At 60.2% G+C, this 57152-nt stretch carries 50 protein-coding genes, 1 pseudogene and 1 riboswitch (2 of these 52 running past the window's edge); of the genes and pseudogenes, 38 read left to right on the top strand and 13 right to left on the bottom strand.

Translation table 11 applies throughout. From position 1 onward, the window contains the following. The 3 genes from BLL42_RS11505 to BLL42_RS11495 all read left to right on the top strand — a co-directional run. Nucleotides 1–885, top strand: the 3' portion of a protein-coding gene (locus BLL42_RS11505) for a PIG-L deacetylase family protein (protein WP_071555743.1). 531 nt of this gene lie to the left of the window's left edge; the window shows 885 of its 1416 coding nt (coding positions 532–1416); the start codon falls outside the window, past its left edge; its stop codon occupies nucleotides 883–885. A gap of 84 nt (nucleotides 886–969) precedes the next feature. Continuing rightward, on the top strand, nucleotides 970–1926 hold the full coding sequence (locus BLL42_RS11500; RefSeq protein WP_071552187.1) for a glycosyltransferase family protein: 957 nt from the start codon (nucleotides 970–972) through the stop codon (nucleotides 1924–1926). Nucleotides 1927–2008: 82 nt separating this feature from the next. Beyond that, nucleotides 2009–3112 carry a glycosyltransferase gene (locus tag BLL42_RS11495; RefSeq protein ID WP_071552186.1) on the top strand — a complete coding sequence of 368 codons (1104 nt, stop codon included), beginning with the start codon at nucleotides 2009–2011 and terminating at the stop codon, nucleotides 3110–3112. Here BLL42_RS11495 and BLL42_RS11490 read toward each other — a convergent pair. After that, nucleotides 3104–3703 carry a BUD32 family EKC/KEOPS complex subunit gene (locus BLL42_RS11490; RefSeq protein WP_071552185.1) on the bottom strand — a complete coding sequence of 200 codons (600 nt, stop codon included), beginning with the start codon at nucleotides 3701–3703 and terminating at the stop codon, nucleotides 3104–3106. The genes BLL42_RS11495 and BLL42_RS11490 overlap by 9 nt on opposite strands. Nucleotides 3704–3812: 109 nt before the next feature. Here BLL42_RS11490 and BLL42_RS11485 point away from each other — a divergent pair, with 109 nt between their 5' ends. The 5 genes from BLL42_RS11485 to hldE all read left to right on the top strand — a co-directional run bounded on the left by BLL42_RS11485 (nucleotide 3813) and on the right by hldE (nucleotide 9833). Then, nucleotides 3813–4985: an O-antigen ligase family protein gene (locus BLL42_RS11485; protein WP_071552184.1), complete on the top strand. Its 1173-nt coding sequence runs from the start codon at nucleotides 3813–3815 to the stop codon at nucleotides 4983–4985. A 15-nt stretch (nucleotides 4986–5000) separates the two neighbouring features. After that, nucleotides 5001–6809 (top strand): lipid A export permease/ATP-binding protein MsbA, encoded by a 1809-nt coding sequence (msbA, locus tag BLL42_RS11480; protein ID WP_071552183.1) that lies wholly within the window; start codon nucleotides 5001–5003, stop codon nucleotides 6807–6809. A gap of 187 nt (nucleotides 6810–6996) precedes the next feature. Then, on the top strand, nucleotides 6997–7701 hold the full coding sequence (locus BLL42_RS11475; RefSeq protein WP_071552182.1) for a sulfotransferase family 2 domain-containing protein: 705 nt from the start codon (nucleotides 6997–6999) through the stop codon (nucleotides 7699–7701). Further along, nucleotides 7694–8305 (top strand): adenylyl-sulfate kinase, encoded by a 612-nt coding sequence (gene cysC, locus BLL42_RS11470; protein WP_071552181.1) that lies wholly within the window; start codon nucleotides 7694–7696, stop codon nucleotides 8303–8305. Before BLL42_RS11475 ends, cysC begins: the two co-directional genes overlap by 8 nt. Nucleotides 8306–8408: 103 nt before the next feature. After that, nucleotides 8409–9833: a bifunctional D-glycero-beta-D-manno-heptose-7-phosphate kinase/D-glycero-beta-D-manno-heptose 1-phosphate adenylyltransferase HldE gene (gene hldE / locus BLL42_RS11465; protein ID WP_071552179.1), complete on the top strand. Its 1425-nt coding sequence runs from the start codon at nucleotides 8409–8411 to the stop codon at nucleotides 9831–9833. A gap of 69 nt (nucleotides 9834–9902) precedes the next feature. On the opposite strand, the gene BLL42_RS11460 is transcribed toward hldE, so the two are convergent. The 4 genes from BLL42_RS11460 to BLL42_RS11445 all read right to left on the bottom strand — a co-directional run bounded on the left by BLL42_RS11460 (nucleotide 9903) and on the right by BLL42_RS11445 (nucleotide 13387). Beyond that, a complete protein-coding gene (locus BLL42_RS11460) occupies nucleotides 9903–10868 on the bottom strand; it encodes a metal ABC transporter ATPase (protein WP_071552177.1) in 966 nt (321 codons plus the stop codon). Between the two features lie 43 nt (nucleotides 10869–10911). Continuing rightward, on the bottom strand, nucleotides 10912–11721 hold the full coding sequence (locus tag BLL42_RS11455; RefSeq protein ID WP_071552175.1) for an aldo/keto reductase: 810 nt from the start codon (nucleotides 11719–11721) through the stop codon (nucleotides 10912–10914). Continuing rightward, nucleotides 11718–12893, bottom strand: coding sequence for an NAD(P)/FAD-dependent oxidoreductase (locus tag BLL42_RS11450; protein ID WP_071552174.1), 1176 nt, complete (start codon nucleotides 12891–12893; stop codon nucleotides 11718–11720). The genes BLL42_RS11455 and BLL42_RS11450 overlap by 4 nt, the downstream gene beginning before the upstream one ends. Before the next feature lie 161 nt (nucleotides 12894–13054). Next, nucleotides 13055–13387, bottom strand: a complete 333-nt coding sequence (locus BLL42_RS11445) for a DMT family transporter (protein WP_071552173.1) — start codon at nucleotides 13385–13387, stop codon at nucleotides 13055–13057. Nucleotides 13388–13490: 103 nt separating this feature from the next. Here BLL42_RS11445 and BLL42_RS11440 point away from each other — a divergent pair, with 103 nt between their 5' ends. Both BLL42_RS11440 and waaA read left to right on the top strand, forming a co-directional pair. After that, entirely contained in the window at nucleotides 13491–14381 is an 891-nt protein-coding gene (locus BLL42_RS11440; protein WP_071552171.1) for a LysR family transcriptional regulator, read from the top strand. Between the two features lie 23 nt (nucleotides 14382–14404). Then, nucleotides 14405–15682: a lipid IV(A) 3-deoxy-D-manno-octulosonic acid transferase gene (waaA, locus tag BLL42_RS11435; RefSeq protein WP_071552169.1), complete on the top strand. Its 1278-nt coding sequence runs from the start codon at nucleotides 14405–14407 to the stop codon at nucleotides 15680–15682. A gap of 100 nt (nucleotides 15683–15782) precedes the next feature. Here waaA and BLL42_RS11430 read toward each other — a convergent pair whose 3' ends face one another. Further along, nucleotides 15783–17222: a TolC family outer membrane protein gene (locus BLL42_RS11430; RefSeq protein ID WP_071552166.1), complete on the bottom strand. Its 1440-nt coding sequence runs from the start codon at nucleotides 17220–17222 to the stop codon at nucleotides 15783–15785. 196 nt (nucleotides 17223–17418) lie between these two features. Further along, a riboswitch (TPP riboswitch) is annotated at nucleotides 17419–17524 on the top strand. Nucleotides 17525–17695: 171 nt separating this feature from the next. On the opposite strand from BLL42_RS11430, the gene thiC reads away from it, so the two are divergent. Together thiC and cytX are read left to right on the top strand one after the other, a co-directional pair. Next, nucleotides 17696–19585: a phosphomethylpyrimidine synthase ThiC gene (thiC, locus tag BLL42_RS11425; protein WP_071552164.1), complete on the top strand. Its 1890-nt coding sequence runs from the start codon at nucleotides 17696–17698 to the stop codon at nucleotides 19583–19585. Nucleotides 19586–19658: 73 nt separating this feature from the next. After that, nucleotides 19659–20951, top strand: a complete 1293-nt coding sequence (gene cytX, locus BLL42_RS11420) for a putative hydroxymethylpyrimidine transporter CytX (protein WP_071552162.1) — start codon at nucleotides 19659–19661, stop codon at nucleotides 20949–20951. Here cytX and BLL42_RS11415 read toward each other — a convergent pair. After that, the gene (locus BLL42_RS11415) at nucleotides 20920–21666 is read right to left on the bottom strand and encodes an RsiV family protein (RefSeq protein ID WP_071552160.1); all 747 of its coding nucleotides are present in this window, start codon (nucleotides 21664–21666) and stop codon (nucleotides 20920–20922) included. The two genes, cytX and BLL42_RS11415, sit on opposite strands and share 32 nt — an antisense overlap. A gap of 224 nt (nucleotides 21667–21890) precedes the next feature. On the opposite strand from BLL42_RS11415, the gene BLL42_RS11410 reads away from it, so the two are divergent. The 9 genes and pseudogenes from BLL42_RS11410 to BLL42_RS11375 all read left to right on the top strand — a co-directional run bounded on the left by BLL42_RS11410 (nucleotide 21891) and on the right by BLL42_RS11375 (nucleotide 30799). After that, nucleotides 21891–22508, top strand: a complete 618-nt coding sequence (locus BLL42_RS11410) for an NUDIX domain-containing protein (RefSeq protein ID WP_071552158.1) — start codon at nucleotides 21891–21893, stop codon at nucleotides 22506–22508. Continuing rightward, on the top strand, nucleotides 22499–22951 hold the full coding sequence (locus tag BLL42_RS11405; protein ID WP_071552157.1) for a DUF1249 domain-containing protein: 453 nt from the start codon (nucleotides 22499–22501) through the stop codon (nucleotides 22949–22951). The genes BLL42_RS11410 and BLL42_RS11405 overlap by 10 nt, the downstream gene beginning before the upstream one ends. A gap of 99 nt (nucleotides 22952–23050) precedes the next feature. Next, entirely contained in the window at nucleotides 23051–23866 is an 816-nt protein-coding gene (gene cpdA, locus BLL42_RS11400; protein ID WP_071552155.1) for a 3',5'-cyclic-AMP phosphodiesterase, read from the top strand. A gap of 165 nt (nucleotides 23867–24031) precedes the next feature. After that, nucleotides 24032–24640, top strand: coding sequence for a YqiA/YcfP family alpha/beta fold hydrolase (locus tag BLL42_RS11395; protein WP_071552153.1), 609 nt, complete (start codon nucleotides 24032–24034; stop codon nucleotides 24638–24640). A 43-nt stretch (nucleotides 24641–24683) separates the two neighbouring features. Then, on the top strand, nucleotides 24684–26588 hold the full coding sequence (gene parE / locus BLL42_RS11390) for a DNA topoisomerase IV subunit B (RefSeq protein ID WP_071552151.1): 1905 nt from the start codon (nucleotides 24684–24686) through the stop codon (nucleotides 26586–26588). Further along, nucleotides 26588–27571, top strand: coding sequence for an esterase-like activity of phytase family protein (locus BLL42_RS11385; RefSeq protein WP_071552149.1), 984 nt, complete (start codon nucleotides 26588–26590; stop codon nucleotides 27569–27571). The genes parE and BLL42_RS11385 overlap by 1 nt, the downstream gene beginning before the upstream one ends. Next, nucleotides 27568–27639 (top strand): annotated as a pseudogene (locus BLL42_RS30865) (TIGR02281 family clan AA aspartic protease); the annotation flags it as partial. The gene BLL42_RS11385 and the pseudogene BLL42_RS30865, both read left to right, overlap by 4 nt. 10 nt (nucleotides 27640–27649) lie before the next feature. Next, nucleotides 27650–29914 carry a DNA topoisomerase IV subunit A gene (parC, locus tag BLL42_RS11380; protein WP_071552147.1) on the top strand — a complete coding sequence of 755 codons (2265 nt, stop codon included), beginning with the start codon at nucleotides 27650–27652 and terminating at the stop codon, nucleotides 29912–29914. A 177-nt stretch (nucleotides 29915–30091) separates the two neighbouring features. Continuing rightward, nucleotides 30092–30799, top strand: a complete 708-nt coding sequence (locus tag BLL42_RS11375; RefSeq protein WP_071552145.1) for a PqiC family protein — start codon at nucleotides 30092–30094, stop codon at nucleotides 30797–30799. Between the two features lie 265 nt (nucleotides 30800–31064). Here the strand turns inward: BLL42_RS11375 and BLL42_RS11370 are convergent, their stop codons facing one another. Then, on the bottom strand, nucleotides 31065–32603 hold the full coding sequence (locus BLL42_RS11370) for an AhpA/YtjB family protein (protein ID WP_071552144.1): 1539 nt from the start codon (nucleotides 32601–32603) through the stop codon (nucleotides 31065–31067). A gap of 134 nt (nucleotides 32604–32737) precedes the next feature. On the opposite strand from BLL42_RS11370, the gene serB reads away from it, so the two are divergent. Further along, entirely contained in the window at nucleotides 32738–33952 is a 1215-nt protein-coding gene (gene serB / locus BLL42_RS11365) for a phosphoserine phosphatase SerB (protein ID WP_071555742.1), read from the top strand. A 145-nt stretch (nucleotides 33953–34097) separates the two neighbouring features. Here the strand turns inward: serB and asd are convergent, their stop codons facing one another. The 3 genes from asd to BLL42_RS11350 are packed head-to-tail and all read right to left on the bottom strand — an operon-like array spanning nucleotide 34098 to nucleotide 37374. After that, complete coding sequence (gene asd / locus BLL42_RS11360) at nucleotides 34098–34958, bottom strand: archaetidylserine decarboxylase (RefSeq protein ID WP_071552142.1); 861 nt, start codon at nucleotides 34956–34958, stop codon at nucleotides 34098–34100. Nucleotides 34959–34967: 9 nt separating this feature from the next. Then, a complete protein-coding gene (locus BLL42_RS11355) occupies nucleotides 34968–35792 on the bottom strand; it encodes a rhodanese-like domain-containing protein (RefSeq protein WP_071552141.1) in 825 nt (274 codons plus the stop codon). Between the two features lie 43 nt (nucleotides 35793–35835). Beyond that, on the bottom strand, nucleotides 35836–37374 hold the full coding sequence (locus BLL42_RS11350) for an HDOD domain-containing protein (RefSeq protein WP_071552140.1): 1539 nt from the start codon (nucleotides 37372–37374) through the stop codon (nucleotides 35836–35838). 166 nt (nucleotides 37375–37540) lie between these two features. On the opposite strand from BLL42_RS11350, the gene motA reads away from it, so the two are divergent. Both motA and motB read left to right on the top strand, forming a co-directional pair. After that, nucleotides 37541–38392: a flagellar motor stator protein MotA gene (gene motA, locus BLL42_RS11345; RefSeq protein WP_071552139.1), complete on the top strand. Its 852-nt coding sequence runs from the start codon at nucleotides 37541–37543 to the stop codon at nucleotides 38390–38392. 3 nt (nucleotides 38393–38395) lie between these two features. Further along, a complete protein-coding gene (gene motB, locus BLL42_RS11340; RefSeq protein ID WP_071552138.1) occupies nucleotides 38396–39436 on the top strand; it encodes a flagellar motor protein MotB in 1041 nt (346 codons plus the stop codon). A gap of 99 nt (nucleotides 39437–39535) precedes the next feature. Here motB and rsgA read toward each other — a convergent pair whose 3' ends face one another. Continuing rightward, on the bottom strand, nucleotides 39536–40567 hold the full coding sequence (rsgA, locus tag BLL42_RS11335) for a small ribosomal subunit biogenesis GTPase RsgA (protein WP_071552136.1): 1032 nt from the start codon (nucleotides 40565–40567) through the stop codon (nucleotides 39536–39538). A 107-nt stretch (nucleotides 40568–40674) separates the two neighbouring features. Here rsgA and orn point away from each other — a divergent pair, with 107 nt between their 5' ends. Continuing rightward, complete coding sequence (gene orn, locus BLL42_RS11330; protein WP_071552134.1) at nucleotides 40675–41217, top strand: oligoribonuclease; 543 nt, start codon at nucleotides 40675–40677, stop codon at nucleotides 41215–41217. Between the two features lie 182 nt (nucleotides 41218–41399). Continuing rightward, nucleotides 41400–42011 carry a trimeric intracellular cation channel family protein gene (locus tag BLL42_RS11325; protein WP_071552132.1) on the top strand — a complete coding sequence of 204 codons (612 nt, stop codon included), beginning with the start codon at nucleotides 41400–41402 and terminating at the stop codon, nucleotides 42009–42011. 101 nt (nucleotides 42012–42112) lie between these two features. On the opposite strand, the gene queG is transcribed toward BLL42_RS11325, so the two are convergent. Beyond that, entirely contained in the window at nucleotides 42113–43177 is a 1065-nt protein-coding gene (gene queG, locus BLL42_RS11320) for a tRNA epoxyqueuosine(34) reductase QueG (RefSeq protein ID WP_071552130.1), read from the bottom strand. Nucleotides 43178–43240: 63 nt separating this feature from the next. Between queG and BLL42_RS11315 the strand changes: the two genes are divergently transcribed. From BLL42_RS11315 to BLL42_RS11260, 12 genes are all read left to right on the top strand, one after another. Beyond that, complete coding sequence (locus BLL42_RS11315; RefSeq protein ID WP_071552129.1) at nucleotides 43241–44740, top strand: bifunctional ADP-dependent NAD(P)H-hydrate dehydratase/NAD(P)H-hydrate epimerase; 1500 nt, start codon at nucleotides 43241–43243, stop codon at nucleotides 44738–44740. Further along, nucleotides 44728–45198: a tRNA (adenosine(37)-N6)-threonylcarbamoyltransferase complex ATPase subunit type 1 TsaE gene (gene tsaE, locus BLL42_RS11310; RefSeq protein WP_071552128.1), complete on the top strand. Its 471-nt coding sequence runs from the start codon at nucleotides 44728–44730 to the stop codon at nucleotides 45196–45198. The genes BLL42_RS11315 and tsaE overlap by 13 nt, the downstream gene beginning before the upstream one ends. Next, nucleotides 45199–46635, top strand: coding sequence for an N-acetylmuramoyl-L-alanine amidase (locus BLL42_RS11305; RefSeq protein WP_071552127.1), 1437 nt, complete (start codon nucleotides 45199–45201; stop codon nucleotides 46633–46635). A gap of 8 nt (nucleotides 46636–46643) precedes the next feature. Continuing rightward, nucleotides 46644–48542: a DNA mismatch repair endonuclease MutL gene (mutL, locus tag BLL42_RS11300; RefSeq protein WP_174553354.1), complete on the top strand. Its 1899-nt coding sequence runs from the start codon at nucleotides 46644–46646 to the stop codon at nucleotides 48540–48542. After that, nucleotides 48542–49513 (top strand): tRNA (adenosine(37)-N6)-dimethylallyltransferase MiaA, encoded by a 972-nt coding sequence (miaA, locus tag BLL42_RS11295; protein ID WP_071552125.1) that lies wholly within the window; start codon nucleotides 48542–48544, stop codon nucleotides 49511–49513. The genes mutL and miaA overlap by 1 nt, the downstream gene beginning before the upstream one ends. A 93-nt stretch (nucleotides 49514–49606) precedes the next feature. Beyond that, entirely contained in the window at nucleotides 49607–49867 is a 261-nt protein-coding gene (gene hfq / locus BLL42_RS11290) for an RNA chaperone Hfq (protein ID WP_019691505.1), read from the top strand. Between the two features lie 12 nt (nucleotides 49868–49879). After that, nucleotides 49880–51181 (top strand): ribosome rescue GTPase HflX, encoded by a 1302-nt coding sequence (hflX, locus tag BLL42_RS11285; RefSeq protein WP_071552124.1) that lies wholly within the window; start codon nucleotides 49880–49882, stop codon nucleotides 51179–51181. A gap of 96 nt (nucleotides 51182–51277) precedes the next feature. Beyond that, entirely contained in the window at nucleotides 51278–52444 is a 1167-nt protein-coding gene (gene hflK, locus BLL42_RS11280) for an FtsH protease activity modulator HflK (protein ID WP_071552123.1), read from the top strand. After that, nucleotides 52444–53313, top strand: coding sequence for a protease modulator HflC (gene hflC / locus BLL42_RS11275; protein WP_019691508.1), 870 nt, complete (start codon nucleotides 52444–52446; stop codon nucleotides 53311–53313). The genes hflK and hflC overlap by 1 nt, the downstream gene beginning before the upstream one ends. Before the next feature lie 318 nt (nucleotides 53314–53631). After that, a complete protein-coding gene (locus tag BLL42_RS11270) occupies nucleotides 53632–54819 on the top strand; it encodes an ATP phosphoribosyltransferase regulatory subunit (RefSeq protein ID WP_071552122.1) in 1188 nt (395 codons plus the stop codon). 54 nt (nucleotides 54820–54873) lie between these two features. After that, nucleotides 54874–56166: an adenylosuccinate synthase gene (locus BLL42_RS11265; RefSeq protein WP_071552121.1), complete on the top strand. Its 1293-nt coding sequence runs from the start codon at nucleotides 54874–54876 to the stop codon at nucleotides 56164–56166. Between the two features lie 138 nt (nucleotides 56167–56304). Beyond that, nucleotides 56305–57152, top strand: partial view of a methyl-accepting chemotaxis protein gene (locus tag BLL42_RS11260; RefSeq protein ID WP_071552120.1) — the beginning only. 1087 nt of this gene lie beyond the right edge of the window; 848 of the gene's 1935 nt are visible here — the first part of the coding sequence; the start codon lies at nucleotides 56305–56307; its stop codon lies off the right edge, out of view.

The raw sequence follows: 57152 nt of genomic DNA, 5'->3' as shown, positions 1-57152 counted from the left end.
GAACACCCTGATTACCGCCGTCAGCGAGTGATGGTGATCGCGCCTCATGCCGACGATGCCGAGCTGGCCGCTTTCGGTTTGTACAGCCAGGCCGACGAGGCCTGGATCGTCACGTTGACTGCCGGTGAAATTGAAGCCGGGCACTATCGACAGATGGGGATGAACGCCGTCGAGGCGTCGCGCCTCAAAGGCCGCTTGCGTGCCTGGGACAGTATTGCGGTGCCGCGCTGGGCCGGCGTGCCTGAATCGCAGTGTGTGCAATTGGGGTATTTCTGTCTGCAATTGCCGGCCATGCAGGCGGCGCCGGCTCAACCGGTGGGCTCGCGTGAAGCGGATCTGAGCGACACGCGACTGTTTCGTCAATTCAATCCGTTAGCCTTGCCCGGTGACCGCGATGGTGCGCCGACCTGGAATAACCTGCTGGCCGATCTGCGTGAGCTGTTGCTCAAGGCGCGTCCGGAAGTGATCGTTCTGCCGCACTCTTCGCTGGATCCTCACCCTGATCACATCTGTGCACAGCATGCTGTGCTGGAAGCCTTGAAGGGACTTGAGTGGCAGCCGACTACACTGCTCGGTTACGCAAACCACCTGCACGACAATGATCGCTGGCCAATGGGTGACTCAGAAGCCGGGATTGCATTGCCGCCGGTGTTCGATTCGGCGCAAGTGCTACAACCTTACTGTCTGGCACTTTCGTTGCAGCGCCAGCGCGACAAGGCCATGGCGCTAGGCATGATGCATGACTTGCAGCCGCGTGCGCCGTTCAAGCGTCGAATGCGTCGCGGGTTGCAGCGTCTGTTGGCAGGGCGTTCAAGCTCGCCTTACGGCGAGAACGAATTTTTTCGTAAGGCTGTGCGTCGGCATGAGCTGTTCTGGCGATTGTAAATGGCTGTCGCATGGAGTCTTTCTGCCATGGCAGAAAGGTAATTTCAGGTTTTTGTCGGGCTGCTCAACGCTGCAAGGAAGACGATGAAGGTTCTATTTCTGGTGCAGAAAGAACAGCGGGCCATTCTGGACCGTTTGTACGAAGGTGTGGCCGCTCATTGCGAATGCGATCTGCGCTGGTTGAGCAGTGATGAGCAGCGCAACCTGCGTGGCTATTTTCGGCGTGAAGTGGACGTGTCGCGTTATCACCGCATCGTATTCTTCCTGCGATTCAAACAGGAAATCCGCCAGGTCGGGTTTATCCGCACGGTTCCCAATCTGGTGATCCTCGAACACGACGCCTATCAGAATTACATTCCCTGCAAGTACACCGGCAAGTTCAGTGCGCACTACCGCCGTCTGCCGTGGGCACGGGTGATCAGCTCCGGTTTTGTGGTCGCCGAGCGTTTACGCGAGGAAGGCTTTGACGCGGTGTTCGTGCCCAAGGGTTATGACCAGACGCTGTTGCAGGATCAGGGGCGTGAGCGCGATATCGAACTGGCCTTCGTCGGTAGCACGAATAGCGTGGCGTACAGCGGTCGCAAGGCGCTGCTCGATGAGTTAGCGGGTGTCGAACCCTTGGTGGTGACTCGTACCCATTCCGGTGACGAATATCGCGACACGCTCAACCGTATCCGCTTCTTCGTCAGTGCCGACGTTGGCATGGGCGAGTTCATGATCAAGAACTTTGAAGCCATGGCCTGTGGCTGCGTGCTGTTGGCCTTCGATCAGGGGGATGCGGAAAGCCGGGCCTTGGGGTTGCAGGATCTGCACAACGTGGTGCTCTATCGGGATATCCCGCAACTACAGGAAAAACTCGCCAGGCTGCGTGCCGATCCTGAGCTGGCGTTGAGCATTGCCCGAAATGGACGCGATCTGGCGCTCAGTCATTTCAGTTTTTCACGAATTGGGCAATGTATTGTCGAAGCGCTTCAGCCGGCCTTGAGGCCTCGCGCCGCATTGAGCCTGATCGAACGGTTACGCCTGAAACTGGGTATTTGACAGGATTTTTCAAGTTGTTGAAAGTACCGGAAATTATAAGGAAACGTACCATCAGCCTATGTGAAAAAGGGCTTCCCGCTCGATGAGTATCCTTAATGTCATGTGGTCCGGCGACTCTGCTTTTGCCTCTGTCCACAAGGTTCATCTGCAGATACTTGCTCAGGTAGAACCTGCAACAACGATCAATACCTGGCTGTTGCAGGGTAGTGCGCGCGGCTGCGTCGCCAAAATCGGCGAAACGCGGGAGTGGCATTTGTCCTCCAATCAACTCAAGGGCAAGCGTTTCTGGAAGCTGCTGACGCTGTGGATACAGGCGCGTTTTTATCACGCCCTGAATCAAAGTGATGTACGCGTGCTATTGCTCGACGGCTTAGGCACGGCTCGAGCACTGTTGCCGGTCCTCAAGAAGCTGCCGCAGCTGCGTGCAGTGGTACTTTTTCATGGCGCGACCCGGATCAGCGCAGCAGATCGCAAGTCGCTTTCACGGCTTCCCGCTTCGCAGTTGACCCTGGCGGCTGTTTCGCAAACCTTGGCCAACGCGCTTGAGGCCGATTTACAGATCCCCGTTATTACGCTGCGCAGTGCGCTCGATCCACTGGGTTTTCGTTCCCGGCTGCTTTCTCGTGAGCAAGCGCGTGCTCGGCTGCAATTGCCAGTCGACAGCACACCCGTCGTGGGGGCGGTGGGACGCCTGGTTGGCAAAAAAGGCTTTGCATGCCTGATCGAGGCGTTTGCCGAGGCGCTGATACAGCGCCCGCAGTTGCGCCTGGTGATTATCGGTGAGGGTCAGGCAAGGGCCGCGCTGGAGGCGCAGGTCAACCAGCTTGGGTTGCGCGACAAGGTATTGTTGCCAGGGAATCTGGATGATGCAGCGACGCTTTATCGGGCTTTCGATTGGGTCGCGATTCCGTCACTTGAAGAAGGTCTGGGCTTGATCCTGCAAGAGGCCGTAATGGCCGGTGTCCCGGTGCTGGCCAGCGAGTTGGCGGTGTTTCGCGAGCAATTGGCAGAGGCGGGCTGCTACGTTGCAACAGAGGATGCTACCGCCTGGAGTGAGGCGTTAATACAGGCGTTTAGTGTCGCTTCTGTATCGGTCGCGGCGGCTCAATCCACTGTACTTTCACCGGACGACGCCTGGCTGGATTTTAGCCAGGTTGCCCGCAGGTTGTTGTCATGCTCAGAGTAGGGTTTGCTCCAGCGTCTGCATTGGAAAGCTCTCGTTCAGCTTCTCTCGATCAATATATCGAGCGAAGTGTTGCAGGTTGCGCTTGACCAGGTGTTGCGGCAGCGGCCCGCGCAAAAAGCGCATGTCGGCGACGTCGATCAGGCCGAGCCGGTTGCCTGGCGTCACTACGATGTTGCCCAGGTGCAACGAGCGAAAGTAGACCCCGGATGCATGGAGTTCGCGGATGAATGCCGTCAGCGCCGGTAGGGTCTGTTGCCAGTCGAAGCCGTCTTTGTCTGCCAGCTGGCGCAGGGTTTCTCCTGGCAGGGGGCGGTAAAGCACGGCGGTCATGCCAGGCGTATCCAGTTGATGGAGTGTGAGTGTCTGAAGGGTAGGAATGCCGAGCTTTTCGAGTCGAGCTGCATTGTCGATGAAGCGTTTCGAATAGGGACGAAACAATGCCGATGAGAGAAACCGCTTGCGGCGAAACAGTTTGAGAATATTCCCGTCCGGCAGAAGAAATACTTTCGGGCCGAAACTGTCGGCTTCTAGCACTCTGGCGCCTTCAATCATCTGATTTAAAGCGGCTTGTGGAAGCCGGAAGCATTGCATGTAGAGAGCCTTGTAGAAATTGCGGGCGTATTGGCGATCAATGATGCCGAAAAGTTGCTGCTTTCACCATGCCGGGTTTGCGATTGGACCATTTAGCGAGGATAGGTTGATGCAGGAAACGCGCTGGGCGCAGGTATGGATGGCGACTGGATTGTTCTGGTTTTTGATTGCCATTGCTTTTGCGCCGACCAATAAGATTTATCAGCAAGGGCTGACTGCGTTTCTCTGGTTGCCAGCAATGTTTTTTGCGTGGTCGGCGCGCGCTCGGCTTTTTGAGCTTTGGCAAGCACAGCGCGTGTTTTGCCTTGGGTTGCTCGGGCTAGTGCTGTGGTCGCTGATCAGCGTGTCGTGGACTCATGATGACGACCTGACGCGTGGCGCCAAGCGCCTATTGTATATCGTGGTGTTCCTGTTGTTTTTTCCGGTGTTTGCCAATGGCCGCCCGGAGCGTGTCATGCGTGTCATGCAATGGGGCGGCCTGGGCCTGGCGTTGAGTGCGCTGTTGGCGGCCATCAAGTTTTATCTGCTCGACGGCAACATCTGGTCGGCGCGTGTTGAAGGGTTGGGGGAGTTGGGTCACCCGATTCTGGGCGGTTATGTACTGGGGGTGGCGGCGGTCTGGATGATCCATTGGGTACCCCGTACCCGTTGGCTACAGGGTGTCTGGTTGGTCGCACTGGGTTTACTCGCAGGCTTTGTCGTGCTGTGCCAGAGTCGTGGCGCCGTAGTGGCCTTGTTGCTGACGCTGATGGCAATGCCAATTTGGTGCCGCAACCGCCGCAGCTGCGTTATCGCTATTTGCACACTGGTTATGGCGATGCTGGCGTTCTGGCTGCTCGAACCACTGGTGTTGGCTCGCGGTGCCTCGTACCGGCCACAAATATTGATGGCCAGCCTGAACATGATCGCTGCACATCCTTTGCGTGGACTGGGGTTGGAGTCGGGCTACACGGTGCTTGCCGAAGGCATTCAATTTGATCATGCGCACAACCTGTTCACCCATATCGCGATCGAATTGGGGCTGCCAGGGCTCTTGCTGTGGTGTGTGGTCTGGTTTGCGGTATTGCGTGAGGCATGGCGAGCCCGTGAAACGCTGTATGGTCAGGGTATCATCGGGATCTGGTTGTTCTCGTTCCTGGCCATGCAATTCGATGCGGCCAGCATCAGTGGATCACCACGAGCCGAATGGTTCATCAGTTGGCTGCCGGTTGGCCTGGCCAGCGTTTTGGTATGGACACAGGCCAAGTACAAAGCCTGTGATAAAATTTCGCGTTCAACCTAATCAGTGAGCTCTACGATGAGTGAAGCACCGCCCAAAGCGGAACAGGATTCCAGCCTGAAAATCTATTTTCGGCTCTTGGGGTACGTAAAACCCTATGTTGGCATTTTCCTGCTGAGTATCGTGGGCTTCGTGATATTTGCTTCCACCCAGCCGATGCTGGCCGGGATTCTCAAGTATTTCGTCGATGGCTTGAGCAACCCTGAAGCAGTGCTCTTTCCCAACACTCCGTATCTACGGGAGTTGAAGTTGCTGGTTGCCGTGCCGCTGTTGATCATCTTGATCGCTGCCTGGCAGGGGCTTGGTTCGTTCCTGAGCAACTACTACCTGGCGAAGGTCTCCCTGGGGCTGGTGCATGACCTGCGGGTCGAGCTGTTCAAAAAGCTGCTGGTGTTGCCAAACCGCTATTTCGATACCCACAACTCCGGGCATCTGATTTCCCGTATCACCTTCAACGTGACCATGGTGACCGGTGCTGCAACAGACGCCATCAAAGTGGTGATTCGCGAAGGCCTGACCGTCGTTTTTCTGTTCGGCTACCTGTTGTGGATGAACTGGAAACTCACCCTGGTGATGCTGGCGATTCTGCCGCTGATTTCCTTCATGGTCGGTAATACCAGCAAGAAATTCCGCAAGCAGAGCAAGAAGATTCAGGTGGCGATGGGCGACGTGACTCACGTTGCGTCAGAAACCATTCAGGGTTATCGCGTGGTGCGCAGCTTCGGCGGTGAAAACTACGAGCAACAGCGCTTTGCCAAGGCCAGTCAGAGCAATACCGACAAACAACTGCGCATGACCAGAACCAGTGCGATCTACACCCCGGCGTTGCAACTGGTGATCTACAGCGCCATGGCCGCATTGATGTTCCTGGTGCTGTATCTGCGTGGTGATGCGACGGCCGGTGATCTGGTGGCCTACATCACGGCGGCCGGTTTGTTGCCCAAGCCGATTCGCCAGCTGTCTGAGGTCAGTTCGACCATTCAGAAAGGCGTGGCCGGTGCAGAAAGTATTTTCGAGCAGCTGGATGTCGAGTCGGAAATCGATAACGGCACCGTCGAGCGCGAGCGTGTCAGCGGTCGTCTGGATGTACATAACCTGAGTTTCACTTACCCGGGCACTGATCGCGAGGTGCTGAAAAACATTAGCTTCACTGCGGCGCCGGGGCAGATGATTGCACTGGTTGGGCGTTCAGGAAGTGGCAAGTCGACGCTGGCCAGCCTGATCCCGCGTTTCTACCATCATGAAACGGGGCAAATACTGCTCGATGAAGTGGAGATCGAAGACTATCGCCTGCGTAACCTGCGCAAGCATGTCTCTCAGGTCACGCAACACGTCACCCTGTTCAACGATACCGTGGCCAACAACATCGCCTACGGTGATCTGGCCGGGGCTCCTCGTGCAGACATCGAGAAAGCTGCAGAAGATGCCTATGCGATGGACTTCATCTCCCAGTTGCCACATGGCCTGGACACCGAGGTAGGCGAGAACGGTGTATTGCTGTCCGGTGGTCAACGTCAGCGCCTGGCCATTGCCCGTGCCTTGTTGAAAAACGCACCGTTGCTGATTCTCGACGAGGCGACTTCGGCACTGGACACCGAGTCCGAGCGGCATATTCAGGCAGCGCTGGATAAGGTCATGAAGGGCCGCACCACGCTGGTGATCGCGCACCGTCTGTCGACTATCGAAAAGGCTGATCTGATCCTGGTCATGGACCACGGTGAAATTGTCGAGCGCGGTACCCACGCCCAGTTGCTGGCACAGGGCGGGTACTACTCGCGTCTTCATGCCATGGGGCTGGACGAGCCCTCTGCGGCGAACATAGCCTGACCTCGACTCCCGGGTGAGCATCGCTCACCCGGCCAGCCTCCCGGGCGCGCAACGCGTCCGGCGATTTGTATCCAGTCCTTTACATACTTGACCAAGCCTAAATAATTCTGTGTGCCGTGCTTGTTATGGTTCTTTCCTCGATTTTGAATGCAAACGAGGGGGACAACCTTCTCGTGCGGGGACTGGAATGTTGCAACGTCACCTCTGGAAACTACTCCCCAAAACACAGCGCGCCTTTTTGCTGGGACGTTTGCCGGTCGTTGACCGGCAAGCAGTGAACAAGTCGATGTCAGGCAATACCGTTTTTCCTGCGCACTTTCAGCAGCGTTCATGCCTGTTCATCCATGTTCCGAAATGTGCCGGCAGTAGCGTGTGCTCCGCGTTGTTCAACGGTTGGACGCCTGGGCACTTGCCGCTGTACTGGTACGAACAGCAGTTTCCCGAACACTACGCACGCAGTTTCAAGTTCGCGTTTGTCCGCGACCCCTTGGAGCGGGTTTATTCCGCCTATGCATATTTACGCGGCAACCAGTTGCCGCAACGGGATGAGTCGGCTCGGCTGTTGGTCAACAGTTACCGGGATTTTGATGATTTCGTCGGACGTTGGCTGCACCCGGAGAACATCCGCAAACAGCTTCACTTCGCACCGCAAACCGACTTTTTGAATGACTTCATGGGGCGTATGGCGATGGATTTCGTCGGCTATCAGGAACACCTGGAGCGCGACTTTCAACTGCTCTGCCAGCATCTCGGCATGACGTCATCGTTACCTCATCTGAACATCTCGCAAGAGCGTCGCGCTGAGCCTGTACGCGATTTTTGCTCGGCGCGCACGCGGCGCCTGGTACGGCGTGCCTATCAGCGTGATTACGAGGTCCTTGGTTATGAATGAGTCGTCGTTCATTTCTGTACATTCGTCGCACATTCGCCCCTATGCATTGTCGTTGTCACCCTCGGCCCGAGCAGCGCTCAAGCATCAACAACCTTGTTGCCTGTGGCTGACGGGGTTGTCCGGTGCCGGCAAGTCGACCTTGGCGAATGCGCTCGAGTTGCAGCTCAATGAGCAGGGGCGCCACACCTTTGTGCTGGATGGCGACAACGTGCGCAACGGTTTGTGCAATGACCTGGGTATGGGGGCCGCGGCGCGCAAGGAAAACATCCGGCGTATTTCCGAAGTGGCGCGGTTGATGGTCGACGCGGGGCTGATTGTGATTGTCTCGGCGATTTCGCCGTTTCAGGCAGATCGAGCGTCGGCCAGAGCCTTGTTCCGCACGGACGAGTTTCTTGAGGTGTATGTCAGCACGCCGTTCGACATCTGCGCCCGGCGCGATCCCAAGGGCTTGTATCAAGCGGCACTGCAAGGGCGAATCAAGGACTTCACCGGTCTCGACAGCCCTTATGAAGCACCGCAGCAGGCGGACTGTGAAATCAACACCGACGAGGTCGAGCTGGCCGACGCCGTGCAGCACGTCCTGACTGTTTTGCTTAAAAAATGAACAATATAGCGGTGTGATACACACCTGTTGAAGCTGTCGAACTAGGCAGCGTTCACCCTGTGCTAATATCGCGCCCCTGTTCATTTTGTATGTGGGTTGCACCATGAAGTTGTCCATGCCGCGATTCGATCAAGCCCCTGTCTTGGTGGTCGGCGATGTCATGCTCGACCGTTACTGGCATGGTGGTACCTCACGGATTTCTCCTGAGGCGCCGGTGCCGGTGGTCAAGGTCGAGCAAATCGAAGACCGCCCGGGCGGTGCTGCCAACGTTGCCTTGAACATTGCCGCGCTCGGCGCGCCGGCGTCCCTGGTCGGTGTGACCGGTGATGACGAGGCCGCCGACAGCCTGACCAATAGCCTCAAAGGCGCCGGTGTGCGTGCGTTGTTTCAGCGCATCGCGCATCAGCCGACCATCGTCAAGCTGCGGGTCATGAGTCGTCACCAGCAATTGCTGCGTATCGACTTCGAAGAACCTTTTGCCACCGACGCGCTGGCGCTCGGCGCTGAAGTCGACGGCCTGCTCGAAGGCATCAAGGTGCTGGTGTTATCTGACTACGGCAAAGGCGCGTTGAAGAACCACCAGGTGTTGATCCAGGCCGCACGTGCCCGTGGCATTCCGGTGCTGGCGGATCCCAAAGGCAAGGATTTCTCGATTTACCGCGGTGCCAGCCTGATCACCCCGAACCTCAGCGAGTTTGAAGCCATTGTTGGCGGTTGCGCCGATGAGCACGAGCTGGTGAGCAAGGGTGCGCAGTTGATGCACGACCTTGAACTCGGCGCCTTGCTGGTGACGCGTGGCGAGCACGGCATGACTTTGCTGCGCCCTGATCATCCGGCGCTGCACTTGCCTGCACGGGCCCGCGAAGTGTTCGACGTGACCGGTGCCGGTGACACGGTGATTTCTACGTTGGCGGCGGCGATCGCCGCGGGCGAAGAACTGCCGCACGCGGTGGCCTTGGCCAACCTGGCTGCTGGCATCGTGGTCGGCAAGCTGGGTACGGCGGCGATCAGTGCTCCGGAGTTGCGTCGAGCGATTCAGCGTGAAGAAGGTTCCGAACGCGGTGTTCTGGGGCTGGAACAACTGCTGCTGGCAATCGACGATGCGCGTGCGCACAAAGAGAAAATCGTCTTTACCAATGGCTGCTTCGACATCCTCCATGCGGGCCATGTGACCTACCTCGAGCAGGCGCGGGCGCAGGGCGATCGTTTGATCGTTGCGGTCAACGACGATGCATCGGTGAGCCGCTTGAAAGGTCCTGGGCGGCCGATCAACAGTGTTGACCGACGCATGGCGGTATTGGCGGGTCTGGGCGCGGTGGACTGGGTGATCAGCTTCCCTGAAGGCACTCCGGAAAACCTCCTGACACAGGTCAAGCCGGACGTGTTGGTCAAGGGCGGCGATTACGGGATCGACCAAGTGGTCGGCGCCGACATCGTGAGCGCTTATGGCGGAACAGTGAAAGTGCTGGGGTTGGTGGAAAACAGCTCGACGACTGCCATCGTCGAGAAGATCCGCAAGACCGAATAATTCGGTAACGCCAAAGATCAAAAGATCGCAGCCTGCGGCAGCTCCTACAGAGGCTGCGATCTTTTGCGTTTAGCGGGCAGCCTTGGCCGGGACGATCTTGCGCAGTATCTGTTTGGCCTTGCCGGTCAATCGGCTGAAACCAGATTCCTTGCCCGGTTGGCTCAAACCCTGCTGCCTGAGCCAGTCCTTCCAGCGAATCCGCTCCTCGCGCACCAGCCAGCCTTCCTGCCGGGCAAAACTTTCTGCCAGATACAGTCCGCGTGTGCTTGCCGGGTAGAGCTGATCTTTTTTCAGGGTGTAGAGCTCGGGCAATGGCTGGCCATCCTCTAGAGGCATCAGGTACAGGTCGGGGCGCTTGCGATCCAGTCGCGCGACGAGTTGATCACCTTCAAGACGTTCATCGACATGAAACAGACTCAGGGATTTGGCTTCCTTGGGCACGTCCAGACGCAAATCGTAGATCAACTGCAACGAAGCCGTGGGCAGATGCACGTAGGCCCGTGGGCGTTCGATCAACTGCATATTGGCGCAACGCACCGGGCGTGCAGCACCAGACAGCGGCGTCAGGCGAAACGGCAGAGCCTCGCGGTAATGCAGCGCGGTGGCGTAGGGTGCTGGCAGCCAGGTGTCATTGAAGCGTCCGCCGAGCCAGCCTTCGGGGGTTTCCAGCAAGCATTCTTCGGCGATTTCCTGAATGGCTGTGTGCAACGGCAGGTTCAGTTCGTGAGCCGGTACATAACCCGAGATCAGTTTGAGCACCACGTCGCCACGGTCCTGACGGCGCTGGCGGACCAGCACCCAGTAGTCGCGATTCTGCCAGTGCAGGGTCAGTCGCACCGAGACGCCGAGGTTGGCCAGCTCCAGCGAAAAGTGCTCTGGATTGGCCACCGTGACCGGACGCCGACGTTGCAGAGTCTGGGAGAAATTCAGCGGTCTGCCGACACCCTGATAACTCAGGCCTTCGGGAGTCGCTTCGACGTATAACGGCAGGGTCTTGAAGTTGCTGGGGTTCTTTCTTATGAGCGTTCGCGGCATGTCGGCTCCTTCTTGCGTCGGGGTCGGCCGCCTCGGCGGCTGTTCAATGACCTAGGACTTGAGCAACGATCGCCACATTGTGGGCGAGGTGCAGCGGATTAATGGTCCCGACAATAGCACTGGCGACACCGGGTTGCGCAAACAACAATTCGAAGCTGGCGCGTACCGGGTCTACACCCGGGCTGAGGCAGGCGTGACCGCTGGCCAGAGCCTTCTTCACCAGAATGGCCTTGCCGTGGGCAGCAGCGTAGTCGATGACCGGCCGCTCGGCCTGCTCGTTGAGATTGTAGGTGATCATGGCGCAATCGCCTTGTTCCAGAGCCTTCAACCCGCCATCAACGGTCTTGCCGGAAAACCCGAACCCGCGAATCTTGCCTTCGCGCTTAAGCTCGGCGAGAGTCTGGTAGACCTCGCACTCATTGAGAATCGCCAGATCGTTGCCGTCCGAGTGCACCAGCACCAGGTCGATAAAGTCGGTTTCCAGGCGTTTCAGGCTGCGTTCGACGGAAAAACGTGTGTGGGCAGCGCTGAAGTCGTGGTGCGACAGGCCATCGGCGAATTCTTCACCGACCTTGCTGACAATCACCCATTCCTGACGCTGGCCGCGTAGCAACGGGCCGAGGCGCTCTTCGCTGCGGCCATAGGCGGGCGCGGTATCAATCAGGTTGATGCCCAGGTCGCGGGTCAGCTTGAGTAGCCTGCGTGCATCATCATCGTCCGGAATCTGGAAGCCATTGGGGTATTTCACCCCTTGGTCGCGGCCCAGTTTCACCGTGCCCAGGCCCAGTGGCGAAACCAGCAGGCCAGTGCTACCCAGCGGGCGATGCAGATCATGCAGGGTGGCTTGGCTCATGGCAGCAGTTGCTCCCAGGCAGGTTGGCCCATCGGCGGTTTCGGCAGGGGCGGCAACGGAGCCGGATGGTTTGGCTGGATGCCGTCGCGTTGCAGCGACGCAAGTACCCGGTCAGAGAAGTCGGGCGCCAGGGCGAGTTTGGTCGGCCAGCCCACCAGCAGGCGATCCTGCTCGGCGAGAAAGGCGTTGTCGGGGCGGGTCAGGCCTGATTGCAGTGGCTCGGCACGCTCGACCCGCAAGGTCGCCCATTGCGCCTGGCTGAGGTCGACCCACGGCAACAGGTTGCCGAGTTCTTTCTGCGCGGCGGCGATTTGCGCGGCGGGTTCGCGAGCCACACCTTCGGCTTCGGCGATATCACCGCCCAGGTACCAGACCCATTGGCCATCGGCCGCCGGGTGGGTGGTGACGGTGATGCGCGGCTTCGGCCCGCCGCCCAGGCAGTGGGCGTACAGCGGTTTGAGGCTCGGGCCTTTGACCATGATCATGTGCAGCGGCCGACGTTGCATGGCCGGCTGGCTCAGGCCCAGGGCGGTGAGCAAGTCGGCATTGCCAGCACCGGCGCTGAGGACGATGCGCTGTGCACGGATCTCACGCTCGTCGACCCGCAGGCCGACCAGTTCGCCGTTTTCCTGCAGTGGCTCGATTTTCTGCCCGGCCAACAGCCCGTCACCGGCCAGTTCGGCCAGACGCCCGATCAGGCTTGGTACATCGACCACCAGTTCCGCGAGGCGATAGACCTTGCCCTTGAAACGCTTGTCTTGCAGGGCTGGCGGCAGTTGCTCGCCCTTGACCTGATCAACACGACCACGCACCGCTTTGCTGGCGAAGAAACTGGTGAGGTTGCCGGCGAGGGTACCGGGGGACCACAAATAGTGGGCTTCGGACAGCAGGCGCACACCGGACAGGTCCAGTTCGCCGTTGCCGGCCAAGGCTTCACGCCAGCGTCGCGGCATGTCGGCAATCGCTTCCGAAGCGCCGGTCAGCGCGCCGTGCAGCGCGTATTTGGCGCCGCCGTGGATGATTCCTTGGGACTTCACGCTCTGCGCGCCGCCGAGGCTGGCACTTTCCACCAGCACGGTCGAAAAACCCTGGCGACGCAGGCGCGCGTTCAGCCAGAGGCCGGCGACACCAGCGCCGACAATCAGCACGTCGGTGGAAATAACGGATGGCATGCAGCGACCTCAGCGTTCAAGACTAGAGGCGCAGTATACAGACTCATGGGATGGAGCCATGAGGCGAAAAAAGATCGTCCGAACGCGGCCCGAACCTGCGGCAGCTCCTACGGGGTACGCCTATCCAATGTAGGAGCTGCCGCAGGCTGCGATCTTTTCTTTTAATGTCCGGCAGTTTTCGAGAACAGCTGGATGACCACCACGCCCAGAACGATCAGCGCCATGCCAAGCATGGCCGGGATGTCGAGTTTCTGGTCGTAGAGGAACAGCGCCGCGATGCTGACCAGCACGATGCCCATGCCGGCCCACACGGCGTAGGTGACGCCAACCGGGATGGTGCGCACCACCAGGGTCAGCATCCAGAACGCGATGCCATAGCCGACGATAATCAGCAGCAACGGGAGTGGAGTGCTCAGGCCCTTCATCGCTTTCATCGATACGGTGGCGATCACTTCGGCGCAGATGGCGATAGCCAGGTAGTAGTAAGCGTTCATGGTGTGATCCTCGTATTTTGGCCTGCTTGATGAGGTCGGCATTTTAGAGGTTTTCGAGATGGGGTAAAGTCATTACCTATCTGATTTGAAGATGGGTTGAGCCATGAGTGTGCAATGGAATCTGGAGCAGATGCGTTTGTTCGTCAGCGTTGCCGAGCAGCGCTCGTTTTCGGCGGTAGCGCGGGATCAACGCAAGGCGCAGTCGGCGGTCAGCAGTGCAATTGCGCTGCTTGAAGCAGACCTTGGCGTGAACCTGTTTGATCGTAGCAGCGGTCGTCAGCCGCGCTTGACCGAAGCCGGCAGCGCATTGCTCGAAGAAGCGCGGGAAGTGTTGCGGCAGTGCGAGCGCCTCAATGGCCGAGCGCTGGCATTGATGCGTGGTCAGGAAGCACGGCTGCGCCTGGCGCAGGATGAGGCCATGCCTTATCAGCCGGTGCTCGACAGCCTCGAAGCATTGGCCAAGCAATTTCCCAGCCTGGAAGTGCAATTGGCCAGCGCCGCTCAGGGCGATGTGGCGCGTAAACTGGTGGAGCGCCGGGCCGATCTGGGCTTGCTGTTTTATCACGAGCAGATTCCCGAAGCCCTGGAGCGTCGGGTGCTGGGCAGTGTCGAGATGGTCACGGTGTGCGGAGTAGGGCATCCGCTGGCTGCTGGAGGACAGGTCAATTGCCAGCAGATGTCGCAGCATCGACAACTGCTGATGGCCACACATTCCAGCGTCTATCCCGGCAGTGAGCAAGCCAGCCCGCAAGTCTGGCGCGCCGACAGTTTCTACGTCCTCGCCGAGTGGCTGATGCGTGGCCTGGGCTGGGGCTGGTTACCGCGGCATGTGGTGCAGTACCCGGCGTATCAAGGCCAGATGGTCGAACTGGTCAGCGAATGGACCCCGCCAGCCCTGGTGGTGGAACTGGTCTGGCGTCGTGATGAGCCGCTGGGGCCGGCGGCCCGTTGGTTGGCGGAGCGTTTTGCCGTGCACTTGCAGGCGATCGGCTAAAAAAGCCGATAAACTCCGCCGCCATGAATAGAACTCTCTACACCGCGCTGTTTTACCTGGGGCTGCCACTGGTAGCGATTCGACTGTGGTTGCGCTCGCGCAAGGCGCCGGCGTACGCCAAGCGTATTGGCGAGCGCTTCTCCATCGGCTTGCCGGTGATGAAACCCGGCGGCATCTGGGTGCACGCGGTGTCGGTCGGCGAGAGCATCGCCGCTGCGCCGATGATTCGCGGGTTGCTCGAACGTTATCCACAGCTGCCGATCACCGTGACCTGCATGACGCCAACCGGCTCCGAGCGGATTCACGCGATGTTCGCCAATGAGCCGCGCATCCAGCACTGCTACCTGCCTTACGATTTGCCGTGTGCGGCGGCGCGCTTCCTCGACCGGGTCCAGCCGAAACTGGCGGTGATCATGGAAACCGAGTTGTGGCCCAACCACATACATCAGTGCGCCAAGCGTGGGATTCCGGTGGCACTGGCCAATGCTCGCCTCTCGGAACGCTCGGCCAAAGGCTATGGCCGTTTCGGCAAGCTGACACAGCCGATGCTGGCCGAAATGAGTCTGTTCGCGGTGCAGACCGAAGCCGAGGCCGAGCGTTTTCGGCAGCTGGGCGCGCGTGCGGAAACGGTCGAAGTGACCGGTTCGATCAAGTTTGACTTGAGCATTGACCCACAGCTGTTGCAGCGCGCCGCCGAGTTGCGTCAGCAATGGCAAGCGGTCGAGCGTCCGGTGTGGATCGCCGCGAGCACTCATGAAGGCGAGGACGAAGTAGTGCTGGCGGCTCATCGGCAATTACTCGCCAGTCACCCGGATGCGTTGCTGATTCTGGTGCCGCGCCACCCCGAGCGTTTCAACCCGGTGTTCGAGCTCTGCCAGCAGCAAGGCTTCAACACGATCCGTCGTTCGACCGGTGAAGCGGTCAGCGCCAGCACCTCAGTGCTGCTTGGCGATACCATGGGCGAATTGCTGTTTCTCTACGCCTTGGCCGACAGTGCGTTTGTCGGCGGCAGTCTGGTGCCCAGCGGCGGGCATAACTTGCTGGAGCCGGCAGCGCTGGCCAAGCCGGTGCTGAGCGGGCCGCACCTGTTCAATTTCCTTGAGATCGCCGCGCTGATGCGCAGCGCCAAGGCGTTGCAGGAAGTGGATGACGCCCACGGGCTGGCGGTGGCGGTGCAGCGGCTGTTCGAACTGCCACGCGATGCGCAGCGGATGGCAGAAGCGGGGCTGAATGTGATGCGCGCCAATCAAGGCGCCTTGCAGCGATTGCTTGATGGGTTGGGGCGGTTGATCAACCGTTAGACCGCGGTGCCCCGAATAAAAAGATCGCAGCCTGCGGCAGCTCCTACACGGGATTTGTGTTCCTCCGTAGGAGCTGCCGCAGGCTGCGATCTTTTGCTTTTTACTGACCCGGATTAGCCTTCAGCTGCTGCGCTGCAGCCTTGGCCAGGTCCGGCGGCAGGAAGTCCTTGTCCGGGTTGTAGTCGGCCTTGAGATAACGCTTCAGGTCCTGCAAGTCGCCCGGGCTCAGGGTGCCGGCCGCCTGCTTCAGGCGCAGGTTGTCGAGGATGTAGTCGTAGCGGCTGTTGTTGTAGTTGCGCACCGAGGTGTACAGCTGACGCTGGGCGTCGAGCACATCGACGATATTGCGCGTGCCCACCTGATAACCGATCTCCGTGGCTTCCACCGCGCTCTGGTTCGAGATGATCGACTGGCGGCGAGCCTGCACCTGCTCGACATCGCTGTTCACCGCGCGGTGCAGGTTGCGGGTGTTTTCCACCACTTGCCGACGCAGTGCTTCGCGTTGCTGTTCGCTTTGGTCCAGGCGCGAGTACGACTCGCGAACCTGCGAGCTGGTCAGTCCGCCGCTGTAGATCGGAATGTTCAATTGCAGGCCGACCGAGCTTTGCGAGACGGTGCCACCGTACGGTTGACCAAAGGCGCTCGGGTTGCTGAAGCCCAGCGCATCGTTGTCGCCGGTCTTGTACTGCGCCACGGCGTCGAGGGTCGGTGCGTGACCGGCCTTGCGCTGCTTGAGCGTCTCTTTGGCGGCGCTGACCGCGTAGTTGCTGGCCAGCAGGTTGAGGTTCTGCTTGGCGGCGGTGTCGACCCAGGCCTTGGCGTCGTTCGGCGCTGGCGGCAGGACCGGCAAGGTGTGGACGATGCCCTGAATCGAGTTGTACTGACGGTTGGTCAGGGTGATCAGCGCTTCGAACGCATCATCTACCTGGCGCTGGGCGAGAATCCGGTTGGCGCGTGCGGTGTCATAACTGGCTTGCGATTGCAGTACGTCGGTCTTGTCCGAGAGGCCTACGTCGAAACGCTCATTGGACTGATCGAGCTGGCGCTTGAACGCCGCCTCCTCGGCCTTGGTCGACGCCAGGTTGTCCTGGCTGCGCAGCACGTTGAAGTAGTTTTCGGCGCTTTGCAGAATCAGGTTCTGCTCGGTCGCCGAGAGTTGCAGCGCCGCTTGCTCGTTGACATCCTTGGCCGCCTGAAACTGGAACCAGCGATCGGCGCGGAACAACGGTTGGGCCAGCGTTGCCTGGTAGAAGTGGGCGCTGCGATTGGCGATAGCCGATGGCTGGTCGATTTTCGTCCGCACATCGGCGACTTCCGCACCGCCCGAGAGGTTCGGCAGCAGGCCGGCGCGGGCCTGGGGCACGACTTCCTTTTGCGCGCCATATTGGGCGCGGGCGGCGGCCAGGTCGGCGTTGTTGTCGACGGCTTCCTGGTAGACGCTGACCAAATCGGTATTGGTCGATAATGGCGCTTCTGCTGCCCAGGCCATTCCATTGGACGCACAAGACACGGCGAGGGCCAGTGAGAGTTTGCGCAGCATGAGGCGATCCCTAGATTGAATATTACGATAGTAATTTGAACGCCAAGGCTACGGCGCACGCCCGGCAGCGTCAAGGCGCAGCATGGCGCAGCGAGTGTAGTTGCGCCAACCTGCGGCAACAATCCTGTAATTACGCCATTCATCACGCTGTTTGCACCGGTGTTGGCGTTCTTTGCCAGTTGTGTCTAGACTGGCCGGGTTCTTGTCGGGGTGCCTTGCTATGAGGCTGAGATCGAATAATTTCGGATCCCGTTGAACCTGATCAGGTTTAAGCCTGCGTAGGGAACAAGATTTCTCGTCACCCGGCGAGTCCTCTTGTGCTTCGTCCGGGATGTTGTTCGACAATCGAACAACCCTCGTGCACTCAGCACAGCACTCATCCAGCTGGAGTTTTCACTGGTGGGCTGCGTCCATTCGTTACAGGTTCGCTCCGACAAAATTCCACTGCCTGGATGATGTCTGGAGAGCCCGTGATGACTACAAAATCAAAAAATGCGATCAATCTGAGTGACTCGGCCAAGGTCGATCAGCAATCAGTTCAGCCCTTTACCCGCTCGCAAAAAATTTACGTTCAGGGCACTCGTCCGGACATCCTCGTGCCGATGCGCGAAATCAGCCTCGACGTGACTCCGACCGACTTCGGCGGCGAGATCAACGCACCGGTCGTGGTCTACGACACCTCGGGTCCGTACACCGACCCCAACGTCATCATCGATGTGCGCAAAGGTCTGGGCGACGTACGTTCGCCGTGGATCGACGCCCGTGGTGACACCGAGCGTCTGGCCGGCCTGAGCTCGAACTTCGGCCAGGAGCGCCTTGCCGACCCGGAGCTGACCAAGCTGCGTTTCGCTCACGTGAACAATCCACGCCGTGCCAAGCCGGGCGCTAATGTCAGCCAGATGCACTACGCCCGCAAAGGCATCATCACCGCCGAGATGGAATACGTCGCCATCCGCGAAAACATGAAGCTCGAAGTCGCCCGCGCCGCAGGCCTGCTGGATCAGCAGCACGCTGGCCACAGCTTCGGCGCCAGCGTGCCGAAAATCATTACCCCGGAATTCGTCCGTGACGAGATCGCTCGTGGTCGCGCGATCATTCCGGCGAACATCAACCACACCGAACTGGAACCGATGATCATCGGCCGTAACTTCCTGGTGAAGATCAACGGCAACATCGGCAACAGTGCACTGGGTTCGTCCATCGAAGAAGAGGTGGCGAAACTGACCTGGGGCATTCGCTGGGGCTCGGACACGGTCATGGACCTGTCGACCGGCAAGCACATTCATGAAACCCGCGAGTGGATCATCCGCAACTCGCCGGTTCCAATCGGTACGGTGCCGATCTATCAGGCCCTGGAAAAAGTCGGCGGTGCCGCTGAAGACCTGACCTGGGAACTGTTCCGCGACACGCTGATCGAGCAGGCCGAGCAGGGCGTCGACTACTTCACCATCCACGCGGGTGTGTTGCTGCGCTACGTGCCGCTGACCGCCAAACGCGTGACCGGGATCGTTTCCCGTGGCGGTTCGATCATGGCCAAGTGGTGCCTGGCGCACCACAAAGAGAACTTCCTCTACACTCATTTCGAAGACATCTGCGAAATCATGAAGGCCTATGACGTCAGCTTCTCGCTGGGCGATGGCCTGCGTCCGGGCTCGATTGCCGATGCCAACGACGAGGCGCAGTTCGGTGAGCTGGAAACCCTCGGCGAGCTGACCAAGATCGCCTGGAAGCACGATGTGCAGTGCATGATCGAAGGCCCGGGCCACGTGCCGATGCAGTTGATCAAAGAGAACATGGACAAGCAGCTCGAGTGCTGCGACGAGGCGCCGTTCTACACCCTCGGCCCACTGACCACCGACATTGCACCGGGCTACGACCACATCACCTCGGGTATCGGCGCGGCGATGATCGGCTGGTTTGGTTGCGCCATGCTCTGCTACGTCACGCCGAAGGAACACTTGGGCCTGCCGAACAAGGATGACGTAAAGACCGGGATCATCACCTACAAGATCGCCGCCCACGCAGCGGATTTGGCCAAGGGCCATCCGGGCGCACAGATCCGCGACAACGCCTTGAGCAAGGCGCGTTTCGAGTTCCGCTGGGAAGACCAGTTCAACCTGGGCCTGGACCCGGACACCGCGCGTTCGTACCACGATGAAACCCTGCCGAAGGACTCGGCCAAGGTCGCGCATTTCTGCTCGATGTGCGGGCCGAAATTCTGCTCGATGAAAATCACCCAGGAAGTCCGCGAATATGCGGCCAACCAGCGGATCGAAACCGTCGATGCCGAAGTCGCCCAAGGTCTCGCCGAACAGGCCGAGCGCTTCAAGCAGGAAGGCAGTCAGCTGTACAAAAAAGTTTGATCCTGCACTGATCGTTCCCACGCAGAGCGTGGGAACGATCACACAACAGTAATGTTCCTCTGAGATAACACCCTTGAGCATTCCAACCAGTACCTATTCTCCCGACCACGCCGTGCCTTTGGCTCGGCGCGTATTCGGTGCCCGCGATCTGTTCTCCCTATGGTTCTCCCTCGGCATTGGTCTGATGGTCTTGCAGACCGGGGCCTTGCTTGCGCCGGGGCTGGGTTTGTCGGGCTCGTTGCTGGCGATTTTTCTTGGCACGCTGGTCGGCGTTCTGCTGCTGGCGTGTGTCGGGGTGATCGGCAGCGATACCGGCCTGTCGGCCATGGCCGCACTCAAACTCAGTCTCGGTACTCGCGGTGCGAGCCTGCCGGCGCTGTTGAACCTGCTGCAACTGATTGGTTGGGGCTCGTTCGAAATCATCGTCATGCGCGATGCGGCAAGCCTGCTGGGTGCCCGTGCGTTCAGCGACGGTAGCCTGATGGCCAACCCATTGCTCTGGACGCTGGCGTTCGGCGCCCTGGCGACCCTGCTCGCGGTCAGCGGTCCATTGACGTTCGTCCGTCAGATCCTGCGCAAGTGGGGCATCTGGTTGCTGCTGGCGGCGTGCATCTGGCTGACCTGGAACCTCTTCGCCAAAGCCGATCTGGCCGCGTTGTGGGCGCAGGCCGGTGACGGTTCGATGCCGTTCGCCGTGGGCTTTGACATTGCCATCGCCATGCCGCTGTCGTGGTTGCCACTGATTGCCGACTACTCGCGTTTCGGCAAGCGTGCGAAAAGCGTGTTTGGCGGCACGGCGCTGGGCTTCTTCATCGGTAACTTCTGGCTGATGAGCCTGGGCGTTGCCTACACCCTGGCGTTTGCCCCAAGTGGTGAAGTCAATGCCTTGCTGTTGGCGCTGGCTGGCGCGGGTTTGGGTATTCCGCTGTTGTTGATTCTGCTCGATGAGTCGGAAAACGCGTTCGCCGACATTCACTCGGCGGCGGTGTCCAGTGGGATTCTGTTGCGCATGAAAGTCGAACACCTGGCCTTGGTCATCGGTGTGATTTGCACCTTGATTGCGTGCCTGGCGCCATTGGCGCAGTACCAGAACTTCCTGTTGTTGATCGGCTCGGTGTTTGCGCCGTTGTTTGGCGTGGTGCTGGTGGATCACTTTATCCTGCGCAAGCGCAGTGCCCAGGTTGCGTCAGCCGCCTTGCGCTGGCCGGCGTTGCTCGCCTGGTTGGGCGGGGTGAGTACCTATCACTTGCTGGCGAATCTGTATCCGCAAGTTGGCGCAACCCTGCCATCGCTGGTGCTGGCAGGGCTGCTGCAACTGCTGCTGGGCCGGGTCTTCAGCTACGCTCGGGCACCAGCTCAGGCTTGATCTGACCTTTGAGGCGAGCGTAGGGGATGGTCATCTCGATGAGGCCGCTCGAATAGGGCGCGATGGTCGCAACGTTGTACTTGAGCACCACCCCGACGCTGGTCAACGCCACGTTCGGGGTTTTCTGGAAGGGCCAGCTCTTGACGAAGTCCGGGTCCCGATCCAGCTGCGAATTGATCAGCCAGCTGTTGTGCGCGACTTGCGCAGTCTTCCAGAACGCCCCTTCCTGCCCCGGCAAGAGCATGTCACTCAGGCTCAGCTCTTTTTGCAGCTGACGCGAGTAGTTGATGAAGCCCCGTCCCGGTGTGCCATTGGCCGCGCCCGTGTCCAGATAGCTGGACACTTCAATGATCACCAGTCCGTCATGCTGCTCACGTACCTTGGCTTGCAAGTAGACGCTGTTGCGATCGTCTGATTCACGCAGGAACTGTTCGCGGTAGGCGTTGAGGGAGGCGGGTAGTGCCGCGCCCGGTGAGGTGCGGGTCATTTGCAGCAGGCGCTGCTCGACGATCCGGTCCAGTTGCGGTTCGGTCGGGAAATGCACCGTGTCGATATTTATCACTGGGCAGTCGGGGCCGTCGCAACCCGGTTTGGCCTGCTCGGATGCATCGTGAGTGGATGCCAATTGTGCCCGATAGCTGGGTTGGAACAGGCTTTGGCAAGCGCCGAGCGTGAGGGCGATACAGGCCACGGAGGCGATTTTCAACAGCGACATGGGCGTCCTTCATGAATCAGTGAAAGGCAAAATTCAGGGTCTTCGACTGCCGGCGAGGCGGTCGGTTCGCCACTAAGCTCAATAGTGTCAATTAGAGTTGTTTTCACCCCTTGCCGTCTATCTCGCTGACGGCAAAGAGGCTGCATCAAACACTGCGGGCGCGTTAGGATGGCGCGAAGCCTGAGGGGGAGCCTCGGACGGATTGACAGTAAACGAGGATTGTTATGACTGATTTTGCCAATGCTACCCCGACCATCGTAGACATCGTTCGCAGCGAAAACTGCTACAAGGGTTTCTACAAGCTTGATCGCGTGCACCTGCGCCATGAGCTGTTTGCCGGTGGTATGAGTCGTGAGATCAGCCGCGAGTTGTTCGTTCGGCATGATGCCGTGTGCGTCTTGCCTTACGATCCGCAGCGGGACGAAGTGGTATTGATCGAGCAATTTCGCGCCGGTGCATGGGGCAAGGTCGATAACCCGTGGCTGATCGAACTGGTCGCCGGTCTGATCGATCGGGATGAAATACCGGAAGAAGTTGCTCACCGCGAAGCGCAGGAGGAAGCTGGACTTGTATTCACTGCTCTGTGGCCGATGCTCAATTATTTTCCGTCGCCCGGTGGCAGTACTGAATATGTGCACTTGTATCTGGGGCGGTGTAACAGTAACGGGGCCGGCGGCCTGCATGGGCTGGTGGAGGAAGCAGAAGATATTCGCGTGACGGTCTGGGACTTTGAAGATGCCCTGCAAGCCGTACGTGATGGACGGATTTCCAACGCGGCAAGCATCATTGCCCTGCAATGGCTGGCTTTGAACCGCGCTGAAGTGAGGGGGCTATGGTCGTAAACAAACAGCGCGATCGTTATCGGGTCGACCTTGTGGGGCTGCAAAGCGCCTGCGAGGCCAATTACGCCCGACTGATGCGCCTGTTGCCGGAGATGCGCAACCAGCCGACTGTCCGACGCATTGCCATGACCCAGGGCGAGCAGATGCTGGGTGTGCTGATGCTCGAAGTGCTGCAAGCGTGTCCGTACACCACGACCCTGCGAGTGCGCCAGGAGCACAGCCTGCCGTGGCTGCCGGTGCCGCAGCTGGAAGTTCAGGTCTACCATGACGCGCGCATGGCCGAGGTTATCAGCGCCGAACATGCGCGGCGCTTTCGTGGCATCTATCCTTACCCGAATGAGTTGATGCATCAGCCAGACGAAAAGGCCCAGCTCAATGTATTCCTCGGCGAATGGCTGAGCCATTGTCTGGCCTGCGGGCATGAGTTCGAAGCCGTGCGCTAGTTGTGAACTACGTCTGGTTCACGGGTTTCCTCTTTTCAATTTCCCCCAGCATAATTGCGCCATTCATCCATATCCGTGATCACGCCTTGGGAGAACGCCTTGCCGAGCGTATCCACTCTGACCGCCAACGATGCCGTATTGCTGGTGCAGCTCTCTGACAGTCATCTGTTCGCCGAGGCGGAGGGGACGTTGCTGGGCATGAATACCCGCGACAGTCTGCAAAAGGTTATCGAGTTGGTGCTGGTGCAGCAGCCGCACATCGACCTGATGATCGCCAGCGGTGACCTGTCCCAGGACGGCACGTTTGAGTCGTATCAGCGGTTTCGCGAGATGACCCGGCAGATCGATGCGCCCGCTCGTTGGATTCCAGGCAACCACGATGAGCCGCAAATCATGGCCCAGGCAGCGGTCCGGAGTCAGTTGCTGGAACCCGTGGTGGACATGGGTAACTGGCGGATCACGTTGCTGGATTCGGCGGTACCCGGCTCGGTGCCAGGGTATTTGCAGGATGACCAACTGCAATTGCTCGCTCGCGCCCTGAGCGAAGCGCCGGAGCGCCATCATCTGGTGTGCTTCCATCATCATCCAGTGTCCATCGGTTGTGCCTGGATGGAACCGATCGGTCTGCGCAATCCGGAAGCCTTGTTTGCCGTGCTCGATCGTTTTCCACAGGTCCGGGCACTGCTCTGGGGTCACGTGCATCAGGAAGTCGATCAGTTACGCAACGATGTGCGGTTGATTGCTTCGCCGTCGACCTGCATCCAGTTCGAACCTGGCAGCGTGGATTTCAAGGTCGATACCCTGGCGCCGGGTTATCGCTGGTTGCGGTTGTTGCCGGACGGACAGCTGGAAACCGGGGTCGAGCGCGTGACCGGGTTCGAGTTTCAGGTTGATTACGGCTCAACGGGTTATTGATTCACCCGCGTAGGAGCTGCCGAAGGCTGCGATCTTTTAAAGATCAAAAGATCGCAGGCTCCGCCAGCTCCTACGGGATGTGTGTGTTTTCGATAGGTCGGTCGACCAAAACCCAGCCGACTCCCTGTAAACTGCGGCTCTTTGCCCGTCGCACAGGGAGCTCGCATGTCTGGTTCGATCCTCTATATCCACGGTTTCAACAGCGCACCCTCGTCGAAGAAGGCCTGTCAGTTGGTCGGCGTGATGGAACGTCTGGGGCTGGGTGAGCACTTGCAGGTGCCGGCCTTGCATCACCACCCGCGCGAGGCCATCGGTCAGCTTGAGCAGGCGATTGCCGAGCTGGGGCGGCCACTGCTGGTCGGCAGCTCCCTCGGCGGCTACTATGCCACTCACCTTGCCGAGCGTCATGGCCTCAAGGCCCTGTTGGTCAACCCCGCCGTCAGCCCGCACCGGATGTTCGACGGATACCTGGGCACGCAGAAGAACCTGTATACCGAAGAGACCTGGGAATTGACCCACGACCACGTGACGGCCCTGGCCGAGCTGGAAGTGCCGGCGCCCCAGGACCCGCAGCGGTATCAGGTGTGGTTGCAAACCGGGGACGAAACGCTGGACTATCGCCTCGCCCAGCAGTATTACCGAGCCTGTGCCTTGCGCATCCAGGCCGGCGGCGACCATAGTTTCCAGGGATTTGCCGGTCAATTGCCGGCCCTGTTGAGTTTTGCCGGCATCGGCGCAGATGTGTACCAGGCGATCGATTTCACAGCACTGTGAACCCTCGCCCCTATTTTCATTGAACGACTGACGACGAGACCCCATGGCCACTCCCAGCGCTAGCTCTTATAACGCCGACGCCATCGAAGTCCTCTCGGGCCTCGACCCGGTGCGCAAACGCCCCGGCATGTACACCGACACCAGTCGGCCGAACCACCTCGCCCAGGAAGTCATCGACAACAGTGTCGACGAAGCCTTGGCCGGGCATGCGACATCGGTGCAGGTCATCCTCCACGCCGACCACTCCCTGGAAGTCAGCGATGACGGCCGTGGCATGCCGGTGGACATTCACCCCGAAGAGGGCGTCTCGGGCGTCGAGCTGATCCTCACCAAACTGCACGCCGGCGGCAAGTTCTCCAACAAGAACTACCAGTTCTCCGGCGGTTTGCACGGGGTAGGTATTTCGGTGGTCAATGCCCTGTCGACCCAGGTCCGGGTGCGCGTCAAGCGCGATGGCAACGAATACCAGATGACCTTCGCCGATGGCTACAAAGCCACCGATCTGGAAGTGGTCGGCACGGTTGGCAAGCGCAACACCGGGACCAGCGTGTACTTCGCGCCGGACCCGAAATACTTCGATTCACCGAAATTCTCCATCAGCCGCCTCAAGCACGTACTCAAGGCCAAGGCCGTGCTGTGCCCGGGTCTGCTGGTCAGCTTTGAAGACAAGGCCACCGGCGAAAAAGTCGAATGGCATTACGAAGACGGTCTGCGTTCCTACCTGGTAGACGCGGTCAGCGAATTCGAACGTCTACCCGACGAACCCTTCTGCGGCAGCCTGGCCGGTAATAAAGAAGCGGTCGACTGGGCGCTGCTGTGGCTGCCCGAAGGCGGCGACAGCGTGCAGGAAAGCTACGTCAACCTGATCCCGACGGCCCAGGGCGGTACTCACGTCAACGGTCTGCGTCAGGGCCTGCTCGACGCGATGCGCGAGTTCTGCGAATTCCGCAGCCTCTTGCCGCGTGGCGTGAAGCTGGCACCGGAAGACGTCTGGGAGCGCATCGCCTTCGTCCTGTCGATGAAGATGCAGGAACCGCAATTCTCCGGCCAGACCAAAGAACGCTTGTCGTCTCGCGAGGCAGCGGCGTTTGTTTCCGGTGTGGTCAAGGACGCCTTCAGCCTATGGCTCAATGCTCATCCTGAACTGGGTCTGCAACTGGCGGAGCTGGCGATCAACAACGCCGGCCGTCGATTGAAGGCCAGCAAAAAAGTCGAGCGCAAGCGCATCACTGCGGGGCCGGCGCTGCCGGGCAAACTCGCCGACTGCGCCGGGCAGGACCCGATGCGTTCCGAGCTGTTCCTGGTGGAAGGTGATTCCGCCGGCGGTTCGGCCAAGCAGGCGCGGGACAAAGAGTTCCAGGCGATCCTGCCGTTGCGCGGCAAGATTCTGAACACCTGGGAAGTCGACGGCAGCGAAGTGCTGGCCAGCCAGGAAGTGCACAACATTGCCGTCGCCATCGGCGTCGATCCGGGCTCGGCGGACATTGCTCAGCTGCGTTACGGCAAAATCTGCATCCTCGCCGACGCCGACTCCGACGGACTGCACATCGCCACGTTGCTGTGTGCCTTGTTCGTCCAGCATTTCCGTCCGTTGGTGGACGCCGGTCACGTCTATGTGGCGATGCCGCCGCTGTACCGTATCGACCTCGGCAAAGAGATTTACTACGCCCTCGATGAAGCCGAGCGCGATGGCATTCTCGATCGTCTGGTGGCCGAGAAGAAACGCGGTAAACCGCAGGTCACCCGATTCAAAGGTCTGGGTGAAATGAACCCGCCGCAACTACGTGAAACCACCATGGACCCGAACACTCGACGTCTGGTGCAATTGACGCTGGATGATTTCGAAGCCACGTCGGAAATGATGGACATGCTGCTGGCGAAAAAACGCGCTGGCGACCGCAAGTCCTGGCTGGAATCCAAAGGTAATCTGGCCGAGGTTCTGGCCTGATGCGGAGCGGTTTCGCCCTCGCGTTGCTGCTGTTGGCGTCCGCTGTTGCGGCGGAGCCAGCACCTGAACTGACGCTGGTTTCCGAGCACGCCGTGGACGGCATGCGCGGCGGTAACCTGTCGGGGCTGGCGCAATGCGGCAAAGACCTGTGGACGGTTTCCGACCGAGACGATGATCAGATCTACCGGCTCGATACCAGCGAGCGCGTCTGGCAGGCCGAAACCGTGCGCATCAATGTGCCGCCGGTGCCGGACAGCGGGTTGCCCTGGGGCCTGAAGTCGCGCACCTGGGCAGCATCGTTCGTGCGCGGTGGGAACCTGGATTTCGAGGGGATCACCTGCGACAAGGCCGGTAACCGCTACATCGTCAGTGAAGCCCATGCCGCAGTGCTGCAAGTGCCGGTACAGGGGCCAGCCTCGTGGCTGAGCATTTCACCGATCATGGTCCGCGAGGCGCGAGCCAGTGGCATGTTGCTGCACTTCAATGCGCTGTTCGAAGGGCTGGCAATCAATCCGGAAGGTGACCGGTTGTGGTTGGCTGCCGAGCGCGAGCGGCGCGGATTGCTGCTGCTCAAGCGTCAGCAGACCGTCTGGGACTGTGACGGCAGCTGCGTGCTGTTGAGTGAAGCTGGCAAGGAAATGCAGCCCGCGCAATTTCCCAAGGCCAAAGCGGTGTCCCGGGATTTTGCGGATCTGGCACTGTTCAATGGCAAGCTCTTCACCCTGGAGCGCAACGCCTTTCAAATGTGTCGTCGTGATGCGCTGAGCGCCAAGGTCGAGCGTTGCTGGTCATTCGCAGCTGAAGCCTTGCAGGAACATCGACGTTATCCACAACCCTACGGTCTGGCCGAAGCACTGGTGGTCGATGCCGAAGGCGCCTGGATTGGCATCGACAACAACAACGGTGCCCGCGCGGACGGCGAAGCCCGGCCGATTGTCTGGCGCTTTGCCGCACCGCAAGGTGGCTGGAGCGCCACGCCATGAGCGCCCTGAAAAAACCTGAATTTACCCAGCGCGGCAGCACCTTGCTGCTGCGCCAGACAACAAACTGATGAGGCCCGCATGAGCGACTCCCTGGATCTCAGCCTGGACGGCGTTGAACGCCGCTCACTGGCCGACTTCACCGAAAATGCCTACCTCAACTACTCCATGTACGTGATCATGGACCGCGCTTTACCGCACATCGGCGACGGCCTGAAACCTGTACAGCGGCGTATCGTCTACGCCATGAGCGAGTTGGGGCTGGACGCTGACTCCAAGCACAAAAAATCCGCACGTACGGTCGGTGACGTGCTCGGCAAGTTCCACCCGCACGGCGACTCGGCGTGCTACGAAGCCATGGTGCTGATGGCCCAACCGTTCAGCTACCGCTACACGCTGGTAGACGGGCAGGGTAACTGGGGTGCGCCGGATGATCCGAAATCCTTCGCCGCCATGCGTTACACCGAAGCGCGCCTGTCGCGTTATTCCGAAGTGCTGCTCACTGAACTGGGCCAGGGCACGGCGGACTGGGGCCCGAACTTCGACGGCACCCTCGACGAACCGCTGGTATTGCCGGCACGTTTGCCGAACATCCTGCTCAACGGCACCACCGGCATCGCCGTGGGCATGGCCACCGACGTTCCGCCGCACAACCTGCGGGAAGTCGCCACGGCCTGCGTGCGTTTGCTCGATGAACCGAAAGCCACGGTCGAGCAGCTCTGTGAACACATCCAGGGCCCGGATTATCCGACCGAAGCGGAAATCATCACGCCACGCGCCGACCTGCTGAAAATATACGAAACCGGTCGCGGTTCGGTGCGCATGCGCGCCGTGTACCACATTGAAGACGGGGACATCATTGTCACCGCGCTGCCACATCAAGTCTCCGGTGCCAAAGTGCTGGAACAGATTGCCGCGATGATGCAGGCCAAGCCGTCCAAGGCGCCGCAAGTGGCGGACCTACGCGATGAGTCGGACCACGAAAACCCATGCCGTATCGTGATCATTCCGGTCAACAGCCGGGTCGATCATGAAGCGTTGATGCAGCATCTGTTCGCCAGCACCGAGCTGGAGTCGAGCTACCGGGTCAACATCAACATCATTGGCCTGGATGGCAAACCGCAGCTGAAAAACCTGCGGGCGTTGCTGGTGGAATGGCTGGAGTTCCGGGTCCAGACCGTGCGCCGCCGCTTGCAATTCCGCCTGGACAAGGTCGAGCGTCGCCTGCACCTGTTGGACGGTTTGCTGATCGCGTACCTCAACCTGGATGAAGTGATCCACATCATCCGTACCGAGGAACACCCCAAAGCCAAGCTGATCGAGCGCTTCGCCCTGAGCGAAATCCAGGCCGACTACATTCTCGATACTCGCCTGCGTCAGTTGGCGCGACTCGAAGAAATGAAGCTGCGCGACGAGCAGGACGAACTGCTCAAGGAACAAGCCAAGTTGCAAGCCCTGCTGGGCAGCGAAACCAAGCTCAAGAAGCTGGTGCGCAGCGAGCTGATCAAGGACGCCGAAACCTATGGCGACGACCGTCGCTCGCCGATTGTCGAGCGTGCCGAAGCCCGCGCCCTGACCGAACACGATCTGCTGCCGAACGAAAAAGTCACTGTGGTGTTGTCCGAGAAAGGCTGGGTGCGCTCGGCCAAGGGCCACGACATCGACGCCACCGGGCTTTCGTACAAGGCCGGGGACGGTTTCAAAACGGCGGCTGCTGGTCGTTCCAACCAGTTTGCGGTGTTCATCGATTCCACTGGCCGCAGTTATTCGGTGCCGGCGCACACGCTGCCATCGGCCCGTGGCCAGGGCGAGCCGCTGACGGGGCGTCTGACGCCGCCGCCAGGGGCAACCTTCGAATGCGTATTGATGCCTGAAGACGATGGGCTGTACGTCATCGCTTCGGACGCCGGTTACGGTTTCGTGGTCAAGGGTGAAGACCTGCAAGCCAAGAACAAGGCCGGCAAGGCGCTGTTGAGCCTGCCGAACAACGCCAAGGTGATCCTGCCGCGTCCGGTGACCGACCGTGAGCAGAACTGGTTGGCCTCGGTCACTACCGAAGGTCGCCTGCTGATTTTCAAAATCAGCGACCTGCCGCAGCTGGGCAAGGGCAAAGGCAACAAGATCATCGGCATCTCCGGCGAACGTGTGGCCAGTCGCGAGGAATATGTCACCGACATCGCGGTATTGCCGGAAGGCGCGACCCTGGTCTTGCAGGCCGGTAAACGCACGCTGTCGCTCAAAGCCGACGACCTCGAACACTACAAAGGTGAGCGTGGACGCCGTGGCAACAAGCTGCCGCGGGGCTTTCAGCGTGTTGATGCACTATTGGTAGAAACTCTCAATTAAGCGGTCTAGAGCGCTCGATCTACGATTTAACCCGTAGATCGATGCTTTCGCGCTGGAGTCGCAAGCCATATTCACGGATGATATGGCCTTTCAAGCGTGGGCGAGGTCCTGCGTTCTTCATATTGATTGAGTATTTTTCACTGTGACCGGCCTGTTGGCCGTCACTTGGATGGGATGATGACTGTTCTGCGCCTTCCTCTAATTTTGTTGCTCGCTGGCGTTTTTGGCCTGGCGGGTTGCAGCGTTCACCAGCCGGTGTCGCTGTATCAGCTGGACAGCGGAAGTCCGGCTCAGCCTGCGCAAAGCGCGGGCATGGCGGTTTTGTTGGGCCCGGTATCGATCGCCGATTACCTGCAACGTGAAACCCTGTTGCAGCGCCAGCCGGATGGCAGCCTGCAAGCATCCACCGACGGGCGTTGGGCGGGCAGCCTGTCTTCGGACATTAATCAGCTTCTATTGCGTCAGGTGGCCGGCCATCTGGACAGCCAGCGCGTCGTGTTGGCGCCTGCGACCCTGGGTTTCACCCCGGATGTACAGGTTTTGCTGTCGATCACTCGTCTGGATTCGGGGGAGTCGCAACCGGCGATCCTTGATGCCCAGTGGCGTTTGATCGACCGTCGCGGCCAGGTGCGTGACAACCGCATCGTTCATCTGCAAGAGCCACACGCCAGTGGTACGGCCGCTCAGGTGCAGGCCCAGGGCATATTGCTGCAACGTTTGGCCGAGCAGCTGTCGGTCGCACTCAAGCCTCTGGCCAATCAGCCACCGGTTGCCGAAGTGCCGCGTAAACCTGCGCCCAAGCCTGCGGCGCCGGTAGAACCGGAAAAACCGAAGATCCCGATGGCTTCACCGATTCGCACGGACATGGAAGTGTTCAGGTTCTAAGGTGAATGCTGTACAGACAAAGCCCGCGTTGATGCGGGCTTTGTCGTTTCTGGGTGTCGCCCTTGTTGTCTTGGGGTCCAGAGAATCAAAAGATCGCAGCCTGCGGCAGCTCCTACAAGGAGCGGTGCATACCCGCAGGAGCTGCCGCAGGTTCGGGCCGCGTTCGGACGATCTTGGCGGTTGCACAAGCGCTGCGAATCTCCCTGCCATGAAAAAGCCCGCAGACGATCACTCATCTGCGGGCTTTTTCGTTCACGGGCCGGGTTCAACTCTTGGCGCGTGTCTCATGCATGCGCGCCAGTTGCCGCTCCAGCATCGATGGGTAAGGCTCCATCAACCGCTCGACGCAGCAAGCGCCTTCAGGGCTGGCGATTGGGCGGATCCGCGCACGTTGGCGGATCAGCACGTCATCGCTGATCTTGCGTTCCACCAGCAGCAGGTTTCGGCTGTGTTGGGACAATGCGAGAGCGTCCTGAGCCGTTTCGGTCAGCAGCAGATCAATCTGGCTGAGGCCAAAGAGCTCATCGCCCAGCGTCAGGCCCAACTGCAATTGCAGGGTGATGCCGCTGTCGGCGACCTCGATCTGCAACTGATGGCCGAGTGCGCGTAGCAGCTCACCGCAGCAAATGGCGTTGGTCAGGTAGTCGTCACCGCTGTCTTCACTGTGGAACAGCATCAGCGTGCTGCCATCGTTCAGGGTGTGCAGTTCGCTTTCATACAGCGACGCAGCCTGGTCCAGGCAGTCGCGATAACGCTCCAGCAGTTCGGTCAGGCGCGCACGCGGCAGGCGGCGCAGTTGATCCTGAGCGCCCAACTGCACCGCCAATACTGCGCTGTGCTGTGGTTGCGCCGGGGCAGCAGGCTTGGGTTGCGGTTTGGCCACGGGGGCGGCGGCAGCGGTGTCGCGAAGGTCGGCAAACGGATCTTCTTCGTCCAGTTCGTCCTCTTCTGCACTGACCACATGTCGTGGCGCCGCTTTCAGACCGGCCACCGGAGCGCTCTCGTCGAAGCTCGGGTCGCGCAGGTTGCGCACTTCGAAGGTCGGCTCGGCCTCTTCAGTGTCTTGGTAATCGTCGAATTCAGGCTCGGGCTCGGGTTCAGGCTCGACCTTTTCAGGCGCGAAACTGCTGTGGAGCTGGCGGGCCAGGTCACCGATTTCGTCCTGGCGCTGAGTCGCCGGGGTGTGTTCGTCAATATCGCGCAGCCACACCCGCAATTGCAGCAGCGGCGTGGAGATGTGCCGGCCCAGGCGCAAGCTCAGAGCCAGGGACAAGGCCAGCAGGATAGCGCTGAGAATGCCCATGCTTTGCAGGCTGATGGTCATCGGCTGTTCGAACTGCGCCATGTCCAGGCTGATCCGCAGTTGACCGGCGGTCACGTCCTGAAAGGTGATCTTGCTCTCGTACATGCCTTCGGCTTCGCCCAGCAAGCCATGCTTGGGACGCTGCCCGGCCTCGGCGAGAATCCGGTTGTCGACGCTATAAATAGCTGCGTGAGCCACCAACGGATTCTTGGTCAGGTTGTTCAGCAACACGTTAAGGCTGAGGATGTCGTTGGACACCAACAGTTCGGTCGCTGACATCGCTGTCTGGGTGGTCAGGCTCTGGCCGAGGGCATCCGCTTGTTCGTGCATGGCCTGTTTGAACTGCAGACCCATCACGCAGGCGTAGATCACCAGGGCCAATGCGACCAGGATCACGTTATGGCTGGCAATGCGCAATGCGATCGGTACACGGCGATGGCGCAGTGCCCGGAAGATCAGCAGAAAGAAGTTATCGGTTTTGACTGGCGTAGGCCGGTTCACTGAGCTCGGCTCTTTTGTCCGTGAAGTTGATGCGCAGTATAGCGACAGGCCCCAGACCGGCAAAGCGCTCGCTGTGCCCGATGGTCACTGAAAGTGGGTAGAATGCGGTTTTTTTCCACATGCGGGGGTGCGCCTTGCGCGAAATCGTCCTGATAAACATCACGGGAGTCGACCGTCCGGGTCTGACTGCGGCCATTACCGGTGTACTGGCCCAGGGTGGTGTGAACATTCTCGACATCGGTCAGGCGGTGATCCACGACACGTTGTCGTTCGGTATCCTGGTTGAAATTCCCGACACCGAACAGGGTTCGTCGGTGCTCAAGGACATCCTGTTCAAGGCCTACGAGCTGGGGCAGCAGGTGCGTTTCACGCCCGTGTCCGAAGAGGACTACCAGCTGTGGGTCGGTGCTCAAGGCAAGAAACGCCACATTGTGACCTTGCTGACCCGCAAAGTGACAGCCGAGCAGTTGCAACGCGTGAGTTCGATCACCGCCAAGTACGGTCTGAACATCGATCACATCGACCGTCTGTCCGGGCGTATGCCGTTGGACACCCCGGCCGACAAGGGCAAGGGCTGCATTGAATTCTCCGTGCGCGGCGAAGCGGCTGATCCGCAGGCCCTGCGTGCCGAATTCCTCAGCGTGGCCCAGGAACTGAACGTCGACATCGCTTTCCAGGAAGATTCGCTGTTCCGTCGCAACCGTCGTCTGGCGGTGTTCGACATGGACTCGACACTGATCGAAGCCGAAGTCATCGACGAACTGGCCAAGGCGGCCGGGGTGGGCGAGAAGGTTTCGGAAATTACCGAGCGGGCGATGGCCGGGGAACTGGATTTCCGTGCCAGCTTCAAGGAGCGCCTGGCCTTGCTCAAAGGGTTGGACGTCAGTGTGCTGGACTCGATCGAGGCTTCCCTGCGCCTGACCGAAGGCGCTGAAACCTTGTTCGCCGAACTCAAGCGTCTGGGCTACAAGACGGCCATTCTGTCGGGCGGCTTCACTTACTTCGCCAAACAGCTGCAAGCCAAGCTAGGCATCGATTATGTGTTCGCCAACGAACTGGAAGTGGTCGACGGTAAAGTGACCGGTGTGGCTGTCGAGCCGATCGTCGATGCACAGCGCAAAGCCGATTTGCTACGTGAACTGGCGCACAAGGAAGGGTTGCGTCTGGAGCAGACCATTGCCGTCGGTGACGGTGCCAATGATTTGCCGATGCTGGCGATTGCAGGTCTCGGTGTGGCGTTCCGTGCCAAGCCGCTGGTCAAACAGTCGGCCAAGCAGGCGATTTCGACGCTGGGTCTGGATGGCGTACTGTATTTGCTGGGCTTCAGAGATCGCGACGGTCAGCTCTGAGCTGAATCGAGCACCCAAAGAAACGCCGCAAATAGCGGCGTTTTTTTATGCCCGTAGGAGCTGCCGCAGGCTGCGATCTTTTGACACCTGCGTGATCGTGAAGATCAAAAGATCGCAGCCTGCGGCAGCTCCTACAGGCGTTTGGTTATGCCTTTGGAGCGCCCAGACCTTGGCCCATCACCACGGGTGAACCAGCCGCCAGCTCTTCAGCCCACTTCACTTGATCCGGGCCAAACAGCACGACCGCCGTCGAACCCAGTTTGAAGCGACCCAGTTCGGCGCCTTTTTCCAGGTGAATCGGCGCACGGGCAGCTTCGTCGTAGCGGAAGGTTTTCAGTTCGCGCTTGGGTGGCGTTACCAGCCCGGCCCAAACGGTTTCGATCGAAGCGACGATCATCGCACCAACCAGTACCACTGCCATCGGGCCGCGTTCGGTGTCGAAGATGCACGCTACGCGTTCGTTGCGGGCGAACAGTTCTGGAACGTTTTCCGCGGTGGTCTGGTTGACCGAGAAGATTCGGCCCGGAATGTAGACCATTTCGCGCAGGGTGCCGGCCAGCGGCATGTGTACGCGGTGATAGTCTTTCGGCGACAGGTAAATGGTGGCGAAATCACCGCCCATGAACGGCGCAGCGTTTGCCGCGTCACCCCCGAGCAATTCCAGCACGCTGAAACTGTGGCCCTTGGCCTGGAACACGCGGCCGTGCTCGATCGGGCCGAGCTGGCTGACGGCGCCATCGGCCGGGCTGAGGATCGCGCCTGGGGTCTGGTCCAATGGGCGTGCGCCGTCTTTCAGCGCGCGGGTGAAGAACGCGTTGAAGTGTTCGTAAGCGGTCAGGTCTTCGACCAGTGCTTGCGACATATCCACCTGATAGCGCTTGGCGAACCAGGCGGTGAAGGCGTTCTTGAACCAGCGCACGCGGCATTCGGCAATGCAGCCGGCCAGACGCGACAGTAAGTGATGGGGCAGCAGGTACTGACTGAGGATAAACAAACGCTTTTTCATTAACTGTCCTTAAGAACCTTGAATCTCAACAGGCGTATCGGGGTGGTTGCCCCATTCGCCCCAGGAGCCGGCGTAGCCTTTGACCCGCGGATAACCGAGCGCCTTGGCCACCAGATAGGTGAAGCCAGAGCGATGGTGGGTCTGGCAGTGGGTAATCACTTCTTTGTCTTTGCTGATCCCGAGCTGCTCGAGGATCTGCGGCATGTCGGTACGGATGCGCAGGTTGCGTGTCTTGTCCATACCGGCGGTCCATTCGAAATTGACTGCGCCAGGGATGTGCCCACCCTTGGCCGCAAGCACCTTCTCACCGGAATACTCCAGCGGTCCGCGCGCGTCCCAGATCGCCAGATCGGCGGCACCGAGACGGCTTTGCAGGTATTCGCGGGTGGCCGTGGGCTCGTCATGCAAGGTCAGTGCAACCGGGCCGCCGACTGCCGTTGGAACCTCGGTCGAAACCGGCAAGTTTTCCGCTAGCCACGCCAGCAGACCGCCGTCCACGTAGTGATATTTAGTGTGACCGATGACATCCAGCAGCCAGATGAAACGTCCGGCCCAGCCACCGCCTTCGTCGTCGTAGACCACGTAGACCGCGTCCGGGTTATGCCCCAGTTCGCCGAACAGGGCTTCAAGCGCAGCGTGCGACGGCATCAGGCCCGGCGCCGGCGCATGACCCAACTGAGTACGTTTAGGGTCGATGAAGCGCGCGCCGGGAATGTGGCCTTCGGCGTAGCGGGCGCTGCTGGTCAGGTCGACCAGAATCAGTTCGCGAGCATCGAGACGGGCGAGCAGGTCGCTCGGTTCGATGACCAGCGACAAGCCAGAGAAGTCAGACATGTGAGGTCTCCAGAGCACAAAGGTGAGGATTGTAGCGCAGGAACTACTGGCCGCGGTTGCTAAAGCTGTGAAGGGCTTTTTCGATGCACTGTGCGGTTTTGCCGAAGGCTTGCACGGTGATTTCCGAAAATGGCCCGCCGCCCTGGTCCGCCACGACCAGCATGATCACCCGGCCATTGTTGACCAGTGAACGCAGCAGCAGGTGCTCGCCGCCGAACAGTGCGCGCAGGTTGTCCGGCAGCAAGGCCGAAAATTGTGCGTTGTTGGCTGGAGTCAGGCGCACTTGCGCTTGTTGCGAGAGCAAGCGTTGCAGCACGGTGCTCTGGCTGACCAGCAGGTTCAGGCCGGAGGCTTCTTTGGGTAGTCCGGCGCTCTGGTGCACCCGCAGATGGGTATGGGTACGGTCAGCCATCAGGATCATCACCCGACGCATGCCGCAGGCAACAAGCGCGTCCCGGGCGGAGGTGGTCAGGTGCATGGCGTTGATGAAGCGACTCGGCTCCACCAGCAGCTCGGCGCATTGTTTGCGCCACTTCAGCAGATCCTCGGCGGTGGGTGCGGGCGCCGGAAGCTGGCTGCGATGAAGGCGCCGCTCGTCCCACGGCCAGAGCAATGCCCCGGCCGGATGCCAGAGGTCCGGCATCGCGTGCTTGCGAGCGCTGAGTGCGGCTTGCTGGTGCAGTTGCTGCTGGACCTCGTCCATCGGTATTTGCAGGTAGAGGCTGGTCAGAAGTTGCCAGCGCAGGCAGTGAGGACTACCCCAGGCTTGCTGTGCTGATAACGCCAGGCCGTTGGCCAGCAACACCGTGTTGGCCGGTTGATTGAGCCAGCGGCGCAGGGTCGGATCGTCGTCGAGACGGTTTTGCTGGCGCAGCGGGTGATCGGCGTCGCGGGCGATATGCAGGACTTTCACCAGCTCGTGTTGTTCATCCTGTAGCAGTCGATAGCCTTGCCCTACCCAGATTGGCAGGCGCCAGACTTCCGCCAGTGCCAGGCCTAGCTCCAGCAGGCGCACGCCGAACAACTCTTTTTCGACCTTGCTCGCGGGCTCGCCCTTGTGGAGCACTCGCAGCTCCCAGTCTTCGAGCAGCTGCGGGAAGGTCAAGGCCAGTGGCCAGAACGGCGAGAGAAACAGCAGGCTACCCCAGTGGATGTCCTGCCAGAGCCGTGCCAGGCGGCTGGCAAAAAAACCATTGGCCTGTTGGGTCGCATGCTGGCTGATCAGTTGCAGCTGGCGCAGGGCCGGCGGGATGTCGTTCTGGGGCAGGGCGGGCAAGCGCGCGAGCAGTTCTTCGGTACGTTTGAGGCCGAGGCGATTGATGGCCACCTCCAGGTTCTCGCTGGGCTCGCTCAGGGTGCCGTGGGTGTGGCGATTGGCTTCGCGGATGACGCTGAGAGCCAGGGCCGGGCTGCCCTGCATCAATTCGGCAATATCGCGCAACGAGCTGCGATTGTCGGCGATTGCCTGGCAGACGCGATCATGGCTGGCTCGCGGCACGGGCAAGGTCACGCCATCGAGAAGCTTGACCCAGCCTACGAGTGTGGTCGGTTTAGCCGTTGGAACGGTCGTTTCATTAGCCATGGTTGGGCGCGATCATCGTCTGCATTAAACACACCCGGAGTGGGCCAAATTAGCTTTTCGCCTTAACTGGCTATAGTCTGGCGCAGTTTTGCCGATAAGTAGAAGAAGAGATTTTTTAACTTCCGAATATGACCTTGAACCCGACTCAGTAAGTACCTCCCTACCTATGGCTAAAATTATCGGCATCATCGTCGTATTCGCGAGCGTGCTCGGCGGATACGTGCTTTCCCACGGCAAGATTGCCGCCCTGATCCAACCGTTCGAGGTGATGATCATCGGCGGTGCAGCGCTGGGTGCATTCCTTCAGGCCAACCCCGGCTCCACGACGATGATCGTGCTCAAGAAGTCCTTGGGCATGTTCAGTTCGCGTTTCAGTCACACCTTCTATCTGGAAGTGCTGAGCCTGGTCTACGAGATCCTCAACAAGAGCCGTCGCGAAGGCATGATGGCAATTGAAGGCGATATTGAAGACGCCGCTGCCAGCCCGATTTTTGCCAAGTACCCGGCTGTCCTCAAAGACGACCGCATGACCGCGTTTATCTGCGATTACTTGCGCATCATGTCGTCTGGCAACATGGCGCCGCATGAACTTGAAGGGCTGTTCGACATGGAACTGTACAGCCTCAAGGAAGACCTGGAGCACCCCTCCCATGCGGTCAACGGTATCGCGGATGCGATGCCCGGTTTTGGTATCGTCGCGGCGGTACTCGGTATTGTGGTGACCATGGCCTCGCTGGGTGACGGCGATCAAAAAGCTATCGGCATGCACGTAGGTGCTGCTCTGGTAGGTACCTTCTTCGGTATTCTCGCCGCCTACGGTTTCTTTGGCCCGCTGGCGCACTCCCTGGCTCACGATGCCAAGGAAGAGCTGAACGTTTACGAGGCCATCAAGGCTTCGTTGGTGGCTTCGGCTTCCGGTATGCCGCCATCGCTGGCCGTGGAGTTCGGGCGCAAGGTTCTGTACCCGGCGCACCGTCCGAGCTTCGCCGAGCTGGAACAAGCGGTTCGCGGTCGCTAAGTCATGGAAAATAATCAGCCGATAATCATCAAGCGCGTCAAGCGCATTGCTGGCGGGCATCACGGGGGCGCGTGGAAAATCGCCTTCGCTGACTTCGCGACGGCGATGATGGCGTTCTTCCTGGTGTTGTGGCTGTTATCCACCGCCACACCGGAACAGAAGATCGCCATTGCCGGTTACTTCAAAGACCCGATCGGCTTCTCTGAAAGCGGTACGCCGTACATCATCGATCTGGGCGGCACGCCGGTGCTGGCGCCGGACAAGACCCTCAATCCCGAGGTCAAGTCTCAGCCGCAGCCGGACAAGGTCACTGTCGATACCGATCAGGTCGAGAAAATGGCCGAGGAAGTCGAGAAGGAACGCCTTGAACTGTTGCTGCAAGAGTTGCAGAACAAGGTTGAAGAGAACCCGCAGCTGAAGAAGTTCAAGGACCAGATTCTTTTCGACATCACCCCGGATGGTTTGCGCATCCAGATCATCGATTCTGAAAATCGGCCGATGTTCGACTCTGGCAGTGCGCGCTTGAAGCCGTACTTCGAAGACATTCTGCTGGCCATGGCCGACACCATCAAAGCGGTGCCGAACAAGATCAGCATCGGCGGCCATACTGACGCCAAGCCTTATGCGGGTACCGGCGATTTCGGCAACTGGGAGCTGTCGGCCAACCGTGCCAGCGCCGCTCGCCGTGCGCTGGTCGCGGGCAGCTATCCGGATCAGCAAGTGGCGCGGGTGGTAGGTTACGCCTCGTCGGTGTTGTTCGATCGCAAAAATCCGCTCAATCCGGTCAATCGCCGCATCGACATTGTCGTGCTGACCAAGAAGGCCCAGCGCGCCATCGAGGGTGACGAAGGCGCGGAGCCGGCGCCGACACCAGGGCAGGGCGCTCCGGGTGAGGTGCCTGCCGTACCTGCCGATCCGAATGCTTTGCCGGCGGACAAGGAGCCACTGCCGGCGCATGAACTTCGGGAACGCTTGAACCTGTTCGACAACCCGGCACCGAAAGCAGGTGACCCGGCCAAACCGGCTGAGCCAGCCAGGCAGTGACCCAATAAAAAGCCGCGATGATCGCGGCTTTTTATTGTCTGTCGTACTGCAGCGGACGGCCAGCAGCCCTGTCAGTATCAGGGTTGCCGGGCAGTCCGTTTAATAGCTGGTTTCGGGCAGGCTGGCGATGATCGAGCGGTAGCTGTTCATGCGCTGCTGTTGCACGCGGCCTTCTTCCAGTGCCTTGAGCAGGGCGCAACCGGGTTCACGGTCGTGCTTGCAGTCGCGGAAGCGGCAGGTGCCGATCAAGTCGTTGAACTCGATAAAGCCGGCTTCGACGTCGGCGCGGCTGACGTGGCCCAGGCCGAATTCCCGAATCCCCGGGGAGTCGATCAACTCACCGCCGCCGGGGAAGTGGAACAACCGCGCGGTGGTGGTGGTGTGGGTGCCCTGGCCAGACAGTTCGGACAACGGGCCGACGCGGGTTTCGACTTCCGGCAGCAGGCTGTTGACCAGCGAGGACTTGCCGACGCCGGACTGGCCGACGAACACACTGATGCGCCCGTCCAGTTGCTCCTGCAGCGTCTCCATGCCATTGCCGTGATGGGCCGAAACCTCCAGCACCGGGTAACCCAGCGTGCGGTAAACCGCCAGTAAGGCATTCAGCGCCGGTGCGTTCTGCTCGTCGATCAGGTCGAACTTGTTGAGCAACAGCAACGGGCGAATGCCAGCGTGTTCGGCGGCGACCAGGTAGCGGTCGATCAGGTTGGCATGAGGCTCGGGCAGCGGGGCGAAGACAATCACGATCATGTCGACGTTGGCGGCGACCGGCTTGAGCTGGCCACGGCTGTCAGGGCGGCACAGCTCGGTATTGCGCGGCAGTTGCGCAACGATCACGCCGATGCCCTGATTGCCGGCGCGCCAGACCACCTGGTCGCCGGTCACCAGCGCAGGCAGGTTGGCCCGCAAGTGGCAGCGGAACACCTGGCCGGCCAGTTCGCCGTCGCGGGCTTCGACCTCGACCTGAACGCCGAAGTGAGCGATCACCAGGCCCGTCTGCTCGGGGCCAAGGTCGCCGCCCTCGAGCGCTTCCACGGCGGAGGATTCGCGTTTGGCGGCGCGGGCAGCGCGCTCGCCTTGAATTTTTTCGATGCGCCAGTTTTGACGACGATTGAGTTGGCGTTTGGCCATGGGTGTTCCGTGTCGATAATGCAGCGATTAGGTAAAACGGCCGCGAGTTTAGCACGCCCCGAGAGTCCTCTAGGCTAAACTGCGTGCCTACGCCGAGGAGCCGACACATGCAAAACCCGCAGAATCTGATCTGGATCGATCTGGAAATGACCGGTCTGAACCCTGATACCGACGTCATCATCGAGATGGCCACCATTGTCACCGACAGCAATCTCAACACCCTGGCCGAGGGCCCGGTGATTGCCATTCACCACAGCGACGAGATCCTGGCGGGCATGGACGAGTGGAACACCCGTCAACACGGTGGCTCTGGCCTGACCCAGCGGGTACGCGACAGCCGCATCAGTATGGCTGAAGCCGAAGCCGAGACCATCGCCTTCCTGGAGAAGTGGGTGCCAAAGGGCAAGTCGCCGATCTGCGGCAACAGCATTTGCCAGGACCGTCGCTTCCTTTATACGCACATGAAGTCCCTGGAAAGCTACTTCCACTACCGTAATCTCGACGTCTCGACCTTGAAGGAACTGGCTGCACGCTGGGCTCCGGACGTGCGCGACAGCTTCAAGAAGGGCAGCACTCACCTGGCGCTGGACGATATCCGCGAGTCGATCGCCGAGCTGCAGCACTACCGCCAGCATTTCATCAAGGCTTAATCCAGGCACGCGCCCCCTGTACAAGCTGCCGCAGGCTGCGATCTTTTGATCTTGAAAAATCAACGTCAAAAGATCGCAGCCTGCGGCAGCTCCTACGAAAAGCAGGTGTGCCGGCACCTTGCCCTCTTTTGGTGCCCTGACGATCTGAGTAGACTGCGCGCCTTCTCGTAAGGACCGCCACCATGTTGCTGATGCTCTACCTGATTGCCATTACCGCTGAAGCCATGACCGGCGCGTTGTCTGCCGGTCGGCGTGGCATGGACTGGTTTGGCGTGGTGCTGATCGCCTGCGTGACGGCCCTGGGCGGTGGTTCGGTGCGTGACGTGCTGCTCGGGCATTACCCGCTGACCTGGGTCAAACACCCGGAATACCTGGTGCTGACCTCGGCCGCGGCGATGCTCACGGTCTTTACGGCACGCTGGATGCGCCATCTGCGCTCGCTGTTTCTGGTGCTCGACGCCGTGGGGTTGGTGGCGTTTACCCTGATCGGCTGCATGACCGCGCTGGAAATGGGTCACGGCATGCTGGTGGCGTCGGTCAGCGGGGTGATCACCGGGGTGTTCGGCGGCATCTTGCGCGACATCTTCTGCAACGACATCCCGCTGATTTTCCGTCGCGAGCTCTACGCCAGCGTCTCGTTCGCCGCCGCGTGGTGCTACATGCTCTGCCTGTACCTGCAATTACCCGCTGAACAGGCGATCCTGATCACCTTGTTTGGCGGCTTCCTGTTGCGCTTGCTGGCAATTCGTTTCCACTGGGAAATGCCCAAGTTCGTTTACAACGACGAAGCCTGATACCCGCCCCCTCGTAGGAGCTGCCGCAGGCTGCGATCTTTTGATCTTGGAAAATCACAATCAAAAGATCGTCCGAACGCGGCCCGAACCTGCGGCAGCTCCTACGGGAGTCCGTGTTGTTTCAGGGCCCACGCCACATGCTCGCGTACCAGTTCCGACGGATAATCCGCGCGCGCTTTCAGGGCTTCCAGCACCGGAATCGTTGAGGGCGCATTTCCAAGTCCCACAGCCAAGTTGCGCAGCCAGCGTTCATAGCCGGCACGGCGCAACGGTGAACCTTCGGTGCTGCTCAGAAATTTGTCTTCATCCCACATGAACAGTTCCGCCAACTCGGCGTTGTCGAGGTTGTGTCGCGGTTTGAAGTCGCTTTCGCCGGACGGGCGGGCGAAGCGGTTCCACGGGCAAACGATCTGGCAATCATCGCAACCGAACACCCGATTGCCGATCAGTGGTCGCAAGTCTTCGGGGATCGCGCTTTTCAGCTCGATGGTCAGGTACGAAATGCAGCGTCGGGCGTCCAGCACATAGGGGCCGACAAAGGCCTTGGTCGGGCAGATATCCAGGCACGCCGTGCAGCGCCCGCAGTGTTCGGTGCTGTGAGGCGGGTCCACCGGCAGCGGCAGGTCGACGAACAGTTCGCTCAAGAAGAAGTAACTGCCAGCCTTGCGGTTCAGCACCAGGGTGTTTTTACCGATCCAGCCGAGACCGGCCTGTTCGGCGATGGCTTTTTCCAGCACCGGGGCGCTGTCGACGAATGCCCTGTAACCGAAGGGGCCGATGACCTGCTGAATCTTCTCGGCCAGTTGCTGCACGCGTTTGCGGATCAGCTTGTGATAGTCGCGGCCCAGGGCATAGCGCGAGACGTAGGCTTTTTCCGGTTGGCCCAGGCGCTTGGCCATTTCAGTGTCGCCCGGCAGGTAGTCCATACGTAGCGAAACTACCCGCAGCGTGCCCGGCACCAGTTCTTCCGGGTGTGAGCGTTTGCTGCCGTGGGCGCCCATGTATTCCATTTCGCCGTGGTAGCCGGCTTCGAGCCAGCGCTCCAGGTGTTGTTCATGCTCAGCCAGGTCCAGACCACTGATGCCAACTTGTTGAAAGCCCAACTCGCGGCCCCAGTCTTTGATCGATTGGGCGAGAGCAGGAAGATCTGTGGTAATTGCAGGCATGAGACAGGGGAAACCGGAGCTGAGGTGCGTATAATTCTGCCAGACATCGGAGCCTGAAGACGTATGCCGCAGACAAAACACCATTTACCCGACGCACTGTACAGCGCCGCACAGGTCAGGGCGCTCGATGCGCGGCTGATTGCGACCGGGACAACGGGCTTCGAATTGATGCATCGGGCTGCTCGCGCCACGTGGCGGGCGTTGGTCCGGCACTGGCCGACGGCTAGTGAACTCAGTGTGTTGGCGGGTCACGGCAATAACGCCGGGGACGGTTATCGGGTGGCGGTGCTGGCCCTGCGAGCCGGCTGGCAGGTGCGAGTGCTGGCGGTGGCTGAACCGTCGCGCTTGCAGGGCGATGCGGCGCTGGCGTATGCCGAGTCGCTGGCCGCCGGGGTTGTCGTCGAGGTCTGGTCGCCTTCGATCGAGCTGCGTGGCGTGGTGCTGGATGCGCTGCTGGGCACCGGTCTGAGCGGTGACGTGCGCGAACCCTATGGCGCCGCGATTGAGGCAATCAACGCCAGTGGCCTGCCTGTCGTGTCGGTGGATATTCCATCGGGTCTGTGCGCTGATACCGGTCGGGTCCTCGGCGTTGCGGTTCGGGCGGACCTCACCGTGACGTACATCGGCCTCAAGCTTGGGCTGTTCACCGGCGATGCGGCGGATCAGGTGGGGGAGCTGCAGTTCAGCGATCTGCAGGCCGACCCGCAGATCGTCGCTGAAAGTGCCGTCAGTGCTCAGCGCCTGAACCCCGGCAACCTGCCGCGCCTGGCGGCTCGGGCACCAAGCGCTCACAAAGGCCGGTTCGGTCACGTCCTGCTGATTGGCGGCGACCGCGGTTTCGGCGGCGCCATTCTCTTGGGCGCCGAAAGTGCCCTGCGCAGCGGTGCGGGCATGGTGTCTCTGGCGACTCGCAGTGAGCATGTTCCGGCTGCCTTGGCGCGAGTGCCTGAAGTCATGGTGCTGGGCACTCACTCGGCCAACCAGTTGATGGCGCCGCTTGAGCAAGCCAGTGTGATTGTCGTCGGGCCGGGTCTTGGCAAGGCCGCGTGGGGTCGCAGTTTGCTGTCGGCGGCAGCCAATGCCTCGTTACCGCAGGTGTGGGATGCCGATGCGCTGAATCTGCTGAGCCAAGGTGATGTGCGTCTGCCGAAGGGTTGCGTGATCACCCCGCATCCGGGGGAAGCGGCGCGGTTATTGGGGATTTCCACGGCCGAGGTTCAAGCGGATCGCCCCGCCGCGGCCCATGCATTGAGCAAAAAATACACAGCCACCGTCATCCTCAAAGGGGCTGGCAGCCTGATTGCCAGTCCCGATGGTCGTTTGGCGCTGTGTCATCAAGGCCACCCGGCCATGGCCACCGCGGGTCTGGGAGATGTATTGGCCGGACTGGTCGGCGCCTTGCTGGCTCAGGGCATGAACGCATTCGATGCGGCTTGCCTAGCGGTCTGGCTGCACGCCAATGCCGGCGAGCGTGAAGGTAAATCTGGCCGGGGACTGGCGGCCAGTGATCTGATTCCCACCATTCGTCAGTTGCTGGAGGAGCAAGCACCGTGTCTGAAGTAACCCTGTATCTGGCCAATGAAGAGGCCATGGTCGTGTTGGGCAACCATATCGCTCAAGTGACTCAAGGGCACGGCATCATCTTTCTGGACGGTGACCTGGGGGCGGGCAAAACCACCCTGTCGCGGGGCATTATTCGCGGTTTGGGGCATGTAGGGGCAGTAAAAAGTCCGACCTTCACCTTGGTCGAACCCTACGAGATCGGCAACATTCGCGCCTTCCATTTTGACCTTTATCGACTGGTCGACCCGGAGGAGCTGGAGTTTCTCGGCATCCGCGACTACCTCGAAGACGATGCACTGTGTCTGATCGAGTGGCCCCAGAAGGGTGCAGGCTTTTTGCCAAAGCCCGACCTGACCATTACCATTAGCCCGCATGACAGCGGGCGTTCGCTGAATCTGTCGCCCCAAGGTTTGCGTGGCGAGTCTTGGTGTGCCGCTTTGGCATTGGAATTCAAATAAATGATGGGGTTAGGTATGCGCTTTCGCGCGTTGGTTGCTGTCGTAGGAATGCTGCTTACGGCACTGGCCGTCGACGCTGTGGCCGCGACAAAGGTCAACAGTGTTCGTCTGTGGCGGGCGCCGGATAACACGCGACTGGTGTTCGACCTGTCGGGTCCGGTCCAGCACAGCGTCTTTACCCTGACGTCCCCGGATCGTCTGGTGATCGACATCAATGGCGCAGTCCTTGGTGCACCGCTGAAGGTCTCCACCGCCAATACCCCGATTACCGACATGCGTTCGGCTCAGCGCACGCCGACCGATCTGCGGGTGGTCATCGACCTGAAAAAAGCCGTTACCCCGAAAAGCTTCGTGCTGGCGCCGAATGCGCAGTATGGCAACCGACTGGTGGTCGACCTGTTCGACAACGCCGCCGATGCCGCGCCACCGCCTGCGCCGACCCCGGCCCCAACCGTTGCCACCGTGCCTGCGGTGCCGGTGGCTCCGGTTGAACCGGCGATCAAGCTGCCGCCTGCTCCGGCCGGCAAGCGCGACATCATCGTGGTCATCGATGCCGGTCACGGTGGCGAAGACCCTGGCGCTTCTGGTTCCCGTGGTCAGCACGAGAAAGATGTAGTGCTGGCCATCGCCCGCGAGCTGCAGCGTCAGGTCAACGGCATGAAAGGCTTCCGTGCCGAGCTGACCCGTACCGGTGACTACTTCATTCCGTTGCGCGGCCGTACCGAAATCGCCCGCAAGAAGGGCGCCGACCTGTTCGTTTCGATCCACGCCGACGCGGCGCCCTCCGCTGCAGCGTTCGGCGCCTCGGTGTTCGCCTTGTCCGAACGTGGCGCGACGTCCGAAACCGCGCGTTGGCTGGCCGACAGCGAAAACCGCTCCGACCTGATCGGCGGTGCCGGCAACGTCAGCCTCGACGACAAGGACAAGATGCTCGCCGGCGTACTGCTTGATCTGTCGATGACCGCGTCGCTGACCTCCAGCCTGAACGTCGGCCAGAAGGTGTTGAGCAACATTGGCCGGGTCACGTCGTTGCACAAGCAGCGCGTCGAGCAGGCCGGGTTCATGGTGCTGAAGTCGCCGGACATTCCGTCGATCCTGGTGGAAACCGGGTTTATCTCCAACGCCAACGAAGCCTCGAAACTGGCGGCGTCCAGCCATCAGCAAGCGCTGGCCCGTTCGATCAGCGCGGGTGTGCGCCAGTTCTTCCAGCAGAACCCGCCACCGGGCACCTACATCGCCTGGCTGCGTGATTCCGGCAAGATTGCCCAAGGGCCGCGTGACCACACGGTGCGTCCGGGTGAAACCCTGGCGATGATCGCCGTGCGTTATCAGGTCTCGGCTGCGACCCTGCGCAGCGCCAACAACCTGCAATCCGACGAACTGAAAATCGGCCAGCACCTGAACATCCCGGGCACCGAACTGGCGGCCAAGGAATGAACGACGCCGTGAGCAACGCAGCGCGTATCGAGCTGCTCAGCCCGCGCCTGGCGAACCAGATTGCCGCCGGTGAGGTGGTTGAGCGCCCGGCTTCGGTGATCAAGGAACTGCTGGAAAACAGCCTCGACTCCGGCGCCAGACGAATCGACGTCGATGTCGAGCAGGGCGGCGTCAAACTGCTGCGGGTTCGCGACGATGGCAGCGGGATTTCCTCCGATGATTTGCCGCTGGCGCTGGCGCGACATGCCACCAGCAAGATCCGCAATCTCGAAGATCTCGAGCAGGTCATGAGCCTCGGGTTTCGCGGTGAAGCACTCGCGTCGATAAGCTCCGTGGCGCGTCTGACCCTGACGTCCCGCACCCGGGATGCCGATCAGGCCTGGCAGGTCGAGACCGAAGGCCGGGACATGGCGCCTCGCGTTCAGCCAGCGGCTCACCCGGTCGGCACCTCGGTTGAGGTTCGCGACCTGTTCTTCAATACCCCGGCGCGGCGTAAATTCCTCAAGACCGAAAAAACCGAATTCGATCACCTGCAAGAAGTGATCAAGCGTTTGGCTCTGGCGCGCTTCGACGTGGCGTTCCATCTGCGCCATAACGGCAAAACCATCCTCAGCCTGCACGAAGCCCATGACGAAGCGGCGCGCGCCCGGCGTGTGGCGGCGATCTGCGGTTCGGGTTTCCTGGAGCAGGCGCTGCCGATCGAGATCGAGCGCAATGGCCTTCATCTGTGGGGCTGGGTCGGGTTGCCGACCTTTAATCGCAGTCAGGCGGATTTGCAGTATTTCTTCGTGAACGGCCGTGCCGTGCGCGACAAACTGGTGGCCCACGCGGTGCGCCAGGCGTATCGCGACGTGCTGTTCAATGGTCGGCACCCGACGTTCGTCCTGTTTTTCGAAGTCGATCCGGCGGGCGTCGACGTCAACGTGCACCCGACCAAGCACGAAGTACGCTTCCGTGACGGGCGCATGGTTCACGATTTCCTCTACGGCACCTTGCACCGCGCCTTGGGCGATGTGCGTCCGGAAGACCATCTGGCCGCACCTGTCGCGACGGTCATGGTCAGGCCGACCGGCATCGACGCCGGCGAGTTCGGCCCGCAAGGTGAAATGCGTCTGGCGGCCAATGCGTTGCTGGAGCAGCCGCAGGCACAACCGTCCTTTAATACGACGGCGGGCTCAGGCGCTGGTGCGGGTTATCAGTATCAATACACGCCGCGTCCGCAGTCGGGTGTGCCGGTGGCTGAAGCGCAGGCTGCCTATCGCGAGTTTTTTGCGCCATTGCCGGAGGCTAATTCCACCGCACTGCCTGACGGCCAGGACGATATCCCGCCGCTGGGGTATGCGCTGGCACAACTCAAGGGTATCTACATTCTTTCGGAAAACGCCCAAGGGCTGGTGCTGGTGGACATGCACGCCGCGCATGAGCGGATCATGTACGAGCGCCTGAAAGTCGCGATGGCCAGCGAAGGCCTGAGCGGCCAACCGCTGCTGGTGCCGGAGTCGATTGCGGTCAGTCAGCGTGAAGCCGATTGCGCCGAAGAGCATGTCAGCTGGTTCCAGCGCCTCGGCTTTGAACTTCAGCGTCTGGGCCCGGAAACCCTGGCGATCCGGCAGATTCCGGCGTTGCTCAAACAGGCCGAGGCCAACCGTCTGGTTCACGACGTATTGGCGGACCTGATGGAATACGGCACCAGCGACCGGATTCAGGCGCACCTGAACGAACTGCTCGGCACCATGGCCTGCCACGGCGCTGTCCGCGCCAACCGGCGTCTGGCCTTGCCGGAAATGAACGGTCTGCTGCGGGACATGGAAAGCACCGAGCGCAGTGGTCAATGCAACCATGGCCGACCGACCTGGACCCAATTGGGGCTGGACGATCTGGACAAACTGTTCTTGCGCGGTCGTTGATGAGCCAGCTCCCTCCAGCGATATTCCTGATGGGCCCGACCGCTGCGGGCAAGACTGATCTGGCTATCGAGCTGACCAAGGTCCTGCCCTGCGAGCTGATCAGCGTCGACTCGGCGCTGGTGTATCGCGGCATGGACATCGGCACGGCCAAGCCTTCGAAAGAACTGTTGGCCGAGTTTCCTCATCGGCTGATCGACATTCTTGACCCGGTCGAGGCCTATTCAGCGGCTGATTTTCGCCGGGATGCCCTGGAGGCCATGGCCGAGATCACTGCGCGCGGCAATATTCCGCTGCTGGTCGGCGGCACCATGCTCTATTACAAGGCTTTGCTCGAAGGTCTGGCGGACATGCCGGCGGCTGATCCGCAGATCCGCGCTGAAATCGAGGAGGAGGCTGCACGCCTTGGCTGGCAAGCCCTGCACGATCAGTTGGCGGTGATTGATCCGGTGTCGGCGGCGCGAATTCACCCCAATGACCCGCAGCGACTCAGCCGGGCGCTGGAAGTTTATCGGGTCAGCGGCCAGAGCATGACCGAACACCGCGCGCGACAATCTGCGCAAAGTACTGAAGCAGGCGCTTCGGGTCGCCCACAATTGCCCTATACTGTCGCGAACTTGGCTATCGCTCCGGCGAACCGTCAGGTACTGCATGAGCGTATTAAACAAAGATTTACACAAATGTTGGAACAGGGATTCATTGACGAGGTCGTAGCCCTGCGTAAAAGAAGTGACCTGCATGCAGGGTTGCCGTCTATACGCGCTGTAGGCTACCGACAAGTCTGGGATTACCTGGATGGCAAGCTGACGTCAGCCGAGATGCAGGAGCGTGGGATCATTGCCACGCGCCAATTGGCGAAGCGCCAGTTCACCTGGCTGCGCAGTTGGGCTGATTTACACTGGTTGGACAGCCTCGATTGCGACAATCTGCCACGCGCCTTGAAATACCTGGGAACGGTCTCCATATTGAGCTGAGTCCTTGCAATTGCCGTCTATCCTTGGGGGTGTGACGGCCTAAGCCATTTTTTTACCTATTTTTATTATTGAATCCTTAAAGGAGTGCGGCACATGTCAAAAGGGCATTCGCTACAAGACCCTTACTTGAATACATTGCGTAAAGAGAAAGTTGGGGTTTCCATCTATCTGGTCAACGGCATCAAACTGCAAGGCACGATCGAGTCGTTCGACCAGTTCGTTATCCTGCTGAAAAACACCGTCAGCCAGATGGTTTACAAACACGCTATCTCTACAGTGGTGCCGGTTCGTCCAATTCGTCTGCCTAGCGCAACCGAATCCGAACAAGCTGACGCTGAGCCAGGTAACGCCTGATAGGAGTCTCCTTTGTTCTTTGAGCGCCACGGTGGTGGTGAGCGAACCATTCTCGTTCACTTGGATGGTCAGGACCCTGAGGCGCGCGAAGATCCGCAGGAGTTTCAGGAGTTGGCAATTTCGGCCGGCGCCGAGACCGTCGCGTTTGTTAACGTGCCGCGTCATCGGCCAACCGCCAAATACCTGATTGGTAGCGGCAAGGTCGAGGAGTTACGCGATCAGGTCAAAGCCGAGAAGGTCGATCTGGTGATTTTCAACTCCGTCCTCACGCCCAGTCAGGAACGTAACCTCGAACGTGTTTTCGAGTGTCGCGTGATTGACCGTACGGGCCTGATTCTCGATATCTTCGCCCAACGCGCCCGCACCCATGAAGGCAAGCTCCAGGTCGAACTGGCCCAGCTTGATTACATGAGTACGCGACTGGTTCGCGGCTGGACTCACCTTGAACGGCAGAAAGGCGGTATCGGCCTGCGCGGCCCGGGTGAAACCCAGCTCGAAACCGACCGGCGTCTTCTGCGGGTTCGCCTGCGGCAGATCAAGGGGCGTCTGGAAAAAGTCCGTAGCCAGCGTGATCAGGCTCGTCGTGGTCGTCAGCGTGCGGATATCCCTTCGGTTTCGCTGGTGGGTTATACCAACGCCGGCAAGTCGACGCTGTTCAACTCGGTTACCGATTCCGACGTATTCGCAGCAGACCAGTTATTCGCCACCCTCGACCCGACCTTGCGCCGGCTCGAGCTTGCCGACCTCGGTCCGATCGTGCTGGCCGACACCGTGGGTTTCATTCGTCACTTGCCGCACAAACTGGTCGAGGCATTTCGGGCTACGCTCGAAGAGTCGAGCAACTCTGACCTGTTGCTGCATGTGATCGACGCCCATGAGCCAGAACGCATGGCCCAGATCGAACAGGTCATGGCGGTGCTCGGCGAGATCGGTGCACAAGACTTGCCGATCCTGGAGGTCTATAACAAACTCGATTTGCTCGAGGGCGTAGAGCCGCAGATCCAGCGTGATGCCGACGGCAAGCCGCAGCGGGTCTGGTTGTCGGCGCGTGACGGTCAGGGTCTGGATCTGCTCAAACAGGCTATTGCGGAGTTGCTGGGCGACGATTTGTTCGTCGGCACCTTGCGCTTGCCGCAGCGTTTTGCTCGACTGCGTGCGCAGTTCTTTGCGCTCGGCGCGGTACAGAAAGAAGAACACGACGAAGAAGGCATCTGTTTGCTGGCCGTTCGTTTGCCGCGAGTCGAACTCAATCGACTGGTGAGCCGCGAAGGAATGCAGCCGCTGGAATTCATCGAGCAACACACTTTGCAATAAAAGCCTGAAAAAGCGGTTGTGCCGCTGTGGCAGGCATTCTGTAGCATTGGTCGGCGCGCCGTGGGTGCGTCTTTGCTTTATCAGATGGAGAGCGCTATGGCTTGGAATGAGCCGGGTGGCAACTCGAATAATCAGGATCCTTGGGGTGGTAAACGCCGCAATAATGGCGACCGCAAGGGGCCACCAGATCTCGACGAGGCCTTCCGAAAGCTGCAGGAAAGCCTGAATGGGTTGTTCGGTGGTGGTAAGAAACGCGGTGACGATGGCGGTGGTTCGGGCAAGGGCGGCGGTTACGGCCTGCTCGGCATCGGTCTTGTCGTGCTGGCGGCCGTCTGGCTGTACAGCGCGGTTTATGTAGTCGACGAGCAGGAGCAAGCCGTGGTGCTGCGCTTCGGCAAGTACTACGAAACCGTCGGTCCCGGTCTGAACATCTACTTCCCGCCGATCGATCGCAAGTACATGGAGAACGTCACGCGTGAGCGTGCCTACACCAAGCAGGGTCAAATGCTCACTGAAGACGAAAACATCGTCGAAGTGCCACTGACCGTGCAGTACAAGATCACCAATCTGCAGGACTTCGTGCTGAACGTCGATCAGCCGGAAATCAGCCTGCAACACGCGACCGAGAGTGCCTTGCGCCATGTGGTGGGTTCCACCGCCATGGATCAGGTGCTGACCGAAGGTCGTGAATTGATGGCCAGCGAAATCAAGGAGCGTCTGCAACGCTTCCTCGATACTTATCGCACCGGTATCACCGTCACTCAGGTCAACGTTCAGAGCGCAGCGGCACCGCGTGAAGTCCAGGAAGCCTTCGATGACGTGATCCGTGCTCGTGAAGATGAGCAGCGCTCGCGCAACCAGGCTGAAACCTACGCCAACGGCGTCGTGCCGGAAGCCCGTGGTCAGGCCCAGCGCATTATTGAAGATGCCAACGGTTACCGCGACGAAACGGTATCGCGCGCCAAGGGTGAGGCAGATCGCTTTACCAAACTGGTCGCCGAATATCGCAAGGCACCGGAGGTCACTCGTCAGCGTCTGTACCTGGACACGATGCAGGAAGTCTTCAGCAATACCAGCAAGGTTCTCGTGACCGGCAACAAGAATGGCCAGAACAATCTGCTGTACTTGCCGCTGGACAAGATGATCGACAGTGGTCGTAGTGGTGCGGCGCCGGTAACCGGCGCGGCCGCGACCAGCAATGACGGGCATACGCGTGCGGCAACTGATCTGCAGCAGCCGGCACGTACCAGGGAGAGTCGCTGATGAGCAATAAATCGCTGATCGCCCTTATTGTCGGCGTCGTCGTGGCGATCGCAGCCTGGAACTGCTTCTACATCGTGGCTCAGACCGAGCGTGCGGTGTTGCTGCAGTTCGGTCGCGTGGTTCAGACTGATGTTCAGCCGGGCCTGCATGTGAAAGTGCCTTACGTTAACCAGGTGCGTAAATTCGACGCACGCCTGATGACGCTGGACGCACCGACACAGCGTTTTCTGACGTTGGAAAAGAAAGCCGTCATGGTGGATGCCTACGCCAAGTGGCGCGTCAAGGATGCCGAGCGTTTCTACACCGCGACCTCCGGTCTCAAGCAGATTGCTGACGAGCGCCTTTCGCGTCGTCTGGAATCGGGCCTGCGTGACCAGTTTGGCAAGCGCACCCTGCACGAAGTGGTTTCCGGTGAGCGGGACGCACTGATGGCGGACATCACTGCTTCGCTGAACAAGATGGCGGAAAAAGAGCTGGGCATCGAAGTGGTCGATGTTCGGGTCAAGGCCATCGATCTGCCGAAGGAAGTGAACCGCAGCGTGTTCGAGCGCATGAGCACCGAGCGTGAGCGTGAAGCGCGCGAGCACCGTGCCAAGGGTAACGAGCTGGCCGAAGGCATCCGTGCCGACGCCGATCGTCAACGCCGCGTACTGCTGGCTGAAGCCTATCGTGAATCTGAAGAGGTTCGCGGTGACGGTGATGCCCAGGCCGCAGCGATCTACTCCAAGGCCTACGGCCAGGACCAGGAGTTCTACGGTTTCTACCGTAGCCTGCGTGCCTACCGTGAAAGCTTCGCGAACAAAACCGACGTCATGGTTCTGGACCCAAGCAGCGACTTCTTCCGTTATCTGGAAAAAGCCAAACCTTGATCCAACACCGATCTTGAAGGACCCCGCCGGGCGGCTAAAGCCTCTCGCGGGGTGATCCTTTGGGAAAACGTGTGTATGATGCGGCAGCCGGGAAATTCCCGGCTTTTTTGCGTCTGCACGTTTGATTGCGGTTTTTTTATTGCAAGACTCGGGTTGAACAACTCGACAGGTTTTTCGAGGAAAGTGTTTGGCGAGGCCGATTCCAGGCCTATCGCCGTGTTGTCCATGCGCGCGACTTATGCGTATGGTTCAGACATTTTCTGCTTCACTCAAGGCCAGCCTGAGGGCTGGTGGCCCGGATCATAGGGGAATGGCGTAATGGCAACGGTAGACCGCTGGCTGCTGCCAGATGGCATCGAAGAAGTACTGCCACCAGAGGCGGCGCGCATTGAAGTGGCGCGTCGTCAGGTGTTGGATCTGTTCCAGAGCTGGGGTTACGAGTTCGTCGTGACCCCGCATATCGAGTACCTGGAATCCCTGCTGACTGGCGCGGGCCAGGACCTCGATCTGCGGACCTTCAAGGTCATCGACCCGCAGTCGGGCCGGCAGATGGGTTTCCGTGCCGACATTACGCCGCAAGTGGCGCGCATTGATGCGCACACCTTGCGTCGCGAAGGGCCGAGCCGTCTGTGCTACGCCGGTAGCGTGCTGCATGCGCAGCCGCGGGCCTTGTCGTCCTCGCGCAGCCCGATTCAGCTGGGCGCCGAGTTGTACGGCGATGCCAGCCCGAGCAGCGATGTGGAAGTCATCAGCCTGATGCTGGCCATGCTGCAACTGGCTGACGTGCCGGATGTGCACATGGACCTTGGTCATGTCGGCATTTACCGTGGCCTGGCGCGTGCCGCCGGTTTGTCCGGTGAAGTCGAGCAACAGTTGTTTGATGCCCTGCAACGCAAGGCCATCGATGAGGTCATTACCTTGACCGAAGGCCTGCCTGCCGATTTGTCGGGCATGCTGCGGGCGCTGGTTGATCTGTGTGGTGGTCGGGAAGTGCTGGCTGCCGCGCGCGAACGTCTGGCCAATGCGCCGGCGCCTGTTTTGGCGGCGCTGGACGACTTGCTGGCGATTGCCGAGCGTTTGTCCGTGCGTTTCCCGGATCTTGCGCTGTACTTCGATCTGGGCGAGCTGCGCGGTTACCACTACCACACCGGTGTGGTGTTCGCGGTATTTGTACCGGGTGTTGGCCAGTCCATCGCTCAGGGCGGTCGTTACGACGACATCGGCGCCGATTTCGGTCGCGCCCGTCCGGCGACTGGCTTCTCTACCGATTTGAAAACCCTGGTGACCCTGGGGCGTGCTGAAATCGAGCTACCGTCTGGCGGTATCTGGATGCCTGACAGTACGGATGCAGCACTCTGGCAGCAGGTTTGCCAGTTGCGCAGTGAGGGTCAGCGTGTCGTTCAGGCATTGCCTGGGCAACCATTGGCCGCCGCCCGTGATGCGGACTGCGACCGGCAATTGATTCAGCAGAACGGGCTTTGGCAAGTATTGCCGCTGGCTTCTTGAGTTTCCCTGCCGGCGGCTGCCGGCACCAAGTTTGCGCGAATGAGGACAAGTGTTATGGGTAAGAATGTCGTAGTCCTGGGCACCCAATGGGGTGATGAGGGCAAAGGCAAGATCGTTGATCTGCTGACCGAACATGCTGCCGCCGTAGTGCGCTACCAGGGTGGCCACAACGCTGGCCACACGCTGGTGATTGACGGCGAAAAAACCGTCTTGCACCTGATCCCGTCTGGCGTGCTGCGCGATGGCGTGCAGTGCCTGATCGGCAACGGCGTGGTGGTTGCACCTGACGCCCTGCTGCGCGAGATCATCAAGCTGGAAGAGAAAGGCGTACCGGTGCGCGAGCGACTGCGTATCAGCCCGTCCTGCCCGCTGATCCTGTCTTACCACGTAGCGCTGGACCAGGCTCGTGAAAAGGCCCGTGGCGAGCTGAAAATCGGCACCACCGGTCGCGGCATCGGCCCGGCCTACGAAGACAAGGTTGCACGTCGTGGCCTGCGTATCGGTGACCTGTTCCACCGCGAGCGTTTCGCCGCCAAGCTGGGCGAGTTGTTGGACTACCACAACTTCGTACTGGTCAACTACTACAAAGAGCCGGCAATCGACTTCCAGAAAACTCTGGACGAGTGCATGGAATATGCCGAGCTGCTCAAACCGATGATGCTCGACGTCACCGCCGAACTGCATAACCTGCGTCGCGACGGCAAAGACATCATGTTCGAAGGCGCCCAAGGCTCCTTGCTGGACATCGACCACGGTACCTACCCGTACGTCACCAGCTCCAACACCACCGCTGGCGGCATCGCGACCGGTTCGGGTTTTGGCCCGATGTACCTGGATTACATCCTCGGCATCACCAAGGCTTACACCACTCGTGTGGGTTCGGGTCCGTTCCCGACCGAGCTGTTCGACGACGTTGGTGCGTTCCTCGCCAAGCGTGGCCACGAATTCGGTGCTACCACTGGTCGTGCCCGTCGTTGCGGCTGGTTCGACGCCGTCATCCTGCGTCGCGCCATCGACGTCAACAGCATCTCGGGCCTGTGCCTGACCAAGCTGGACGTGCTGGACGGTCTTGAGACCATCAACATCTGCGTGGGCTACAAGAACCACGAGGGTGCCGTAATCGACGCGCCGACCGACGCCGACAGCTACATCGGTCTTGAGCCGGTGTACGAAGAGATGCCGGGCTGGACCGAGTCGACCCTGGGCGCCAAGACCCTGGAAGAGCTGCCTCAGGCTGCTCGCAACTACATCAAGCGCGTCGAAGAGCTGGTCGGCGCGCCGATCGACATTATTTCGACGGGCCCGGACCGCAACGAGACCATCGTTCTGCGTCACCCGTTCGCTTAATAAGTCGTTGATGTAAAAAACAAAGGGCCCTTAATCGGGCCCTTTGTCGTTTATGCCTGTTGGGCGGCATGACCTTTGCTGTGAAACTATCTTCCTGAGTGCCATCAATTTAATGGCGTGCAAGTAGAGGGATTTCCTGTGTCGGCCGTTCTCTCACTGTTACAAAGCCGTTTGTTGCGGCCCGTGTTCGTTACCCTTGGTATCGCTCTGTTGGTGCAGGTGTTGGTGGCTGTCGCACTGACCCGGAGCACCGTGACCGCATTGGAAGCCGATTTGGGCAATCGTCTTGGCGTCGATAGTCAGAAGCTCTCTGGCGAACTCGAGCAGGCCGGGCGTGAAGTCACCTCGAGTCTTGATAACCTCTCCACCAGTACCCGTCAGCGCCTGACCGCCGGTTTGTCCTCGCGACTTAAGGAAGAGCAGGCGCAACTGCGTGCGGCCCTGGAAAAGGACCTGAAGGACTCGGCCAATGACATGGCTCAGCTCCTGGCCTCGGTTGCACCCCGCGCCATGTGGGACAGCGACGTTCCAACCCTGTCCGAATTCGCCCGTCGTGCCCAGCGCAATCCGAATGTGCTGTTTGTGGTGTACGACGACGCCACCGGTCAGCATTTGACTCGCTACCTGAACCGGGAAAACCCGATCAACCAGGCCCTGTTGGAAAAAGGCCAGGGTGAACGGGCGCTGGATAAAGTGCTGAATGCGGCGAAAAACGACCCTTCGGTCTATTACCTCGAAGCCTCGATCAATCCCAATGGCGTGGAAATCGGCAAGGTGCTGATGGGTGTTTCCACGGCGTCGGTGGAAATCGACCTGGCAGCCCTCGACAAGCGCTTCTCGGCGCTGATCGCCAGCAGTGATCAACTGGTCGGCGACAGCCTCAAGGGCGCTGCGGCTGATAGCGCCACGGCCATGCGCTCGCGCTTGCAGTCGGCGCAGTCCACGGCCACCGAGATGAAAGCCAATACCACCAGCACCGTTCAGGA

This window comes from Pseudomonas frederiksbergensis, from assembly GCF_001874645.1.
GTDB classification, from domain to species: Bacteria; Pseudomonadota; Gammaproteobacteria; order Pseudomonadales; family Pseudomonadaceae; genus Aquipseudomonas; species Aquipseudomonas frederiksbergensis_B.
The sequence above is the reverse complement of the archived record's forward strand: the minus strand, read 5'-3'. Positions and strand labels throughout refer to the sequence as shown.

What these genes read in the sequence shown, in the direction of transcription:
- BLL42_RS11500 (WP_071552187.1), top strand. Translation starts at nt 970, where the DNA reads ATGAAGGTTCTATTTCTGGTGCAGAAAGAACAGCGGGCCATTCTGGAC.
- BLL42_RS11495 (WP_071552186.1), top strand. Translation starts at nt 2,009, where the DNA reads ATGAGTATCCTTAATGTCATGTGGTCCGGCGACTCTGCTTTTGCCTCT.
- BLL42_RS11490 (WP_071552185.1), bottom strand. Translation starts at nt 3,703, where the DNA reads ATGCAATGCTTCCGGCTTCCACAAGCCGCTTTAAATCAGATGATTGAA.
- BLL42_RS11485 (WP_071552184.1), top strand. Translation starts at nt 3,813, where the DNA reads ATGCAGGAAACGCGCTGGGCGCAGGTATGGATGGCGACTGGATTGTTC.
- msbA (WP_071552183.1), top strand. Translation starts at nt 5,001, where the DNA reads ATGAGTGAAGCACCGCCCAAAGCGGAACAGGATTCCAGCCTGAAAATC.
- BLL42_RS11475 (WP_071552182.1), top strand. Translation starts at nt 6,997, where the DNA reads ATGTTGCAACGTCACCTCTGGAAACTACTCCCCAAAACACAGCGCGCC.
- cysC (WP_071552181.1), top strand. Translation starts at nt 7,694, where the DNA reads ATGAATGAGTCGTCGTTCATTTCTGTACATTCGTCGCACATTCGCCCC.
- hldE (WP_071552179.1), top strand. Translation starts at nt 8,409, where the DNA reads ATGAAGTTGTCCATGCCGCGATTCGATCAAGCCCCTGTCTTGGTGGTC.
- BLL42_RS11460 (WP_071552177.1), bottom strand. Translation starts at nt 10,868, where the DNA reads ATGCCGCGAACGCTCATAAGAAAGAACCCCAGCAACTTCAAGACCCTG.
- BLL42_RS11455 (WP_071552175.1), bottom strand. Translation starts at nt 11,721, where the DNA reads ATGAGCCAAGCCACCCTGCATGATCTGCATCGCCCGCTGGGTAGCACT.
- BLL42_RS11450 (WP_071552174.1), bottom strand. Translation starts at nt 12,893, where the DNA reads ATGCCATCCGTTATTTCCACCGACGTGCTGATTGTCGGCGCTGGTGTC.
- BLL42_RS11445 (WP_071552173.1), bottom strand. Translation starts at nt 13,387, where the DNA reads ATGAACGCTTACTACTACCTGGCTATCGCCATCTGCGCCGAAGTGATC.
- BLL42_RS11440 (WP_071552171.1), top strand. Translation starts at nt 13,491, where the DNA reads ATGAGTGTGCAATGGAATCTGGAGCAGATGCGTTTGTTCGTCAGCGTT.
- waaA (WP_071552169.1), top strand. Translation starts at nt 14,405, where the DNA reads ATGAATAGAACTCTCTACACCGCGCTGTTTTACCTGGGGCTGCCACTG.
- BLL42_RS11430 (WP_071552166.1), bottom strand. Translation starts at nt 17,222, where the DNA reads ATGCTGCGCAAACTCTCACTGGCCCTCGCCGTGTCTTGTGCGTCCAAT.
- thiC (WP_071552164.1), top strand. Translation starts at nt 17,696, where the DNA reads ATGACTACAAAATCAAAAAATGCGATCAATCTGAGTGACTCGGCCAAG.
- BLL42_RS11415 (WP_071552160.1), bottom strand. Translation starts at nt 21,666, where the DNA reads ATGTCGCTGTTGAAAATCGCCTCCGTGGCCTGTATCGCCCTCACGCTC.
- BLL42_RS11410 (WP_071552158.1), top strand. Translation starts at nt 21,891, where the DNA reads ATGACTGATTTTGCCAATGCTACCCCGACCATCGTAGACATCGTTCGC.
- BLL42_RS11405 (WP_071552157.1), top strand. Translation starts at nt 22,499, where the DNA reads ATGGTCGTAAACAAACAGCGCGATCGTTATCGGGTCGACCTTGTGGGG.
- BLL42_RS11395 (WP_071552153.1), top strand. Translation starts at nt 24,032, where the DNA reads ATGTCTGGTTCGATCCTCTATATCCACGGTTTCAACAGCGCACCCTCG.
- parE (WP_071552151.1), top strand. Translation starts at nt 24,684, where the DNA reads ATGGCCACTCCCAGCGCTAGCTCTTATAACGCCGACGCCATCGAAGTC.
- BLL42_RS11385 (WP_071552149.1), top strand. Translation starts at nt 26,588, where the DNA reads ATGCGGAGCGGTTTCGCCCTCGCGTTGCTGCTGTTGGCGTCCGCTGTT.
- parC (WP_071552147.1), top strand. Translation starts at nt 27,650, where the DNA reads ATGAGCGACTCCCTGGATCTCAGCCTGGACGGCGTTGAACGCCGCTCA.
- BLL42_RS11375 (WP_071552145.1), top strand. Translation starts at nt 30,092, where the DNA reads ATGACTGTTCTGCGCCTTCCTCTAATTTTGTTGCTCGCTGGCGTTTTT.
- asd (WP_071552142.1), bottom strand. Translation starts at nt 34,958, where the DNA reads ATGAAAAAGCGTTTGTTTATCCTCAGTCAGTACCTGCTGCCCCATCAC.
- BLL42_RS11355 (WP_071552141.1), bottom strand. Translation starts at nt 35,792, where the DNA reads ATGTCTGACTTCTCTGGCTTGTCGCTGGTCATCGAACCGAGCGACCTG.
- BLL42_RS11350 (WP_071552140.1), bottom strand. Translation starts at nt 37,374, where the DNA reads ATGGCTAATGAAACGACCGTTCCAACGGCTAAACCGACCACACTCGTA.
- motA (WP_071552139.1), top strand. Translation starts at nt 37,541, where the DNA reads ATGGCTAAAATTATCGGCATCATCGTCGTATTCGCGAGCGTGCTCGGC.
- motB (WP_071552138.1), top strand. Translation starts at nt 38,396, where the DNA reads ATGGAAAATAATCAGCCGATAATCATCAAGCGCGTCAAGCGCATTGCT.
- rsgA (WP_071552136.1), bottom strand. Translation starts at nt 40,567, where the DNA reads ATGGCCAAACGCCAACTCAATCGTCGTCAAAACTGGCGCATCGAAAAA.
- orn (WP_071552134.1), top strand. Translation starts at nt 40,675, where the DNA reads ATGCAAAACCCGCAGAATCTGATCTGGATCGATCTGGAAATGACCGGT.
- BLL42_RS11325 (WP_071552132.1), top strand. Translation starts at nt 41,400, where the DNA reads ATGTTGCTGATGCTCTACCTGATTGCCATTACCGCTGAAGCCATGACC.
- queG (WP_071552130.1), bottom strand. Translation starts at nt 43,177, where the DNA reads ATGCCTGCAATTACCACAGATCTTCCTGCTCTCGCCCAATCGATCAAA.
- BLL42_RS11315 (WP_071552129.1), top strand. Translation starts at nt 43,241, where the DNA reads ATGCCGCAGACAAAACACCATTTACCCGACGCACTGTACAGCGCCGCA.
- BLL42_RS11305 (WP_071552127.1), top strand. Translation starts at nt 45,199, where the DNA reads ATGATGGGGTTAGGTATGCGCTTTCGCGCGTTGGTTGCTGTCGTAGGA.
- miaA (WP_071552125.1), top strand. Translation starts at nt 48,542, where the DNA reads ATGAGCCAGCTCCCTCCAGCGATATTCCTGATGGGCCCGACCGCTGCG.
- hfq (WP_019691505.1), top strand. Translation starts at nt 49,607, where the DNA reads ATGTCAAAAGGGCATTCGCTACAAGACCCTTACTTGAATACATTGCGT.
- hflK (WP_071552123.1), top strand. Translation starts at nt 51,278, where the DNA reads ATGGCTTGGAATGAGCCGGGTGGCAACTCGAATAATCAGGATCCTTGG.
- hflC (WP_019691508.1), top strand. Translation starts at nt 52,444, where the DNA reads ATGAGCAATAAATCGCTGATCGCCCTTATTGTCGGCGTCGTCGTGGCG.
- BLL42_RS11270 (WP_071552122.1), top strand. Translation starts at nt 53,632, where the DNA reads ATGGCAACGGTAGACCGCTGGCTGCTGCCAGATGGCATCGAAGAAGTA.
- BLL42_RS11265 (WP_071552121.1), top strand. Translation starts at nt 54,874, where the DNA reads ATGGGTAAGAATGTCGTAGTCCTGGGCACCCAATGGGGTGATGAGGGC.